At 70.4% G+C, this 57335-nt stretch carries 52 protein-coding genes, 1 pseudogene and 1 riboswitch; of the genes and pseudogenes, 23 read left to right on the top strand and 30 right to left on the bottom strand.

The genetic code is table 11. The annotated features are described in order from the left end of the window. Both BST11_RS18400 and BST11_RS18395 read right to left on the bottom strand, forming a co-directional pair. On the bottom strand, positions 1-1220 hold a 1220-nt coding region (locus BST11_RS18400; RefSeq protein ID WP_083139324.1), incomplete at its 3' end, for a PE family protein. 171 nt (positions 1221-1391) lie between these two features. After that, positions 1392-1856, bottom strand: a complete 465-nt coding sequence (locus BST11_RS18395; protein ID WP_083139323.1) for a tRNA (cytidine(34)-2'-O)-methyltransferase — start codon at positions 1854-1856, stop codon at positions 1392-1394. Between the two features lie 265 nt (positions 1857-2121). On the opposite strand from BST11_RS18395, the gene BST11_RS18390 reads away from it, so the two are divergent. The 4 genes from BST11_RS18390 to BST11_RS18375 are packed head-to-tail and all read left to right on the top strand — an operon-like array spanning position 2122 to position 6327. Beyond that, the gene (locus BST11_RS18390) at positions 2122-4983 is read left to right on the top strand and encodes a sensor histidine kinase (RefSeq protein ID WP_083139322.1); all 2862 of its coding nucleotides are present in this window, start codon (positions 2122-2124) and stop codon (positions 4981-4983) included. After that, positions 4980-5381 carry a serine protease inhibitor gene (locus BST11_RS18385; protein ID WP_083139321.1) on the top strand — a complete coding sequence of 134 codons (402 nt, stop codon included), beginning with the start codon at positions 4980-4982 and terminating at the stop codon, positions 5379-5381. Before BST11_RS18390 ends, BST11_RS18385 begins: the two co-directional genes overlap by 4 nt. Before the next feature lie 6 nt (positions 5382-5387). Continuing rightward, complete coding sequence (locus BST11_RS18380; protein WP_083139320.1) at positions 5388-5762, top strand: DUF742 domain-containing protein; 375 nt, start codon at positions 5388-5390, stop codon at positions 5760-5762. Continuing rightward, a complete protein-coding gene (locus BST11_RS18375) occupies positions 5743-6327 on the top strand; it encodes a GTP-binding protein (protein WP_067318916.1) in 585 nt (194 codons plus the stop codon). Before BST11_RS18380 ends, BST11_RS18375 begins: the two co-directional genes overlap by 20 nt. A gap of 3 nt (positions 6328-6330) precedes the next feature. On the opposite strand, the gene BST11_RS18370 is transcribed toward BST11_RS18375, so the two are convergent. From BST11_RS18370 to BST11_RS18360, 3 genes are all read right to left on the bottom strand, one after another. Then, positions 6331-8829, bottom strand: a complete 2499-nt coding sequence (locus tag BST11_RS18370) for an ATP-binding cassette domain-containing protein (RefSeq protein WP_083139319.1) — start codon at positions 8827-8829, stop codon at positions 6331-6333. 59 nt (positions 8830-8888) lie between these two features. Further along, entirely contained in the window at positions 8889-11519 is a 2631-nt protein-coding gene (locus tag BST11_RS18365; RefSeq protein ID WP_083139329.1) for an FHA domain-containing protein, read from the bottom strand. 81 nt (positions 11520-11600) lie between these two features. Next, the gene (locus BST11_RS18360) at positions 11601-12809 is read right to left on the bottom strand and encodes an NADH:flavin oxidoreductase (RefSeq protein ID WP_083139318.1); all 1209 of its coding nucleotides are present in this window, start codon (positions 12807-12809) and stop codon (positions 11601-11603) included. Positions 12810-12835: 26 nt separating this feature from the next. Here BST11_RS18360 and BST11_RS18355 point away from each other — a divergent pair, with 26 nt between their 5' ends. Both BST11_RS18355 and BST11_RS18350 read left to right on the top strand, forming a co-directional pair. After that, entirely contained in the window at positions 12836-13684 is an 849-nt protein-coding gene (locus tag BST11_RS18355) for a bifunctional methylenetetrahydrofolate dehydrogenase/methenyltetrahydrofolate cyclohydrolase (protein WP_083139317.1), read from the top strand. Continuing rightward, positions 13681-13962, top strand: a complete 282-nt coding sequence (locus BST11_RS18350) for a DUF3017 domain-containing protein (protein WP_165608049.1) — start codon at positions 13681-13683, stop codon at positions 13960-13962. The genes BST11_RS18355 and BST11_RS18350 overlap by 4 nt, the downstream gene beginning before the upstream one ends. Here the strand turns inward: BST11_RS18350 and BST11_RS18345 are convergent. Next, the gene (locus BST11_RS18345; protein ID WP_083139316.1) at positions 13959-14429 is read right to left on the bottom strand and encodes a DUF732 domain-containing protein; all 471 of its coding nucleotides are present in this window, start codon (positions 14427-14429) and stop codon (positions 13959-13961) included. The two genes, BST11_RS18350 and BST11_RS18345, sit on opposite strands and share 4 nt — an antisense overlap. A 269-nt stretch (positions 14430-14698) precedes the next feature. On the opposite strand from BST11_RS18345, the gene BST11_RS18340 reads away from it, so the two are divergent. The 4 genes from BST11_RS18340 (at position 14699) to BST11_RS18325 (ending at position 20657) form a co-directional block, all read left to right on the top strand. After that, positions 14699-16156, top strand: coding sequence for an FAD-binding oxidoreductase (locus BST11_RS18340; RefSeq protein WP_083139315.1), 1458 nt, complete (start codon positions 14699-14701; stop codon positions 16154-16156). 827 nt (positions 16157-16983) lie between these two features. Then, positions 16984-18030 (top strand): aminotransferase class V-fold PLP-dependent enzyme, encoded by a 1047-nt coding sequence (locus BST11_RS18335; RefSeq protein WP_083139314.1) that lies wholly within the window; start codon positions 16984-16986, stop codon positions 18028-18030. Positions 18031-18050: 20 nt separating this feature from the next. Beyond that, the gene (locus BST11_RS18330; RefSeq protein WP_083139313.1) at positions 18051-19286 is read left to right on the top strand and encodes a cytochrome P450 family protein; all 1236 of its coding nucleotides are present in this window, start codon (positions 18051-18053) and stop codon (positions 19284-19286) included. Between the two features lie 72 nt (positions 19287-19358). Further along, positions 19359-20657: a PE-PPE domain-containing protein gene (locus tag BST11_RS18325; RefSeq protein WP_083139312.1), complete on the top strand. Its 1299-nt coding sequence runs from the start codon at positions 19359-19361 to the stop codon at positions 20655-20657. Between the two features lie 10 nt (positions 20658-20667). Here the strand turns inward: BST11_RS18325 and BST11_RS18320 are convergent, their stop codons facing one another. The 3 genes from BST11_RS18320 to BST11_RS18310 are packed head-to-tail and all read right to left on the bottom strand — an operon-like array spanning position 20668 to position 23908. Then, positions 20668-21402 (bottom strand): class I SAM-dependent methyltransferase, encoded by a 735-nt coding sequence (locus BST11_RS18320; protein ID WP_083139311.1) that lies wholly within the window; start codon positions 21400-21402, stop codon positions 20668-20670. Beyond that, a complete protein-coding gene (gene metX / locus BST11_RS18315) occupies positions 21399-22532 on the bottom strand; it encodes a homoserine O-acetyltransferase MetX (protein WP_083139310.1) in 1134 nt (377 codons plus the stop codon). The genes BST11_RS18320 and metX overlap by 4 nt, the downstream gene beginning before the upstream one ends. 11 nt (positions 22533-22543) lie before the next feature. Next, positions 22544-23908 carry a bifunctional o-acetylhomoserine/o-acetylserine sulfhydrylase gene (locus tag BST11_RS18310; RefSeq protein ID WP_083139309.1) on the bottom strand — a complete coding sequence of 455 codons (1365 nt, stop codon included), beginning with the start codon at positions 23906-23908 and terminating at the stop codon, positions 22544-22546. A 180-nt stretch (positions 23909-24088) separates the two neighbouring features. Further along, positions 24089-24206, bottom strand: a riboswitch (SAM riboswitch). A 175-nt stretch (positions 24207-24381) separates the two neighbouring features. On the opposite strand from BST11_RS18310, the gene BST11_RS18305 reads away from it, so the two are divergent. Continuing rightward, positions 24382-25611, top strand: a complete 1230-nt coding sequence (locus BST11_RS18305; RefSeq protein ID WP_067318892.1) for an NADP-dependent isocitrate dehydrogenase — start codon at positions 24382-24384, stop codon at positions 25609-25611. On the opposite strand, the gene BST11_RS18300 is transcribed toward BST11_RS18305, so the two are convergent. Beyond that, on the bottom strand, positions 25600-26397 hold the full coding sequence (locus tag BST11_RS18300; RefSeq protein ID WP_169834930.1) for an alpha/beta fold hydrolase: 798 nt from the start codon (positions 26395-26397) through the stop codon (positions 25600-25602). The genes BST11_RS18305 and BST11_RS18300 overlap by 12 nt on opposite strands. 117 nt (positions 26398-26514) lie before the next feature. Between BST11_RS18300 and trpS the strand changes: the two genes are divergently transcribed. Beyond that, positions 26515-27534, top strand: a complete 1020-nt coding sequence (trpS, locus tag BST11_RS18295) for a tryptophan--tRNA ligase (protein ID WP_083139307.1) — start codon at positions 26515-26517, stop codon at positions 27532-27534. 9 nt (positions 27535-27543) lie between these two features. Then, positions 27544-28572, top strand: a complete 1029-nt coding sequence (gene yhjD / locus BST11_RS18290) for an inner membrane protein YhjD (RefSeq protein ID WP_083139306.1) — start codon at positions 27544-27546, stop codon at positions 28570-28572. On the opposite strand, the gene BST11_RS18285 is transcribed toward yhjD, so the two are convergent. The 5 genes from BST11_RS18285 to dacB1 all read right to left on the bottom strand — a co-directional run bounded on the left by BST11_RS18285 (position 28487) and on the right by dacB1 (position 33091). Then, positions 28487-28942: a nuclear transport factor 2 family protein gene (locus BST11_RS18285; protein ID WP_083139305.1), complete on the bottom strand. Its 456-nt coding sequence runs from the start codon at positions 28940-28942 to the stop codon at positions 28487-28489. The genes yhjD and BST11_RS18285 overlap by 86 nt on opposite strands. Further along, positions 28939-29307, bottom strand: coding sequence for a DoxX family protein (locus tag BST11_RS18280; protein ID WP_083139304.1), 369 nt, complete (start codon positions 29305-29307; stop codon positions 28939-28941). The genes BST11_RS18285 and BST11_RS18280 overlap by 4 nt, the downstream gene beginning before the upstream one ends. 75 nt (positions 29308-29382) lie before the next feature. Beyond that, a complete protein-coding gene (gene nagA / locus BST11_RS18275; RefSeq protein WP_276033541.1) occupies positions 29383-30480 on the bottom strand; it encodes an N-acetylglucosamine-6-phosphate deacetylase in 1098 nt (365 codons plus the stop codon). A gap of 14 nt (positions 30481-30494) precedes the next feature. Continuing rightward, positions 30495-31862: a sugar porter family MFS transporter gene (locus BST11_RS18270; protein ID WP_083139302.1), complete on the bottom strand. Its 1368-nt coding sequence runs from the start codon at positions 31860-31862 to the stop codon at positions 30495-30497. After that, positions 31859-33091 (bottom strand): D-alanyl-D-alanine carboxypeptidase DacB1, encoded by a 1233-nt coding sequence (dacB1, locus tag BST11_RS18265; protein WP_083139301.1) that lies wholly within the window; start codon positions 33089-33091, stop codon positions 31859-31861. The genes BST11_RS18270 and dacB1 overlap by 4 nt, the downstream gene beginning before the upstream one ends. Before the next feature lie 138 nt (positions 33092-33229). Here dacB1 and BST11_RS18260 point away from each other — a divergent pair, with 138 nt between their 5' ends. Continuing rightward, complete coding sequence (locus BST11_RS18260; RefSeq protein ID WP_083139328.1) at positions 33230-33469, top strand: hypothetical protein; 240 nt, start codon at positions 33230-33232, stop codon at positions 33467-33469. Here BST11_RS18260 and BST11_RS18255 read toward each other — a convergent pair. Beyond that, entirely contained in the window at positions 33466-34794 is a 1329-nt protein-coding gene (locus BST11_RS18255; RefSeq protein WP_083139300.1) for an aspartate aminotransferase family protein, read from the bottom strand. The two genes, BST11_RS18260 and BST11_RS18255, sit on opposite strands and share 4 nt — an antisense overlap. Positions 34795-34867: 73 nt before the next feature. On the opposite strand from BST11_RS18255, the gene BST11_RS18250 reads away from it, so the two are divergent. Beyond that, positions 34868-35767 carry a sigma-70 family RNA polymerase sigma factor gene (locus tag BST11_RS18250; protein WP_083139299.1) on the top strand — a complete coding sequence of 300 codons (900 nt, stop codon included), beginning with the start codon at positions 34868-34870 and terminating at the stop codon, positions 35765-35767. 1 nt (position 35768) lies between these two features. Here BST11_RS18250 and BST11_RS18245 read toward each other — a convergent pair whose 3' ends face one another. From BST11_RS18245 to sdhC, 6 genes and pseudogenes are all read right to left on the bottom strand, one after another. Continuing rightward, a complete protein-coding gene (locus BST11_RS18245; protein ID WP_083139298.1) occupies positions 35769-37163 on the bottom strand; it encodes a PE family protein in 1395 nt (464 codons plus the stop codon). Between the two features lie 60 nt (positions 37164-37223). Next, a pseudogene (locus BST11_RS18240) lies at positions 37224-37850 on the bottom strand (carboxymuconolactone decarboxylase family protein); the annotation flags it as partial. 95 nt (positions 37851-37945) lie between these two features. Next, a complete protein-coding gene (locus tag BST11_RS18235; protein WP_083139296.1) occupies positions 37946-38755 on the bottom strand; it encodes a succinate dehydrogenase iron-sulfur subunit in 810 nt (269 codons plus the stop codon). Then, on the bottom strand, positions 38755-40527 hold the full coding sequence (gene sdhA, locus BST11_RS18230; protein ID WP_083139295.1) for a succinate dehydrogenase flavoprotein subunit: 1773 nt from the start codon (positions 40525-40527) through the stop codon (positions 38755-38757). Before sdhA ends, BST11_RS18235 begins: the two co-directional genes overlap by 1 nt. A 19-nt stretch (positions 40528-40546) precedes the next feature. Continuing rightward, the gene (locus tag BST11_RS18225) at positions 40547-41014 is read right to left on the bottom strand and encodes a succinate dehydrogenase hydrophobic membrane anchor subunit (RefSeq protein ID WP_067318864.1); all 468 of its coding nucleotides are present in this window, start codon (positions 41012-41014) and stop codon (positions 40547-40549) included. Next, the gene (sdhC, locus tag BST11_RS18220; protein WP_244897698.1) at positions 41011-41349 is read right to left on the bottom strand and encodes a succinate dehydrogenase, cytochrome b556 subunit; all 339 of its coding nucleotides are present in this window, start codon (positions 41347-41349) and stop codon (positions 41011-41013) included. Before sdhC ends, BST11_RS18225 begins: the two co-directional genes overlap by 4 nt. Before the next feature lie 227 nt (positions 41350-41576). On the opposite strand from sdhC, the gene BST11_RS18215 reads away from it, so the two are divergent. From BST11_RS18215 to BST11_RS18205, 3 genes are read left to right on the top strand one after another with little or no spacing between them, the layout of a single operon-like run. Then, entirely contained in the window at positions 41577-41975 is a 399-nt protein-coding gene (locus BST11_RS18215) for a cytidine deaminase (protein WP_083139294.1), read from the top strand. Continuing rightward, complete coding sequence (locus tag BST11_RS18210) at positions 41972-43249, top strand: thymidine phosphorylase (RefSeq protein WP_083139293.1); 1278 nt, start codon at positions 41972-41974, stop codon at positions 43247-43249. The genes BST11_RS18215 and BST11_RS18210 overlap by 4 nt, the downstream gene beginning before the upstream one ends. Further along, complete coding sequence (locus tag BST11_RS18205; RefSeq protein WP_083139292.1) at positions 43246-44343, top strand: adenosine deaminase; 1098 nt, start codon at positions 43246-43248, stop codon at positions 44341-44343. Before BST11_RS18210 ends, BST11_RS18205 begins: the two co-directional genes overlap by 4 nt. Here BST11_RS18205 and BST11_RS18200 read toward each other — a convergent pair. Beyond that, the gene (locus tag BST11_RS18200; protein ID WP_068213025.1) at positions 44340-44624 is read right to left on the bottom strand and encodes a GlsB/YeaQ/YmgE family stress response membrane protein; all 285 of its coding nucleotides are present in this window, start codon (positions 44622-44624) and stop codon (positions 44340-44342) included. The genes BST11_RS18205 and BST11_RS18200 overlap by 4 nt on opposite strands. A gap of 191 nt (positions 44625-44815) precedes the next feature. Here BST11_RS18200 and BST11_RS18195 point away from each other — a divergent pair, with 191 nt between their 5' ends. Both BST11_RS18195 and BST11_RS18190 read left to right on the top strand, forming a co-directional pair. Further along, positions 44816-45655, top strand: coding sequence for an SDR family NAD(P)-dependent oxidoreductase (locus tag BST11_RS18195; RefSeq protein WP_244897695.1), 840 nt, complete (start codon positions 44816-44818; stop codon positions 45653-45655). Between the two features lie 57 nt (positions 45656-45712). Next, positions 45713-46720: a VWA domain-containing protein gene (locus tag BST11_RS18190; protein ID WP_083139326.1), complete on the top strand. Its 1008-nt coding sequence runs from the start codon at positions 45713-45715 to the stop codon at positions 46718-46720. A 4-nt stretch (positions 46721-46724) separates the two neighbouring features. On the opposite strand, the gene BST11_RS18185 is transcribed toward BST11_RS18190, so the two are convergent. The 3 genes from BST11_RS18185 to BST11_RS18175 all read right to left on the bottom strand — a co-directional run bounded on the left by BST11_RS18185 (position 46725) and on the right by BST11_RS18175 (position 49960). Continuing rightward, the gene (locus BST11_RS18185; protein ID WP_083139290.1) at positions 46725-47708 is read right to left on the bottom strand and encodes a VWA domain-containing protein; all 984 of its coding nucleotides are present in this window, start codon (positions 47706-47708) and stop codon (positions 46725-46727) included. 4 nt (positions 47709-47712) lie between these two features. After that, entirely contained in the window at positions 47713-49014 is a 1302-nt protein-coding gene (satS, locus tag BST11_RS18180) for a protein export chaperone SatS (RefSeq protein ID WP_083139289.1), read from the bottom strand. Between the two features lie 61 nt (positions 49015-49075). Further along, positions 49076-49960: an alkaline phosphatase family protein gene (locus tag BST11_RS18175; RefSeq protein ID WP_169834929.1), complete on the bottom strand. Its 885-nt coding sequence runs from the start codon at positions 49958-49960 to the stop codon at positions 49076-49078. Between the two features lie 93 nt (positions 49961-50053). Between BST11_RS18175 and upp the strand changes: the two genes are divergently transcribed. Then, positions 50054-50677, top strand: coding sequence for a uracil phosphoribosyltransferase (upp, locus tag BST11_RS18170; RefSeq protein WP_083139288.1), 624 nt, complete (start codon positions 50054-50056; stop codon positions 50675-50677). A gap of 1 nt (position 50678) precedes the next feature. Here upp and BST11_RS18165 read toward each other — a convergent pair whose 3' ends face one another. The 3 genes from BST11_RS18165 to BST11_RS18155 are packed head-to-tail and all read right to left on the bottom strand — an operon-like array spanning position 50679 to position 54582. After that, positions 50679-52262 (bottom strand): phospho-sugar mutase, encoded by a 1584-nt coding sequence (locus BST11_RS18165; protein WP_083139287.1) that lies wholly within the window; start codon positions 52260-52262, stop codon positions 50679-50681. Between the two features lie 4 nt (positions 52263-52266). Continuing rightward, positions 52267-53073, bottom strand: a complete 807-nt coding sequence (locus tag BST11_RS18160) for a purine-nucleoside phosphorylase (RefSeq protein WP_083139286.1) — start codon at positions 53071-53073, stop codon at positions 52267-52269. A gap of 18 nt (positions 53074-53091) precedes the next feature. Further along, complete coding sequence (locus BST11_RS18155) at positions 53092-54582, bottom strand: PPE family protein (protein WP_083139285.1); 1491 nt, start codon at positions 54580-54582, stop codon at positions 53092-53094. A 163-nt stretch (positions 54583-54745) separates the two neighbouring features. Here BST11_RS18155 and BST11_RS18150 point away from each other — a divergent pair, with 163 nt between their 5' ends. Both BST11_RS18150 and BST11_RS18145 read left to right on the top strand, forming a co-directional pair. Next, positions 54746-55930 (top strand): amidohydrolase, encoded by a 1185-nt coding sequence (locus tag BST11_RS18150; protein ID WP_142276424.1) that lies wholly within the window; start codon positions 54746-54748, stop codon positions 55928-55930. Then, entirely contained in the window at positions 55927-57096 is a 1170-nt protein-coding gene (locus BST11_RS18145; protein ID WP_083139283.1) for a M20 family metallopeptidase, read from the top strand. The genes BST11_RS18150 and BST11_RS18145 overlap by 4 nt, the downstream gene beginning before the upstream one ends. A 34-nt stretch (positions 57097-57130) precedes the next feature. Here BST11_RS18145 and BST11_RS27630 read toward each other — a convergent pair whose 3' ends face one another. Beyond that, the gene (locus BST11_RS27630; protein ID WP_083139282.1) at positions 57131-57334 is read right to left on the bottom strand and encodes a hypothetical protein; all 204 of its coding nucleotides are present in this window, start codon (positions 57332-57334) and stop codon (positions 57131-57133) included. Position 57335: the final 1 nt, after the last annotated feature.

The raw sequence follows: 57335 nt of genomic DNA, 5'->3' as shown, positions 1-57335 counted from the left end.
CCGCCGTTGCCCCCGTTGCCGCCGCTGTCGCCCGACACGGCGCCCGTCGCACCGGCACCGCCGGTGGCGCCGGCCCCGCCGCTGCCATACAGCCAACCGCCGTGACCGCCCGCGCCGCCGTTGGTGCCGGGGACGGCGCCGGAAGCGGTCCCGGGGCTGAATCCCGCCCCACCGGCACCGCCGTTGCCGCCATGACCACCCAAAGCGACGCCGAAATCGGTGGAGACGGTGCCGCCGTGCCCGCCGGCGCCGCCCGTCGCACCGCCCGCTCCGCCGGTTGCCCCGTCGCCGCCTGTGCCGCCCGTGGCGTCTTCGACGGTCCCCAAAATGGCGGCGGCATTTCCGCCGTCGCCGCCGGCACCGCCGTTGACCCCGGCGCTCCCGGACGTGCCGTTACCGCCCGATGTGCCGTAGACATTGTTCTCGAGGTCGACGTTGTTGCTGGTGCCGTTGGCGCCATTCAGCGCGGTGTTGTTCACCGGTGTCGGGTTGACGCCGTTGGCCCCGGTCACGCCGTCGCCGCCGTGGCCGCCGGCCCCGCCGCTTCCCCACAGACCGGCTGCGCCCCCGGCGCCTCCGTTGCCGCCGGCGCCGCCGGCGACCACAGCGTTACCGCCGGCGCCGCCGGCGCCGCCCTTGCCGTACATCCAGCCGCCGCGACCGCCCACCCCACCGGTCGCCCCAGACCCGCCGGCGCCGCCGGCGCCGCCGTTGCCGATCAGGCCCGCGCTTCCGCCGGCGCCGCCGGCCAGACCGGAGTTGGTCGGTGGGGAATAACCGGCGCCGCCGTTGCCGTAGAGGAATCCGCCGGCGCCGCCGTTCGGGCTGGCCGCCGTCCCGTTGGCGCCGTCGCCGATCAGCGGGCGCCCGAACAGCGCGTTGGTGGGGGCGTTGATCGCGTTCAGCGCGTCCTGCTCAAGGGTCTGCAGCGGGGAGGCGTTGGCCGCCTCGGCGCCGGCATAGGCGATTCCGGCGGCGCTCAACGCGCCCACGAACTGGTCGTGAAACGCAGCCGCCTGCGCGGCCAGGTACTGATAGTCCCGGGCGTAGCCGGAAAACAGCGACGTCACCACCGCCGATACCTCGTCGCTTCCGGCGGCCAGCAGCCCCGTCGTGGCACCCTTGGCCGCCGCGTGGGCCGCGTCGAGCGCCGAACCGATCCCCGCCACATCCGCGGCCGCCGCCGCCACTGACGCCGGCAACGCCACCACGTGCGGCATTTCTGTCCCCTCGGTCATCGATACGCGCGCACAGTGTATTGCCCCGCGGGCCGACAACCTCGGCTTTCGCGTACCGCACAGCCTATTGACAGGCGAAGCGGTCGCCAGTGAGGCCCTCGATCGCCCCGTGCGTGACGGCGCACGGGGGCTGGCTCACCAGCACCGCCGCGCCTAACCCGCGCCGGCGTAGCCGTGCTGACGCCAGGCCTCGTAGACGGCGATCGCCGCCGCGTTGGACAGGTTCAGCGAGCGCCGGCCCGCCAGCATCGGGATGCGCACCCGCCGGCTGATGTGCGCGTCGGCCAGGGTCGCCGCGTCCAGGCCGTCGGGCTCCGGGCCGAACATCAACACGTCGCCGGCCCGGTAGTCGACGTCGGCGAACGAGGTCGGGGCGTGCGCCGTGAAGGCGAACACCCGCGCCGGCGCGAGCGACTCCCAGGCGGCCTGCAGCGAGGCGTGCACGGTGACCGAGGCGAGGTCGTGGTAGTCCAGGCCGGCGCGCCGCAGTTTGGGTTCGGACAGGTCGAAGCCCAGCGGCTCGACCAGATGCAGTTCGGCGCCGGTGGCCGCCGCCGTCCGGATGGCGTTGCCCGTGTTCGGCGCGATGCGCGGTGAGAAGAACAGCAGCCTGAACATCAGCCGATCATGGCAAAGCGATTTGTTTGCCAGACTTGCGCACCGGCGCACAGGTAGACCTGAGAGGGCTCTGCGTACTCAGTAAGAATTGTGGAGACCTCGGCCGCGGGCTGTCATACTCGTCGGATTGCCAGGCGTTATCGCCCGCGCCCATCTGCGTGGCAAGGGCGGATCAACGGCGGAATAAAGCAGGAAGTCCCATGAGCCTCTCGTTTCTGGACGCGCCGAGAACCGGCGCAGCGGCCGGCCGCGCGGCCGTCAGCGCATGACCATGTTCACCCGCCCGGCCCACGCGGTCGAGGCGGCCCCGAGCCGGTCCGGACAGGGCACCGCGACGCCCGCCAAGCGTCCGCCGCGCTGGTCGCCGAGCAATTGGCCCGTCCGCTACAAGGTGTTGGCAATCGTGCTGGTCCCGGTGGTTTTGGCGACGGCCTTCGGGGGGTTGCGCATCAAGGACGCGATGGCCAACTCCGGCGGCCTCAAGCTGGCCGCCGCCCGCGCCGACATGCTGCCGGCGATCACCAAGTACATGTCGGCGCTGGACGTCGCCCTGCTGGCGAACTCCACCGGGCACGACGTCGAAGGGGCCAAGAAGAACTACCAGGCGCGCCGCTACGAGCTGCAGCAGCGACTGGCGGACACCGACGTCACCGCCGACGTCCGGTCCGGAGTGAACACCCTGCTGAACGGCGGCCAGGGGCTGCTGGACAAGGTGGGCGACAACAGCATCGGTTTGCGGGACCGGGTGACCACGTATGCCCCGATCCTGCTGACCGCCGAGGACGTCGTCAACGCCTCGGTGCGCGTGGACAACGAGCGCATCCGCGCCGAGGCGCAGGGGCTGAGCCGCGCCGTCGGCGCCCGCGGGCAGATGACGATGCAGAAAATCTTGGTGACGCGCGGCGCCGACCTGCCCGAGCCGCAGCTGCGGACGTCGATGATCACCCTGGCGGGCACCGAACCGTCGACGCTGTTCGGGATGAGCGAGGTGCTGGGCGCCGGCTCGCCCGAGGCCCACACGCTGCAGCAGCAGATGGTGACCCGGATGGCGATCATGTCGGACCCGGCCAGCGTGCTCGTCGACAACCCCGAGCTGTTGCGCTCGATCCAGACCACCGACGGGATCGCCGAGCAGGTCATCACCGACGCCACCGCGTCGGTGACCAAGGCCGTGCACACCGAGGCCACCGATCGCCGCGACGCGGCGGTGCGAGACACCGCGCTGGTGCTGGCCGCGATCGTGATCGCGCTGCTCGTCGTGTTGCTGGTGGCCCGCGCCCTGGTGCGGCCGCTGCGCGTGCTGCGCGACGGCGCGCTCAAGGTCGCACACACCGATCTCGAGGAGGAGGTGGCCCGCGTCAAAGCCGGTGGCGCCGAACCGGTTCCGCAGCCGCTGCCGGTGTACACCACCGAGGAGATCGGCCAGGTCGCCCACGCCGTCGACGAACTGCACACCCAGGCCCTGCTGCTCGCCGGTGACGAGGCGCGCCTGCGCCTGCTGGTCAACGACATGTTCGAGACCATGTCGCGGCGCAGCCGGTCGCTGGTCGACCAGCAGCTGGCGTTGATCGACCGGCTGGAGCGCAACGAGGAGGATCCCGAGCGGCTGGACAACCTGTTCCGCCTCGATCACCTGGCGGCCCGGCTGCGCCGCAACAGCGCCAACCTGCTGGTGCTCGCGGGCGCACAGCTCGCCCGCGACCAGCGCGACCCGGTGCCGCTGTCGACGGTGATCAACGCGGCGGTGTCCGAGGTCGAGGACTACCGCCGGGTCGAGGTCACCGGCCTGCCCGACTGCGCGCTGCTCGGCGCGGCGGCGGGTGGCGTGATCCACCTGTTCGCCGAGCTGATCGACAACGCCCTGCGCTACTCGCCGCCCACGACGACCGTCCGGATATCGGCATCGCTGGGCGGCAACGGGCCGCGTGGCGGCGTCATGGTGCGGATCGCCGACTCCGGCCTGGGCATGAACGACGCCGATCGGCGCATGGCCAACATGCGGCTGCAGGCCGGAGGCGATCATGCACAGGCCACCCCCGACCCCGTTCCCGAGAATGCCCGGCACATGGGGCTTTTCGTGGTGGGCCGGATCGCCGCCCGGCACGGCATCCGGGTGGGCCTGCGCGGCCCGTCCGCCCACGAGGCCGGTGCCGGCACGACGGCGGAGATCTACCTGCCGCCGTCGGTGCTCGAGGGCCTGGCCGCCGCCCCGCCCGCGGCCCGGGATCGCCCGGAACGGGCGGCCGCCGGTCGCCGGGAGCCCGGCGCCCAATTGGCCGGCGCGATCCCCGCGCCGGACCCGGCGCACCAGAACGGCGCCGAGGCGCCGGAACCGTCGGTCACGTTGCTGCCGCGTCGCAACCCGGGCTCCAGCGGGATCTCGGAAATTCCCGACGCTCCCGCGGCGCCGCCCGCCGCGGAGCTGCCCCGCCGCGAGCGGCGCGAGCTCGCCACGCCCTGGTGGGAGGGCGGGCAGCGGGCCGAGCCGGAGCCCGAGAGCGCCGGGGCCGAGCCCGCGCGGCCCGCGCCGAAACAGCCGGCGCCGGAGCCGGAGCCGGCCCCGGCGAAACCCGTGTCGGACACGTCGGCGTTCTTCGCGGCGCGGTCCCGGAGCGCGGCCGGCCCGGCAACACCGGAAGGCCCGCGGCCGCCCGCCGCCGGCCCGGAGCGCCCGTCGATCCCGAAGGCTCCCGCGCCCCCGGCGGCGGCCGACGATGACGTCATCTACCGTCGGATGCTGGCGGAGATGCTGGGCGATCCGCACGACCTGGTCAACAGCGCCGATCTGGATTGGCAGTCGGTGTGGGACCGGGGCTGGACGCTGGCGGCCGCGGCCGACGAGAAGCCGGTCGAGTCGCAAACCGAGCACGGGCTGCCGATCCGCAAGCCCGGGGCCCGCTTGGTGCCGGGTGCGGCCAACGGGGCCGCTGCGGCCGACGAGCCGGGCGATGACCGGGACTCCCTGGTCGGCACCAACGGCGCGTCCGCTCCGGGGCGGCGGCCGCAGCACGCGGCCGCGGGCCGCGACCCGGAGGCCGTCCGGGCGTCGTTCAGCAGCCATTTCGGTGGCGTGCGCTCGGGCCGGTCGCACGCCCGCGACACGAACGAAGGGTCTGGTCAGGAATGACGTCTGCCGGCAACTCGCTGGACTGGCTGGTGACGAGGTTCGCCCGCGAGGTCCCCGGCGTCGCGCACGCGCTGCTGGTGTCCGTCGACGGGCTGCCCGTCGCCGCCAGCGAGCACCTCCCGCGCGAACGCGCCGACCAGCTGGCCGCCGTCGCCTCGGGGCTGGCCAGCCTCGCGACGGGCGCCGCCCAGCTGTTCGAAGGCGGCCAGGTGCTGCAGTCGGTGGTCGAGATGCAAAACGGCTACCTGCTGCTGATGCGGGTCGGCGACGGCTCGCACCTGGCCACGCTGGCCGTCTCGTCGTGCGATATCGGCCAGATCGGCTATGAGATGGCCATCCTCGTCGAACGGGTGGGCGGCGTGGTGCAGTCCACCCGCCGGTCCGCTACGCACTCGTGAGCCGCCATGGACAGACGCGAGACCTGGCCGCCCTCGCGTGAGGCCAGCCTGGTCCGTCCGTACACGCTGACGTCCGGACGGACCGGCACCGACGTCGACCTTCCGCTGGAGGCGCCGATAGGGACGTTGCCGGCGGGCCTGGCCCACCCGTGGCCACCCAACGATGCGAGAGGCAAGATCGTCCAACTGTGCACCAGCAGCCCGTCGGTCGCGGAAATCTCGGCCCGGCTGGATTTACCGGTCGGCGTCGCGCGCGTCCTGGTCGGCGATCTGGTGCTGTCCGGCTACCTTCGGGTGCACAGGACATTGACCGAGCGTTCCACCCGCGACGAGCGCCACGAACTCATAGGAAGGACCCTGCGTGGCCTTAAGGCACTATGACGCCCACCATGGCAGTGCCCACGCTTCGACGAAGATCGTGGTCGCGGGCGGCTTCGGGGTCGGCAAGACCACGTTCGTCGGGGCGGTGTCGGAGATCATGCCGTTGCGCACCGAGGCGATGCTGACCGACGCGTCGGTGGGCGTCGACGCGCTCGAGGCCACCCCCGACAAGCGGACCACCACGGTCGCGATGGACTTCGGCCGCATCACCCTGGACGAGGAACTGGTGCTCTACCTTTTCGGGACCCCGGGCCAGCGGCGGTTCTGGTTCATGTGGGACGACCTGGTGCGCGGCGCGATCGGCGCGATCGTGCTGGTCGACTGCCGGCGCCTGCAGGACAGCTTCGCCGCGGTCGACTTCTTCGAGCACCGCAACCTGCCGTTTCTGATCGCGGTCAACGAATTCGACGGCGCGCCACGCTATCCCGTCGAGGCGGTGCGCGAGGCGCTGACCCTGCCCAAGCACATCCCCGTGATCACCGTCGACGCCAGGGACCGCCGGTCGGCGACCGACGCGCTGATCGCCGTCAGCGAGTACGCGCTGGAGACCCTGGCCGCGAGCTGATCGCTAGCGCCGCAACCGGATTCGCCACCACACGATCATCGAGTAGGCGACCCCCAGCACCAGCAGCATGGCCATGTCCAGCGACCACGCGCCGGCCGTGTGGTTCCAGTGGCTGTCCTTCGGGCTGAAGGGGCTGGGCTCCACGTGGTTCAGGTCGATGGTCGACGCACACGCCGCGAAGCCCCAGCGCGCGGGCGTGAGCCAGGACAGCTGGTCGATCAGGGGCCGGTTGGTCACCGGGATCACCCCGCTGGAGAACACCAGCTGCGCCATGATGGCCACGACCAGCAGCGGCAGGATGTGGTCGCTGGTGCGGGCCACCGCCGACAGGACCAGGCCGATGATCGCCGCGACGATGCAGGTCGCCGCCGTCGCGACGTACAGCTCGAGGGTGGGGTTGCCGAGCAGCACCGCCCCGCGGGTCGGCGTGCCCTTGCCGATGATCGTGATGGTGGTGGCGCACGCCGCCTGCGCGATCGCGAAGACGCAGAACACCGCGACCTTGGCCAGCAGGTAGGCCCCGGTCGACAGGCCGAACGCCTGTTCCCGCCGGAAGATGGGCCGCTCGCCGACCAGGTCGCGGATTGTCAGCGCGGTGCCCATGAAGACCGCGCCCACACACAGCAGGACCAGGATCTGGGCGGGCTCGGCGGGTGTCTTGCCGTTCGGGTCGGCCAACCCGAACCCGGTCGTGCCGGGAACGGTCAGCGCGAGCAGCCCGATGACGAACGGCAAGACCGCCAAAAACACCGTGTACCAGCTGTCGGAGACGACGAGGCGAACCTGGCGCCGCGCGATCGTCGAAAACTGGCGGCGAACATCGATGTTCACCGGCTCGCCCAGGTCGCGTGGCTGGGCCTTCGGCAGCTCCGGCTCCGGGCGCTTGCGCGCCAGGAAGCGCCGCTTGGCCTCGTCGGGGTCGGCGCCCACCTTGACGAAGATCTCGGCCCAGGTGGTGGTCCCCGTGACCGACGAGATCTCGCCGGGCGGCCCGAAGTAGGCCGTCTTGCCGCCCGGGGCCAGCAGCAGCAGCTGGTCGCACAGGTCGAGGTGGGCCACCGAATGCGTCACCACCAGCACCGTGCGCCCGGCGTCGGCGAGCTGGCGCAGCATCATCATGACCTGGGAGTCCAGCGCCGGGTCCAGGCCGGTGGTGGGCTCGTCGAGGATCAGCAGCGACGGCCCGGTGAGCAGTTCCAGCGCCACCGACGCGCGTTTGCGCTGCCCGCCGGACAGCTTGTCCACCCGGGTGTCGGCCTGCTCGGTCAGGTTCAGCTCGTCGAGCACCCGGGCGACCGCTTGCGCGCGGTCGTCGGCGCTGGTGTCCGGCGGCAGCCGCAGTTCGGCGGCATATCCCAGCGCCTGGTTCACGGTCAGCTGGCGGTGCACGACGTCGTCCTGGGGGACCATCCCGATCCGGGTCCGCAGCGTCGCGTACTCGGCGTGGATGTCGTGTCCCTCGAACGTGACGGACCCGGCGCTGGGCCGCGTGTACCCGGCGATCAGCCGCGCCAGCGTGGTCTTGCCGGCGCCCGACCCCCCGATGATGGCGGTGAGGGTCCCCGGGCGGGCGGTCAGCGAGACGTTGTCGAGCAGTTCCTTGCCGTCGATGCGGTATTGCACGCCGGCGACCTCCAGGCCGCCGGTCGCGGCGTCGTCACCGGTCCGGTGCACCAGGTCGGTGCCGGTGAAGACCAGGTCGACGTTGCCGATGGTCACCACGTCGCCCTCGGTCAGCAGCGCGGACCCGACCCGCACGCCGTTGACGAACGTCCCGTTGACGCTGCGCGCGTCGCGGATCTCGGTGCCCATCGGCGTCGGAACCATGATGGCGTGGTGGCGCGACGCCATGACGTCGTAGACGACGATGTCGTTTGACGTGGCGCGGCCGATCGTCGCGAAACCCTCCGGCTTGTCGGGGTCGCCCGCCGAGTGCTGTACGACGAGGTCCTGCGTGGCGCCCGGCGGTGCAAGCGGCGCCGGCTGCGTCGCGTTGACCGGACCCGTCCGCGGTTCCGGGGCCGGGCCGGGGCGGGGGCGCAACGCCGACGCCGGGAGGGTCGGCGGGTCCGACGTCGCGGGCGCGTTGCGGACCCCACGCGCCCACCGCGGGGGCCGGGGCAGCCGCCGGTTGCGTTGCGGCTGAACCGCGCGCAGCGGATCCGTCGACGGTGCGGCGCCGCCGGCCCGCGGATCCGGCCCGAGCTCGAAGACCAGGCACGGCCCATCGGGGTTGCCGATGTTGATGCGCCGGCCGTGGCAGATGTCGATCACCCGGGCCCGGCGCCGTTCGACGAACGTGCCGCGCGGCGATCCGTTGTCGATCGCCAACCACCTGCCCTTGTCGAAGCGCAGCAGGAGGTGGGTGCGTGAGATGAGGGGGTGGGTGATGCGCACGTCGGCGCGCAGGTCACTGCCGACGACGACATCGTGACCTGCCCGGAAGGTGTGTTTCGACCCGTTGCCGAAGACGGTGAGGACGGGCGGTGCGACCGTATTCATCCCAGCCAGAGGGATATCCGCTGGCGAAGGAGCCAAACCCCGCCGTCGCCCTACCCCGGTCAGCGCCGCTTGAGCCGGATCTTCCACCACGTGATGGCGCTGTAGGCCACCGACAGCACCCCGAGCATGAACATGTCGAACAGCCACGCGCTCGACTTGTGGTCCCAGTGCTGGTCTTTCGGGTCGGTCGGACCCGGTATCAGCCGGTGGGTGTCGATCGTCGACGCCGACGCGGCGAAGCCCCACCGGGCGGGCGTGGCCCACGACAGCTGGTCGAGCACGATCCGGTTTGTGACCCAGATCATGCCGCCGGAGAACACCAGCTGCGACATGATCGACACGACCAGCATCGGCATGATCTGGTCCTGCGACGTGGCGAGCGAGGACAGGGCCATGCCGAGCAGCGCCGAAACCACACACGTCGCGGCGACGTCGACGAACAGCTCGAATCTGACGTCCCCCAGCAGCACGGCGTCGGAAAGCGGCTTGCCCCAGCCGATTACGGAGATCGCCGTGGCGATCGCCGCCTGCATGATCGCGAACACGCTGAACACCACGATCTTGGCGGCCATGTACGCCGCGGTGGACAGGCCGACGGCCTGCTCGCGACGGAAGATGGGCCGCTCACCGACGAGGTCGCGGATCGTCAGCGCGGTTCCCATGAATACGGCGCCGACGTTGAGCATGACCAGGATCTGGTCGGGCTGGGCGGGGTTGTTGCCCATCGGGTCCGACATGCCGAACCCGGTCGTGCCGCGGACGGTGAGGCTCAGGACACCGATGAGAAACGGCAGCAACGCCAGAAACACCGTGTAGCCGCGGTCGGAGACCACCAGGCGCACCTGGCGGCGCGCGACGGTTGAGAACTGGCGAAACAGGTCGGTGTGCACGGGTTCGCCCAAATCGGCCGGCCTGGAGTCGGACGGCGCGTGGGCCAGGTGCTTGTTTTCGGCGAGGAAGCGGCGATTGGCCTCGTCCGGGTCGGCGCCCACCTTGGCGAAGATGTCGGCCCAGTTGGTGGTGCCCATCGCCGCCCCGATCTGGCTGGGCGGGCCCAGGAAGGCCGTCTTGCCGCCGGGCGCCACCAAGAGCAACTGGTCGCAGACGTCGAGGTAGGACACCGAGTGGGTGACCACCAGCACCGTGCGACCCGCGTCGGCGAGTTGGCGCAGCATCATCATCACCTGACGGTCCAGTGCCGGGTCCAGGCCGGTGGTGGGCTCGTCCAGGATCAGCAGCGACGGCCCGGTCAGCAGTTCGAGCGCGACGGAGGCGCGCTTGCGCTGTCCGCCGGAGAGCTTGTCGACGCGGGTGTCGGCGTGCTTGGTCAGCTCGAGTTCCTCGAGGACCTGCGCGATGGCCTGTTCCCGGTCGGCCTTGCTGGTGTCGGGCGGCAGCCGCAGCTCGGCCGCGTAGCCCAGGGCCTGGTTGACCGTGAGCTGGCGGTGCACCACGTCGTCCTGGGGCACCATCCCGATCCTGCTGCGCATCGACGCGTACTCGGTGTGGATGTTGTGACCCTCGAACGTCACCGTGCCCGAGGTGGGGCTGGTGTAGCCGGCGATCAGCCGCGACAGCGTGGTCTTCCCGGCGCCCGACCCGCCGATGATGGCGGTCAGCGTCCCGGGGCGGGCGGTCAGCGAGATGTGGTCGAGCAGCTGCTTGCCGTGGTCGACGGTGAAGCAGACGCCGTTCACCTCCAGGCCGCCGGTGCGGGTGGCGGCCTCGGTGCGGCGGACCAGCGTGTCACCGGTGAAGACCAGGTCGACGTTGCCGATGGTCACCACGTCGCCCTCGGTCAGCACCGCGGACCCGACCCGCACCCCGTTGACGAACGTGCCGTTGACGCTGTGCGCGTCGCGGATCTCGGTGCCCAGCGGCGTCTGCGTCAAAAACGCGTGATGGCGCGACGCCAGGACGTCCTGGATGACGATGTCGTTGTCGGTGGCGCGGCCGATCGTCTGCGCGCCGCTGGGCTTCTGCATCGCCCCGGACCGGGACGGCAGCAATGCCTGGAACACCTTGGTCGCCAGGTTGGCGACCTCCGGCGGCTTGGCGGCGGTGGGCGACATCCGCGTCTGCGGCGCCGCGGCGGGGGAGCCGGCCGCGGGCATCTGCGGGTGGGGCTGGAAATTGGCCGGCGGCGGCGCGCTGCCCGGATGCACGGGCGGGCGCCCGTGGTGGGCGTGCGGCCCCGGGGGTGGCGGCGCCACGTGCTGCGGCCGCCGCGCCACCGACGCCGCCCAGCCGGGCGGGCGGCCCGCCGGTCCGGGCGGGGGACCGGGCGGGCCCGGCGGTGCCGGCCACGCCGACCCCGACTGATGGGCCGCCACCGGGATGCCCATCGACTCGGTCCGGGGCGGGCGCCCGGCCAACCCCTGGTGGTGCCCGACCTCGAACGTCAGCAGGGGGCCGTCGGGGTTTCCGATGTTGATGGTCTGGCCGTCGTGGATGTCGACCACCGGCACCCGCCGGCCGTTGACGAAAGTCCCGTTGAGCGAACCGTTGTCGATGGCCAGCCACCGGCCCTGGTCGTAGCGCAGCAGCAGGTGCGCGCGCGAGATCAGCGGGTGCGTGATGCGCATGTCGGCCCGCAGGTCGCGTCCGATCACCACGTCATGACCCGCTGCGAAGGTGCGTTCCGACCCGTCGTGACGGACGGTTAGCGCTGGCGGGGCTGCTGCAGTCATCGCCACAACTGTAGCCGTACATCCGCCTCGACCCGGCGACCGCGAACGCGCCACCACGCCGCGACCCGGCGGCGCGCGTCGTCAGCGGGCCACGACGTCCGGGGCGCCGGTCACCACGCAGTGGGTCCGGCTGTAGATCGTCGGCATGCACCGGTTGCAGTGGGTGCACGCCGATTGCACGCTGTGCGCCGCCCCGTCGGCGGCGATCCGGTTGATCAGGTCCGGCTCGGCCAGCAGCGCGCGGGCCATGGCGACGAACTCGAATCCCTCGGCCATCGCCAGGTCCATCGTCTCGCGGTTGGTGATGCCGCCGAGCAGGATCAGCGGCATCTTCAGCTCCGCACGGAACAGCTTGGCGTCGCGCAACAAATAGGCCTCGCGGTAGGGGTACTCGCGCAGGAACTTCGTGCCGGTCATCCGCATGCCCCAGCGCAACGGGGGCTTGAACGCCCCGGCGAACTCCTTGATCGGGGCGTCGCCGCGGAACAGGTACATCGGGTTGACCAGCGAGCTGCCCGCGGTCAGCTCGATCGCGTCCAGCCCGCCGTCCTCCTCCAGCCACTTCGCGGTCCTCAGCGATTCCTCGGTGCTGATGCCGCCGCGCACGCCGTCGGCCATGTTGAGCTTGGCGGTGACCGCGATCGGCGTGCCCTCCTTTGCCACCGCACGCCGGACGGCCATCACGATGCCGCGGGCCACCTTGGCCCGGTTTTCCAGCGAGCCGCCGAATTCGTCGTCGCGGCGGTTGATCAGCGGGGACAGAAACGAGCTCGCCAGGTAGTTGTGGCCCAGGTGGATTTCGACGGCGTCGAAGCCGGCCTCGATGGCCAGCCGGGCGGCGTTGGCGTGCGCCTCGGTCACATCGGCGATGTCCTCGCGGCTCGCCTTTTTGGCGAAGCGCATCCCGATCGGGTTGAAGAACCGCACCGGCGCCAGGGCCTTGGCCTTGTTGGACTTGGCGTTGGCCACCGGTCCGGCGTGGCCGATCTGCGCGCTCACCGCCGCCCCCTCGGCGTGGATCGCGTCGGTGAGCCGGCGGAATCCGGGCACCGCCTCGGGCCGCATCCAGATGCCGTTGCCCTCGGTGCGTCCGCCGGGGGAGACGGCGCAATAGGCGACGGTCGTCATGCCGACCCCGCCGGCGGCCGGCAGCCGGTGGTACTCGATCAGGTCGTCGGTGACCAGGGCGTCGGGCGTGCGCGCCTCGAACGTGGCCGATTTGATGGTGCGGTTACGCAGCGTTATCGGACCGAGCTTGGCGGGGCTGAACACGTCCGGAGGGCTAGGCATACCGGGGAGCGTGCCAGACTGTCGGCGTGGGAGCAATCACGCTGGACGGCAAGGCCACCCGGGACGAGATCTTCGTCGACCTCAAGCAGCGGGTGGCCGCACTGACCGCATCGGGGCGCACGCCCGGGCTGGGCACCATCCTCGTCGGCGACGACCCGGGGTCGCAGGCCTACGTCCGGGGCAAGCACGCGGACTGCGCCAAGGTCGGCATCACCTCCATCCGTCGCGACCTGCCCGCCGACATCAGCCCCGCCACCCTGAATCAGACCATCGACGAACTCAACGCCAACCCCGAGTGCACCGGCTACATCGTGCAGTTGCCGCTGCCCAAGCAGCTGGACGAGAACGCGGCGCTGGAGCGCGTCGACCCGGACAAGGACGCCGACGGCCTGCACCCGACCAACCTGGGCCGGCTGGTGCTCAACACGCCGGCGCCGCTGCCGTGCACCCCGCGCGGCATCGTCCACCTGCTGCGGCGCTACGACGTCGAGATCGCCGGCGCGCACGTGGTCGTCATCGGCCGCGGCGTGACGGTGGGCCGCCCGCTGGGTCTGCTGCTGACCCGGCGTTCCGAGAACGCCACGGTCACGCTGTGCCACACCGGAACTCGCGACCTGCCCACGCTGACCAGGCAGGCGGACATCATCGTCGCCGCCGTGGGCGTCCCGCACCTGCTGACCGCCGACATGGTGCGTCCGGGCGCCGCGGTCGTCGACGTCGGCGTCAGCCGCACCGACGACGGCCTCGTCGGCGACGTGCACCCCGACGTGTGGGAGGTGGCCGGCCACGTGTCGCCGAATCCCGGCGGCGTGGGCCCGCTCACGCGCGCGTTCCTGCTGACCAACGTCGTCGAGCTGGCCGAGGGGCGGCGATAGCGGTGCGCACGATCCTGCGGGTTCAGTGGCCGATCCTGTTGGTGGAGCTGATCTTCTGCGCGGCTTTCGTCTTGGTGGCGGCCAACTTCTGGCGTCGCGGTGCCCTGCTGATCGGCATCGGGGTGGGCGTGGCGGCGCTGCTGCGGCTGGTGTTGTCCGACGAGCGGGCCGGCCTGCTGGTGGTGCGCGGCAAGGCCTTGGACTTCGTGACCACGGCGGCGGTCGCGGCGGCGATGGTCTACATCGCGTGGACCATCGACCCGCTGGGGACGCGTTAAACCCCTGGCATGCCGGGGATTTGGCTCAGCCCGCCGGGCAGGCCGCCGGCCAGGTTGCCGGGAATGCCGGGCAGCCCGGCGGTCGGGTTGCCGCTGGCGATGTTGGCGATTTCCTGCGGGCAGTACATCTGAATGGCGATGGTGGTGAACATCTGGGCCATCTGCGGTGACATGCCCTGGTGGCTGACGCTGGCCGCGGCCGCGGCGAAGTTCCCGCCCGGCTGGGCGAGCATCGGGCAGATCGACTGACCCACCGACATCGCGTTTCCCGGCTCGCCGAAGTCGATGCCGGCGCGGTTGAGCGCGTCGATGAAGGCGTCGTCGGCCGCCGGATCCGCCTCGGCCGGTGCGGCGAACGCCGCGGCCACGGTGAACAGGGCGGCGGCCGCGGCCAGCAGGCGAATGGTCAGTGGCTGGTGACGAACCGACCAGATCCAACGCTGAGTTTCCGCCGCCAGTGCCTTCATGCCGCTCTCCCCATCAGTCGCGGAGTGCACTGAGGGCACTCGAGTCACGTTAGTGAACTCTGATCTATCACTGTCACATTTACAACACGGTGCGGTAAAGGTTTGCACACTAAGCGTTTTGTGAGGGCGGCGCGCCCGCCGCATCGTTTATTGGGGTTTGCCGGGCCGACGCACTGCCGGGCCGTGGCCGCCCGATCGAGGCCACACTGTTACCTGACACTCGGCCGGGGGCCGGCATTTCGGGCGCCGATTCGACCAGAATCCGGCCCATGACGACGAATCACGGCCGTCCACCGGACCAGGCGATCTCGCGCCAGACGTTTCTTCGCGGCGCCGTCGGAATGCTCGCCACCGGAACGGTATTCGGCGCTGCGCGCGCGGCCGCGGATCCCACCACCGGCTGGGGCGGCTTGGCCTCCTCCATCGGCGGCAGCGTGTTGCTGCCCGCCAACGGCGCTCAATTCTCCGCGGGCAAGCGGGTTTTCAACTCGCTCTACGACAACTCCAGCCCGGCGGCGGTGATCGCCGTGTCGTCGCAATCGGACGTGCAGAAGGCGGTCTCGTTCGCGGCGGCCAACGGGCTCAAGATCTCCCCGCGCGGCGGCGGGCATTCCTACATCGGCGCGTCGAGCGCCGGCGGGACAATGGTCGTCGACCTGCGCGGGCTGCCCGGCGGGGTGAACGTCGACGGCGCCGGCAACGCGACCGTCACGCCGGCGACCACGCTGTACGCGGTGCACCAGGGGCTGGCCGGGGCCGGGCGCGCGATCCCCACCGCGACCTACCCGAGCGTCGGGATCGCCGGACTGGCGCTTGGCGGCGGGGTGGGCGCCGATTGCCGCCATGCCGGGCTGACGTGCGATGCGCTGCGGTCGGCCACGGTGGTGCTGCCCAGCGGCGACGTGGTGACGGCGTCCGCCAACGACCACCCGGACCTGTTCTGGGCGCTGCGCGGCGGTGGCGGCGGCAATTTCGGGGTGACCACGTCGATGACTTTCGCGACCTTCGCGACCGGCGACAGCGACGTCGTCCGGCTGGACTTTCCGCCGGCCTCGGCGGTGCAGGTGCTGGTCGGCTGGCAGTCCTGGCTGAGCGCGGCGGACCGCAACACCTGGGGCATCGTTCATCTTTCGATAGGCAACCAGCCGAACTGCCACCTGCTGGCGACCTGCCCGGCCGGCGCCGGCCCCGGTGTCGTCGACGCGATCAAATCCGCGGTCGGGGTCGCGCCCACCGCCGTGCAGAACAAGACCCTCGGCCACATGGACCTGGTGACGTACCTGGCCGGCGGCGGCTCGACGACCTCGCCCGTCGGCTTCGTGGCCGGCTCCGACGTGCTCACGACGATGAATTCCGATGCGGCCCATGCCATCGCGACCGCGATCGGCCGGTGGCCGGCCTCCGGCGGCAAGGCGTCGGTACTCGTCGACCCGATGGACGGCGCCGTCGGCGACGTCGCGCCGGGCGACACCGCCTTCCCGTGGCGCAAGCAGTCCGCTCTGCTGCAGTGGTACGTCGAGCCCGCCGCCAACCAGGTGCCCGCCGCGACGCTGTGGCTGAGCGCCGCGCACCAAGCGGTGCAACAGTTTTCGGTGGGCGGCTACGTCAACTACCTGGAGGCCAACGGCTCGGCGTCGCGCTACTTCGGCCCGAACCTGTCGCAGCTGACGGCGGTGCGCGAGAAGTACGACCCCAACCGGGTCATGTATTCCGGGTTGAGCTTCTGATCCTAAAACTTGCGCTACTTAGACTCCGATGGTCGCGAGGTGGGTAGGTTGGTGGGTGTGCCGAAACGGAAATCCACCAGGTGCTGACGACGAAGTGATTACACCAGAATTGCATCGATAAGCTCGGCCCCGCCAAATCGTCTTGCTCCTTGGACTTACCTTCGGCATGACGTCGTCTTTCGGATGCGCGATGATTTTTTTGCATGCCACCATGAGTGGCTTCTGCGCTCGATGGAAAGATGCTTTCCATGTACTACGAGGACCACTACCGTTTTCCTGACCTCACACCATATGCAGACACAATCTTCGTTGTCGCTCTGGCGCTCTTGATCTTCCTGTTCCCCGCCATCGCCACGTTGGTAGCACCGGAGACCCGTCGCGTTCAGTTCTTCCTATTGACGTTGCTGTTTCTTCCCGGGCCTCTCGGTGTTGCAGCCTCTGCAGTAGCACAAGATCGTCCGCTTAGGTCGCCGCGCGGTAGGCGTCTAATCGAATGCGAACGTTGTGAAGCCCGCAATCATGTGCCGAATGAGGATGCGGAGTTTGACTGCTGGCGTTGCGCCAGACACTACGTCTGTGGCGTAAAACGTGGTTTGTTCTCCCGTTGACGTCCGAGGGCGCTGCATAAATTAGCTCCACTAAGCCACGTACCACCCGCATATTCTGAGCAGTGCTACACAACAATCCCCTACGCGAGCACATTCTCAAGTACTACGGAATGCAAGCGAAAGTTGAGGTTTTTCTACATGAACTGGTCGGCGAACATTAGACGACGAGCCGCATAGCGGCGTTTCATGTTGGAATGATGACTGGCTGTGTGAGACGCGATGGCCCGTGAAGCGTTCGGTGCGCGGTTCGTCGGCGCCGAGGGATTTCTCGACACCCCGACATTCGGTTTGCCGCCGCACTTTACGGCCGAGGCGCTGTGCGACTGCGTGCGCTCCTGGGAAGAGGGCCGGCTGCAGGTCCGTGACTTCGACGAGCCGATCCGCGCCAGCCGCGCGGCCTACGCGTCGCTGATCGGCGCCGACGAGCACCGGGTGGCGATGGGGACCAGCGTGTCGTCGGCGATCGGGCTGGTCGCCGCCGCGATCCCGGACGGCAGCCGGGTGGCGGCCCCGCGCGGCGAATTCACTAGCGTCACTTACCCGTTCGCCGCTCAGGCCGCGCGCGGCGTCACCGTCACCGAACTGCCGCCCGGCGACCTCGAGGACGCCGCCGGGGATTTCGACGTCGTGGCGGCCAGCGTGGTGCAGTCGGCCGACGGCGCCGTGCTCGACGTCGACAAAGTGCGGCGCAGCGTCGCCGGGTCGCGCACCATCACCGTGCTCGACCTCAGCCAGGCCCTGGGCTGGAAGGACGTCGCCCTGCCATGGGCCGACGTCACGGTCGCGCCCAGCTACAAGTGGTTGCTCGGCCCCCGCGGCGTGGCGTGGATGTCGTTGAGCCGGCGCATGATCGACGCGCTCACCCCGCACGCGGCCAACCCGTACGCGGCCGCCGACATGTGGACGTCGCTGTACGGGCTGCCCATGCGGCTGGCCGCCGACGCCCGGCAATTCGACGCGTCGCCGGCGTGGTTCAGTGTGCTGGGCGCGGGGCTCTCGCTGGTGTGGCTGGCGTCGCTGGACCGCGCCGCCGTGCAGGCCCGCGCGCTGGAGCTGGCGAACCTGTTGCGCGCCGAACTGGGGTTGCCGCCATCCGAGTCGGCGATCGTGGCCTGGCCCGCCGGCCCCGCGGCCGAGGGGCTGCGGCGGGCCGGTATCCGCGCATCCGTACGCGCGGGCGCGACGCGCGTGGGGTTTCACCTGTACAACACGCAGGAAGACCTCGATCGCCTCGTCGACGCGCTCGGGCGCTGGCGTCTCGCGTAGCCATGCCCGATAGTTAGCCCATGACCGCGCAGGCCGGATGCCGCGAATTCACCGATCTCGACGATCCCATCATGTTCAGCGATCCCTATCCGCGGTATGCCGAGCTGCGCAGATCGGCCCCGGTGTCGAGGGTGCGGGCCCCCCTGATAACCGGGGGGAAGGGGAAGGGCTACATGCTGACCCGATACGACGATGTCCTCGCCATGCTCGCCGACCCGCGGTTTTCCAGCGACGTGATGCACCACGACCCCGTGCGCCGCGTGCGCTGGCTGATACCGAAGCCGATCGCGCTGTTGACCGAGACGATGGTGACCAAAGACGATCCCGACCATCAGCGATTGCGCAGACTCGTGCACAAGGCGTTCACCCCGAAACTGGTGGCCGGCCTTGCCGACGACATCACCCGCATCGCGCGGCAGCTCACCGAGCAGCTGGCGCGGTCGGGCGAGGTCGATCTGGTCAGCGATTTCGCCGTGCCGTTCCCCCTGACGGTGATCGCCCGACTGCTCGGTGTCAAAGATCAAGACCGCGACGAGTTTCACGGCCTGTGCCTGAAGTTGACCCAGAACCCGCCCACGAGCCCACGTGGCTTTGTCGGAATGGTCACCGGCGCGGCCAAGTTGACCAAATTGTTCGAACGCCTCGCCGATGAACGACGGAGCCATCCCGACGACGGGCTGATCTCGCAGCTGGTGCGAGCCACCCACGAGGGCGACAAGCTGAGCGACCGCGAGGCGATCGCGATGATTTTCCTGCTGCTGCTGGCCGGGCACGACACCACGTCCAACCTCATCGGCAACAGCGTGGTGGCCCTACTCGACCATCCCGATCAGCTCGCAAGGCTGCGCGCGGAGCCGGAACTGCTCAACACCGGCATCGACGAACTGTTGCGGTTCACCACCCCGGTGCCGGTGGGCACATTGCGCGTGGCGTTAGAAGATGTGGAGATCGCGGGGACCCGAATCCCGAAGGGCAGCAGGGTTTTCGGGATGCTCATTTCCGCCAACCGCGACGAGACCGTCTTTCCCGGCGCCGACGAACTCGACCTTTCTCGCAACCCGAATAAGCACTTGGCCTTCGCGTTCGGCGCACACTACTGCCTTGGGCATCATCTGGCGCGGCTGGAGGGCCGCATCGCGCTCACCCAGTTGCTTAGGTTCGATCGGCTGGAGCTCACCGTGCCGCGGGAGAGTTTGCGGTTCCGCCCCCTTGTTTCCCTGCGCGGTCTGGAGTCGTTGCCGATGCGGGTCGGATGACGAAAGCCACGCCAGGCGTCGTGGCCGCGAGTAACCTCACAGCCACCGTGTTCGCTCCGCAAAGAGGCGCCAGTGTCGTATGTCCTCGTAACGCCTGAGTGGTTGTCGGCCGCCGCCGACGATATGGCCGGGATCGGGTCCGCGGTGAGCGCGGCGAACGCGGCGGCCGCGAGTTCCACCACGTCGCTGTTGGCCGCGGGCGCCGACGAGGTGTCTGCCCGCATCGCCGGGGTGTTCGGCGCGCACGGCCGACAATTCCAGGCGATCTGCGCCGAGGCGGCGCGGTTGCCGGAAAGCTTCGCGCAAACCTTCGCGGCGAACGCGACCGCGTACCTGTCCACCGAGATCGCCACGACCCAGGCATTGGCGGGGGGCCCGGCTCCCCCGGCCGCAGCGGCGGGCACGCGGATCACCGTGCCCGGCGCGGGACCCCTGTACTACCCGAACTTCATCACCAGCCTGCCCTACCTGGGGCAGCTGATCTATGCGGGCAGCATCCCGGGGCCATTGTCCGTGTCGGTCCTGCAGGGCTACGACATCCTGAACCACGCCATCGGGCAGAACTGGTTCCCCGGAACCACCGCCCAGGTCGTCGATTACCCGGCCAGCATCGGCCTCATCAGCGGCAGCCTGGCCGCCCCCGGTGTCAACCAGGCCGTCGCCATGGGGCAGCGGGCGCTCAACGACCAGATCATGAATGCGTTCGCCAATGGCAACGGTTCGCCCGTCAGCATCGCCGCGCTGTCGGAGGGAACTATCGTCGTCAACCGCGAATTGGCCTACCTGGCGGCCGATCCGACCGCCCCACCGCCCAGCGCGCTGCACTTCGCCATGTTCAACGGCCCCGAGACCGGCTTGCTGCACACGTACCTGCCGAATGGGTTGACCGTGCCGTTCGTCGACTACACGGCGCAGGGCCTGCCGAGCACCCAGTACGACGTCAGCGTGGTGTTCGGTCAGTACGACTTTTTCGGCAATCCGCCCGACCGGCCCTGGAATATCCCGGCCTGGGTGAACTCGGTGTTCGCCGGGGTCTACAACCACAACACGACGTCGCTGGCCTCGGTCTCGGACGCGGTGGAGGTGTCCAGCGCGACCACCTCCCTGGGCGGCACGGTCACCACGTACATGATCCCGTCGCCGACGCTGCCGATGTTGTTGCCGCTCGAGCAGATAGGTGTCCCGCAACCGATCGTCAGCAACCTCAACGCGTTCCTGCAGCCGATCGTCAACGAAGGCTATTCTTCCCTGACGCCCAACGCCGGACCGTACTTCTCGCAGGGAACACTGGTCGGCCTGCCCACCGCCGCCGATGTGGTGACCTCGTTGGAGCGTGGGCTTTTCGGCTCCGTGCCGAACCTCTTCGGGTGACGCGAACGAACTACCCGGCCAGCTGCGCCCGGATGCACACGGTGACGTACGGCAGCGCCAGGCCGGTCGAATTCGCCAGCGCCGGGTGGGTGGCCAGCAGCTCGCGCACCTGCTCGAGCGTCCTGGCACGGACCTCGGTCGGCGAGGTGATGCAGTAGCTGCGCGACGCCACCAGGTCGATCAACGCTTGCGGCGTAAGGTAATTCGTCCACTCCACCTGGTGGCGCTCCGGCACGGTGAACGACTCGGACAGGTCGACGTCGAAGCGGCCGCGGTCGCCGTCGGAGCCGATGATCTCGCCCAGCTCGCGGACCCAGCCCAGCCGCTCGTCGCGGGTGTTCCACACCAGCCCGAGGCGCCCGCCCGGCCGCAGCACCCGCGCCACCTCGGGAATCGCGCGCTCGGGATTGACCCAGTGCCACGCCTGGGCGACCAGCACGGCGTCAACGCTGTTGTCCTCCAACGGAATTTCTTCCGCCGTGCCCAGCAGCGCACGAGTCTCCGGCAGCGAGCTGCTCAGCACCTCGAGCATGTCGGGGATCGGGTCGACCGCCACCACGTCCAGGCCGCGTTCCACCAGCCGGGTGGTCAGCTTGCCGGTGCCCGCCCCCAGGTCGAGGACCCGGCGCGCCCCGCGCGGCAGCAGCCAGTCGATCGCCTCCGGCGGGTAGGAGGGGCGGCCGCGTTCGTAGGCGGCGGCCGCCGAGCCGAACGACAGGGAGCGGTCCTGGCCGGCGCGGGTCACGGTGTGTCGGCCAATCGGAGCGTCTTGCGGATCAACTCGCCGACGGCCTCGGATTCCACCAAGAACCCGTCGTGCCCGCAGATCGACTCGACCACGTGGAGCTCGGTGCAGCCCGGCAGCAGCTCGGCCAGCTCCTCCTGCAGGCGCAGCGGGTAGAGCCGGTCGGAGGTGATGCCGCCGACCACCACCGGGACGGGACACCCGCGCAGCGCCGCCTCGACCCCGCCGCGGCCGCGGCCGACGTCGTGGCTGTTGAGCGCCTCGGTCAGGATGACGTAGCTGCCGGCGTCGAAGCGCGCCAGCAGCTTGTCGCCCTGGTGCTCGAGGTAGCTCTGCACGGCGTAGCGGCCGCCTCCAAATGGGGGGCCCGGGTCCTCGTCGCCCTGGGCGTCGTTGGCGAACCGGGTGTCGAGTTCGGCCTCGCCGCGATAGGTCAGGTGCGCGAAGCGCCGGGCGATCGCCAGGCCGGCCGCCGGTGTCCTGCCCGTCTCGTAGTAGTCCCCGCCCTGCCACTCGGGGTCGGCCTTGATGGCCGCGATCTGCGTGGTCTGGGTGCCGATCTGGTCGCCGGTGGCGCGCGCGCCGACGGCCAGCAGCAGCCCGGCGCGCACGCGCTCGGGATGGCCGACGATCCACTCCAAAGCCCTTGCGCCACCCATGGATCCGCCGACCACGGCGGCCACCTGGTCGATGCCCAGCGCCGCCAGCGCGGCGATGTCGGCCGCCACCTGGTCGCGCACGGTAATCAGCGGAAACCTTGATCCCCAAGGCTTTCCGTCACGCGCGAGCGAGCTTGGGCCGGTGGAGCCGCGGCAGCCGCCGAGCACGTTGGTGGCCACCGCGCACCAGCGGTCGGTGTCGATCGGCGCGCCCGGCCCGGCCACGCCGTCCCACCAGCCCGGTGTGGGGTGACCGGGGCCGGCGGGTCCGGTGATGTGCGAATCGCCGGTCAGCGCGTGCAGCACCACCACCACGTTGTCGCGCGTGGGCGACAGCTCACCCCAGCGCTGGATGGCGATGCAGACGTCGTCGATCACCTCGCCGCTCTCCAGCCGCAGCGAGCCGATGTGGACATACCCGACCTCCCCCTCGGCGGGGAGCGTCTGGGTGGGAACGTCGGAAATCGTCATGGCACGGGTCCTCAGAACGCCGCCACGCTGCGCGATTCACCGCTGAACTTTCGGGCGGCGGCGAAGCCGAGCTCCAGGTCGGCCAGGATGTCGTCGATGCCCTCGATGCCGACGGCCAGCCGCACCAGCCCCGGCGTGACGCCCGTGGCCAACTGCTCCTCGGGGCTCAGCTGGGCGTGGGTGGTCGACGCGGGGTGGATCACCAGCGAGCGCACGTCGCCGATGTTGGCGACGTGGCTGTGCAGCTGCAGCGCGTTCACGAAGGCCTTTCCGGCGTCGGCGCCGCCGGCCAGCTCGAACGCCAGCACGGCTCCGGTTCCCTTGGGCGCCAGCTTCTTTCCAAGCTCGTACCAGGGCGAGCCGGGCAGCCCCGCGTAGTTGATCGACAGCACGCCGTCATGGCCGGCCAGATACTCGGCGACGCGCTGGGCGTTGGCGACGTGGCGCTCCATGCGCAGGCTCAGCGTTTCCAGGCCCTGCGCCACCAGGAACGCGTTGAACGGCGAAGCGGCCGAGCCCAGGTCGCGCAGCAGCTGCACGCGCGCCTTGAGCGCATACGCGGGCGGGCCCAGCTCGGCGTACACGACGCCGTGGTAGCTGGGGTCGGGCGTGGTGAACCCGGGGAAGCGGCCCTGTGTCCAGTCGAACGTGCCGCCGTCGACGATGATGCCCGCGATCGCCGAACCGTGCCCGCCCAGGTATTTGGTGGCCGAGTGCACCACGATGTCGGCGCCCTGCGTAAACGGCTGGATCAGGTACGGGGTGGCGATGGTGTTGTCGACGATCAGCGGCACCCCGTTGGCATGGGCCACGCCGGCGACCCCGGGGGTGTCCAGCACGTCGATCTGCGGGTTGGAGATGGTCTCGGCGAAGAACGCCTTGGTGTTCGGCCGCACGGCGGCCTGCCACGAGTCGAGGTCGTCGGGATCGGTGACGAAGCTGACCTCGATGCCGAGCTTGGCCAGCGAATAGTGGAACAGGTTATAAGTGCCGCCGTAGAGCCGCGGGCTGGAGACGATGTGATCCCCCGCACACGCGAGGTTCAATATGGCGAATGTCTCAGCCGCCTGGCCGGAGCTCAAAAACAGCGCGGCCACACCGCCTTCGAGCGCGGCGACGCGTTGCTCGACGACGTCGGTGGTCGGGTTGCCGATCCGCGTGTAGATGTTGCCCGGGACCTCGAGCCCGAACAGCGCCGCGGCGTGCGCGGTGTCGTCGAAGACGTACGAGGTGGTCGCGTAGATCGGCAGGGCGCGCGCGTTGGTGGCCGGGTCGGGCTGCTGGCCGGCGTGGATCTGCTTGGTCTCGAACGACCAGTGCGCGGTGGGATCCGCCTCGGGGGTGGTCTCGTTGCTTGCGTTGTTTTCAGCGCTCACGTGCGGTGGTGCTTTCTTGTCAGGGGTGGAATGTCGGGGGACGCTCTCAGCCGTCCGCGACGTCACCGGTGATGACGTCGAGCGGAGGCGTGCGGTTTAACGCCGACATGCAATGAGACGCGAATGGGCTCGAAGATTGCGCATCACGTTTCCCCTCTAGTCAGGGGGCCCGGTATGGCGGACCCGCGCTTGCCGCGCAGCCTGTGGCTACTAGACCTGGTCTTTCACCCGGGGCACCCCACCGCGGTTGGAGGGTTGCCGGCCAGCAAGCCGGGGCTTAGCGCTGGCGCTCATGACCGATGTGAAGCTTATCGCATAGCCGCGAGTCGGTGCCAACTGTGCGCCAACTCCGTGCCGACCGCGGGCCCGCCGGCGGGCTCAGCACCCTTAGAGCAGCACGAAGGCTCCTTGTAGGCTGGCCTCACGAGCAACCGCTCGCCCATGCTCACCACGCCTGGAGGATTCGGACACAGATGTCCAACGACGGCAAGATCAAAGTCAAAGGCCCGGTAGTAGAGCTCGACGGCGACGAGATGACCCGCGTCATCTGGAAGCTCATCAAGGACATGCTGATCCTGCCCCATCTGGACATCAACCTGGAGTACTACGACCTGGGCATCGAGCACCGCGACCGCACCGACGACCAGGTGACGATCGACGCCGCCTATGCCATCAAAAAGCACGGCGTGGGCGTCAAGTGCGCCACCATCACCCCCGACGAGGCCCGCGTCCAGGAATTCAACCTGAAGAAGATGTGGCTGTCGCCCAACGGGACGATCCGGAACATCTTGGGCGGCACCATCTTCCGCGAACCGATCGTGATCTCCAACGTGCCGCGCCTGGTTCCGGGCTGGACCAAGCCAATCGTCATCGGCCGCCACGCTTTTGGCGACCAGTACCGGGCGACGAACTTCAAGGTCGACCAGCCGGGCACCGTCTCGCTGACGTTCACCCCCGCCGACGGCAGCGAGCCGATCGTGCACGAGATGGTGACCATCCCCGAGGACGGCGGCGTCGTGATGGGGATGTACAACTTCAAGCAGTCCATCCAGGACTTCGCGCGCGCGTCGTTCACCTACGGCCTCAACGCCAAGTGGCCGGTGTACCTGTCCACCAAGAACACCATCCTCAAGGCCTACGACGGCATGTTCAAGGACGAGTTCCAGCGCATCTACGAAGAGGAATTCAAGGAGCAGTTCGAGGCCGAGGGCCTGACCTACGAACACCGGCTCATCGACGACATGGTCGCCGCCTGCCTCAAGTGGGAGGGCGGCTACGTGTGGGCCTGCAAGAACTACGACGGCGACGTGCAGTCCGACACGGTCGCGCAGGGCTACGGGTCGCTGGGGCTGATGACGTCGGTGCTGATGACCGCCGACGGCAAGACGGTGGAGGCCGAGGCCGCGCACGGCACCGTCACCCGCCATTTCCGGCAGTACCAGGCCGGCAAGCCGACCTCGACCAACCCGATCGCCTCGATCTTCGCCTGGACGCGCGGCCTGCAGCATCGCGGCAAGCTGGACGACACCCCGGAGGTCAGCGAGTTCGCCCAGACGCTGGAGGAGGTCGTCATCTCCACGGTCGAGGGCGGCAAGATGACCAAGGACCTCGCCATCCTGATCGGCCCCGACCAGGAATGGCAGCAGAGCGAGGAATTCCTCAACTCCATCGCCGAGAACCTGGAGAAGGCCCTAGCCGGCTGATTCCCGCCGGCGACCGTCGGCCTTGGTGCACTCGTCGAGGAAATCGGTGATCACCTCGGTGATGCGTTGCGGCGCCTCGAACATGGGGACATGCCCGACGCCGTCGAGCACGGCGAGTTTGTGGTCGTCCGGCAGGTGGTTGGTGAAATGCCGGGTGAACCGCGGCGCGGGGACAACCCGGTCCTTTCCGCAGATCACCAGCTGCGCGGGGATCGAGGTTTCCGCGAGCTCGCGCAGCCCGTGCAGCAGCGTCGCCTTGACCAGCAGCTGGAAGTAGGCGGGGCAATGCGCGACGTCGTCGATGATGGTGCCGAGTTCGCGCTCGCTGACCCCGTCCGGTGATGCGCTGACCGCGTAGGTGGCCAACCGGCGGCTGAACGGGAGGCGCAACACCCGGGCGCCGAACAGCCAGGCGAGCGCAAAAAGCGGCATACCCAGGATGAACTTGCCGATCACCTCGAACTTCGCGGGGCTCCATCGCGTCCAGCCGCCGGCCGGGGCGATGCCGGTGACGCTGCGCGCCCGCCCCCGTGCCGCCAGTTCGAACGCGACCCAGCCGCCCAGCGAGTTGCCGACGATGTGCGCGGTCTTCCAGCCCAGCTCGTCCATCTGGCGCTCCACGTGGTCGGCCAGGACCGCCGAGGACAAAAACCAGGTGCCGGCGCGCGGCCCGCCGTTGTGGCCGGCCATCGTCGGGGCGAACACCTCGTAGCGGCCGGTGTCGGCCAGCCGCGGGGCCACCTTTTCCCACACCGTCTGGGACAGCAGGAACGGGTGCAGCAGCACGACCGGTTCGCCGGAGCCGAGATGAATCGGGTCACGAGTCATGCAATCGACAGTACTAGGCGATACCGCGGGTACCGCCGCGGCGGCGGGCCCGCCCCGTGAAAAGATCGGGGCATCATGAGCACCGCTACCGGATCCGGCCGGATCTTCTCCGGCGTGCAGCCCACGTCCGACTCGCTTCACCTCGGCAACGCGTTGGGCGCCGTCACCCACTGGGTCGCGCTGCAGGACGACCACGACGCGTTCTTCTGCGTCGTCGACCTGCACGCGATCACCATCCCGCAGGACCCCGAGGCGCTGCGCCGGCGCAGTTTGGTCACCGCCGCCCAGTACCTGGCGCTGGGCATCGACCCCGCCCGCAGCACCATCTTCGTGCAAAGCCACGTGCCCGCCCACACCCAGCTGGCGTGGGTGCTGGGCTGCTTCACCGGCTTCGGACAGGCGTCGCGGATGACGCAGTTCAAGGACAAGTCGACGCGGCAGGGCAGCGACTCGACCACGGTGGGCCTGTTCACCTATCCCGTCCTGCAGGCCGCCGACGTGCTCGCCTACGACAGCGAGCTGGTGCCCGTGGGGGAGGACCAGCGCCAGCACCTCGAGCTGGCGCGCGACATCGCCCAGCGGTTCAACGCCCGCTTCCCCGACACCTTCGTGGTTCCCGACGTGCTCATCCCCAGGGCCACCGCCAAAATCTACGACCTGCAAGACCCCACCTCGAAGATGAGCAAGTCGGCGGCCACCGATGCCGGGCTGATCAACCTGCTCGACGACCCGGCCGTGTCGGCCAAGAAGATTCGCTCGGCCGTGACCGACAGCGAGCGCGAGATCCGTTACGACACGGAGGCCAAGCCCGGCGTGTCGAACCTGCTGACCATCCAGTCGGCGGTCACCGGCGCCGGCATCGACAAGCTCGTCGAGGGCTACGCCGGGCACGGCTACGGCGATTTGAAGAAGGACACCGCCGACGCCGTCGTCGAGTTCGTCAGCCCGATCAAGGCGCGCGTCGACGAATTGATGTCCGACCGCGCCGAATTGGAGTCGGTGCTCGCGGCGGGCGCGCAGCGCGCCGAGGATGTGGCGGCCAAAACCGTTCGGCGGGTTTACGATCGGTTAGGGTTCCTTCCGCTAGCCGAATAGGTCTCAACGATGAGCGAGCCGACCGAACCGGGGGTCGTCGATCGATTGCGGGCGCGGTTCGGGTGGCTCGACCACGCGATGCGCGCCTACCAGCGCTTCGGTGAGCGCAACGGCGGCTTTTACGCCGCCGGCCTGTCCTACTACACGATCTTCGCGCTATTCCCGTTGCTCATGGTGGGTTTCGCGGCCTTCGGGTTCCTGCTGTCGCGGCGCCCCGAGCTGCTGCGCACGATCGACGAGCATATCCGGTCCGCGGTGAGCGGCGCGCTGTCGCAGCAACTCATCGACCTGATGAACTCGGCGATCGAGGCGCGGACCTCGGTGGGTGTCATCGGCCTGGCCACCGCGGCCTGGGCGGGCCTGGGCTGGATCTCGCATCTGCGCGCGGCGGTCAGCGAGATGTGGTTGGAGCAGCGCGTCGAGTCGCCGGGCTTCGTGCGCGACAAGCTTTCCGACCTCGCGGCGATGGCGGGGACGTTCCTGGTGGCGCTGGCCAGCGTCGTGCTGAGCACCCTGGCCCACGCCGCCCCGATGGGCGCGGTGCTGAGATGGCTTGGAGTGCCGGAGTTTTCGGTGTTCGACTGGTTGTTCCGGCTGATCTCGATCCTGATCTCGCTGGTGGTGTCGTGGATGCTGTTCACCTGGATGATCGCGCGCCTGCCCCGCGAGAAGGTCAACCTGGCCGACTCGATGCGGGCCGGGTTGCTGGCGGCGGTCGGGTTCGAGGTTTTCAAGCAGGTGGCGTCCCTTTACTTGAAGGCGGTCCTGCGCAGCCCCGCGGGCGCCACCTTCGGCCCGGTGCTGGGGCTCATGGTGTTCGCCTACATCACCGCGTACCTGGTGCTGTTCGCCACCGCCTGGGCCGCCACCGCGTCCGAGGACCCGCGCGCCAGGCCGGTCGACCCCCCGCCACCGGCGATCATCGCCCCGCGGGTCCAGCCGAACGAGCGGCTCAGCACCCGTCAGACGCTGACCGCGGCGGCTTTGGGAGCCGTTGGGGCGCTGGCGGTTTCCCGGCTGGCCCGCCGGCGGCGCTAGTCTGACCGCCCAGCGCCGCGCGCATCTTCTCGGCGAACACGGTGGCCGCCTTCAGCGGGCGCACCATCACCGTGATCTCGTCGATCAGGCCGTCGCCGCGGGTGTGCACGAAGTCGCAGCCCTGGATCCGCAGCCCGTCCACCGTCGCGCCGAACACCAGCGCGTGATCACGACCGGCGGGCAGCTCCTTTTCGAACCGGAAGCCCTCGAGCACCTCGCCGACGGCGGCGATGATCGCCGCGATCGCGCCGCGGCCGTGGTACGGCCGGTGCGCGACCGGGCTGTTGAGCACCGCGTCCTCGGCGAACACCGCACCGATGCCGGCCAATTCACCCGACTCGACGGCGGCGCGGAACGGGTGCGGGCTCACGCGCCGACCGCCCTGCCCACGGCCACCGTGACGGCGGCGACGAAGATCGCCACGTTCAGCGCGACGCTGCGCGGTTCGCGAAGATGCGCGTGCGAGGCCATGGCGCCGACCATGACGACCGCGAGGCCGCCGGCTGCGGCCGGGATGAAGAACTCGGCCATGCCGACCAGCCGCGGCAGGACAAGGCCTATGGCGCCCAGCAGTTCACAGAACGCGGTGACGCGCACCACGGGCATGGGGAACGGCGCGATGCCGGTTTGTCCCGTCGCGAGGAGCCGCTCCCGGGGCATGCTGATCTTCGCCAGCCCCGAGGCGAGGAAGATCGCGGCGAGCAGACCCTGCAGCGTCCATAACAGCGTATTCATGGTGACCTCCGTGGTTGATGACGGTTCACCGGTATGACGGGGCGGCGCCGCGACTTGTGACACGCGGCGCCGGGACTACCCGTCGGCCACCCAGTCGCCGCGGGCCATGACGGCGGTGACCCGCAGATCGCGATCGAGCACGACGAGGTTGGCGTCGAGGCCCACCCGCAGCGCCCCGACGGCGTCGAGCCCGACGGCGCGCGCCGGCGTCGCCGCCGTCATCCGCACCGCCGCGGCCAACCCGGCGACCCCGGCGACCGTGCGGAACAGCCGGTCCATGGTGGCGGTGCTGCCGGCGATCGTCGACGTTCCGTGCACCCGGGCCACACCGGATGCGACGTCGACCGCCACCGCGCCGAGCCGGTACACACCGTCGCCGCAGCCGGCGGCGGCCACGGCGTCGGTGACCATGGCGACGCGGTCGGGTCCCGCGGCCCCGACCACCGCGCGCACCACCTCCGGGTGCACGTGCACGCCGTCGGCGATGAGTTCGACGGTCACCCGCGGGTCCTGCAGCAGCGCGAGGGCCGGCCCCGGCTCGCGGTGGTGCAGCGGCGGCATCGCGTTGAACAGATGGGTGCCGACGGTGGCGCCGAGATCGATTGCCCGCCTTGCCCGCTCGTATGTCGCGTCGGTATGCCCCAGGGCCACAACGACACCCGCGTCCAGAAAGCGCCGGATCGCCGCGTCGGCGCCCGCAAGTTCGGGCGCCAGCGTGACCATCCGGATCGCTCCGCCGCCCGCGGCCAGCACGGTGTCGATCTCGGCGGGCTCCGGCTCGCGCATCCGGCCGGGGTCGTGCGCCCCGCAGCGCGCCCGGCTCAGCCACGGCCCCTCCAGGTGGATGCCCGCGAGCGGGCCCCGCCGGCAAGCCTCGGCCAGCGCCCGCACGCCGGCGAGCAGCTCGGCCGGCGCCGCGGTGACGAGGCTGGCCAGCGTGGTGGTGGTGCCGTGCCGCAGGTGAAACCCGGCGGCCGTGGCGATCCCGTCGGGGTCGGTGTAGGACGCCCCGCCGCCGCCGTGCACGTGCATGTCGACAAAGCCGGGAACCACAACGCAATCCGGGAAATCCCGGTCGGCGGGCCGGGGCGGCGGGCCTGCCCCGCAGGCGATGATGCGCGACCCGGACGTTTCCAGCCAGCCCGGCCGGGTGACCCGCCCGTCGAGCACCATCGTCCCCGCGGAGATCAGTCCCACCGGTTCTCCCAGCGGCCGCCGTTCTCCCAGAAGCGGCTGATCTCTTCCAGCGGGCGGCCCCTGGTCTCGGGCGCGTAGCGGTACACGACACCCCACGCGATCACCGCGAGAACGCCGAACAGCGCGAAAGTCCCGGCGCCACCGAGGGAATGCAGCAGGGTCAAAAAGACGGCGGCGACGATCGCGTTGGCCACCAGGTTGGACGTGAGCATCGTGCTCGACCCGATGGACCGCAGCCGCGACGGGAAGCTCTCGCTGGCGTACACCCAGCCCAGCGAGCCGAACCCCATCGTGTAGCCGACGATGAACAACAGGATGCCGGCGAACCCGAAGATCAGGCCGGAGCCGCGCAGCCCCTCGGCGAACACCGCCATCATTACGGCGTCCGCGGCGATCATCATCGCGATGCCGCACAACAGGATTGGGCGGCGGCCCACGCGGTCGACGAGGAGCAGCGCGGCGCCCACGGCCGCCAGCCCGGCCACCTGAACCAGCGCCGGCAGGGCCAGCAGCGCGAAATCGCCGGTGAAGCCCATCGCCTCGAATATCCGTGGGCTGTAATAGATGATGGCGTTGATGCCGGTGATCTGGATCAGGAAGCCGAGCGTGATCACAAAGGCGGTGGCGCGCAGGTACGGCGGGCGCAGCATCTCGGAGACGCCGCCGCCGCCTTCGCTCAAAGCGGTCGCGATCTCGGTCAGTTCACCGTCGACATTCGCCCCGGGTTCCACGCGCAGCAGCGCCCGCCGTGCGTCGTCGGCGCGACCCTTCATCAGATACCAGCGTGCGGTGTCGGGTAGCCGAATCACCAACGGCAGCAACAGCATTGCCGGCAGTACGGCCAGACCCAGCATCCACCGCCAGCCGTGGGTGCCGGCCAGCAGGTAGCCGGTGAGGTAGCCGACGATCAGCGCGCCGACGATCGCGAGCTGATAGGCCGTCAGCAGCGCGCCGCGCACCGCCGCCGGTGCCGACTCCGCCACGTAGACCGGGACCACCACCACCGCCAGGCCGAGGGTCAGCCCCAGCAGGAACCGCGCCGCCAGCAGCATCGGCAGCGACACCGCCAGCGCGCCCAGCAGCGCGAACGCGGCGTAGCCGACGAGGATTGCCACCACCGACTTTTTCCGCCCGATCGCGTTGGCGAGCGCCCCGGCGCCGAGCGCCCCGGCGATCTGGCCGAGCACCACCATCGTGGTGAGCAGTTCCTGTTGGCGGGTGGTCAGCCCGAAGTCCTCGGTGACGAACAGTTGCGCGCCGGCGATGATCGACAGGTCGTAGCCGTAGACGACGCCGACGCCGGCGGCGGTCAGCCCGACCAGCAGGCCCCGCCGCGAGACGGCGGGCGGCGATGTCATCGGTGCTGCGGTCGGCGGTTCATCGAGCGTGCGACCATGATCAAACTAAACACGATGACCGCTCCGATGATCGCCACGCCCACCCGCACCGGCAGCGCGTCGGCCGCCGGCATGAGCCCGGCGGCCTGGGGCGCGGCGCCCGGCCGGTCGGCGCCGCCGTCATGCCGGGTGGCGATCAGCGAGGGGTCGGGCTCGATCAGCGTGCCGACCTGGGTGCCCTGCGGCGTGGAAAAGCCGTAGTCCAGCAGGTGCGCCGCCTGCTCCCACGGCGCGATCGGCTGCCGCGTCCCGTGCAGCAGCACCGCCATCAGCCGTCGCCCGTCGTGGTTGGCCGCGCCCACGAAGGTCTGGCCGGCGTCGTCGGTGTAGCCGGTCTTGCCGCCCATGGCGCCGGGGTATTTGTAGAGCAGCTGGTTGTCGTTTTCCAGCTCGTAGCCGGGGTGGTCGCCGTGGCCGGGGAAGTCGAAGGTGCGCGTCGCGACGATGCCGGCGAAGGTCGGGTTGGTCCAGGCATAGCGGTAGAACAGGCCGACGTCGTACGCCGACGTGCTCATGCCGGGCCCGTCGAGGCCGGACGGCGTCGCCACCCGGGTGTCGCGGCCGCCGAGCTTGGCGGCCAGCACGTTGATCTTCTCCAGCGCCTGCTGCATCCCGCCGAGCTGCATGGCCAGCGCGTGCGCGGCGTCGTTGCCCGAATGCATCAGCAGCCCGTGCAGCAGCTGGTTGACGGTGAAGACGCCGCCTTCCTGGACGCCGACCTTGGTGCCCTCGGCGGCCGCGTCGTCGGCGGTGCCCTCGACGGACTTGTTGAGCGGCAACGCGTTGATGGCCGCCATCGCCACCAGGACCTTGATGACGCTGGCCGGGCGGTGGCGCCCGTGCGGATCCTTGGCGGCGATGACGGCGCCGCTGTCCAGGTCGGCCACCAGCCACGCGTCGGCGGACACGTCGCCCGGCAGCGGCGGAGTGCCGGGGGCGGCGACGATGCCGCAGTCGCCCAGCGCCTCGCCACCGACCGGCTTGGGGGGCACCGCCAGCGGGATCGGCGGGTCGCCGGCGGCCGGGACCTCCGAGGAGTCCACCGCCGGCGGGGTGTTCACCCGGTACGGGCAGGCCGGCGGGCCCGCGTTGGGGCCGGCGCCGGGTTCGGCCACCGCGGTCGGCGCCACGAGCCCCGAGGCCACGAAAAACGCTGCGACCAGGCACGACATCGAACGAAGGAAGCTCATCGTGTGAGCAGACTAGGCGATCGGCGGTGCGATTCCGGGGAGCCGCGCTGTGGCTCGTGGGGTGGAAGTTACAGTTCCGGGGACATGATCGATCGCTTTCGCGCCGGGTGGCGGCGCACCGACGCGGGGCCGCGCGCGCTGCAACTGCTGCTCAAGCAGGTCGAGAAAGGCGCCCAGGTCCGCGGCCGCGGGCAGGACCGCCTGCTGGCGGAGCTCAAGGCGCACCGCGACACGACGCCCGATGACGAGCTGCGGTCGGCGCTGACCTGGCTGTGCAACGCCCAGGCGCGCCTGGCGAGCGGCCCGAGCGCGGCGCGGTCGCGCGAGGTGCTGCTGGCCGCGCACGAGGTCAGGCGGGTCCTGGCCGGCGCCGGCTAGAGCGCCCGGGACTCCCGGCCGAGCACCTCGCGCAGGGCGGCCTCGATCGTGTCGAACTCGGCCTGGCCGCTGATCAGCGGCGGCGCCAGCTGGACGACGGAATCGCCGCGGTCGTCGGTGCGGCAGTACAGCCCGGCCGCGAACAACCCCGCCGACACCCGGCCCAGCAGCGCGCGGCGTTCGTCGTCGCCGAAGGTCTGCCTGGTCGCGGGGTCCTTGACCAGCTCGACGCTGTAGAAATATCCTTCGCCGCGCACGTCGCCGACGATGGGCAGGTCGTAGAGCCTCTCCAGGGTGGCGCGGAAGGCGGGCGCGTGGCGCTTGACGCGGTCGTTGAGTCCCTCGCGCTCGAAGATGTCGAGGTTGGCCAGCGCCACCGCCGCCGACACCGGGTGGCCGCCGAACGTATAGCCGTGCGGGAACATGGTTTTGCCGTCGTTGAACGGCTCGAACAATCGGTCGCTGGCGATCATCGCGCCCAGCGGCGAGTAGCCCGACGTCAGGCCCTTGGCGCAGGTGATCATGTCGGGCACGTAGCCGAAGTCGTCACAGGCGAACATCGAGCCGATCCGGCCGAACGCGCAGATCACCTCGTCGGAGACCAGCAGCACGTCGTACTCGTCGCAAATCTGGCGCACCCGTTCGAAATAGCCCGGGGGAGGGGGGATGGAGCCGCCCGCGTTTTGCACCGGTTCCAAGAAGACGGCCGCGACGGTTTGGGGTCCCTCGAACTCGATCGCCTCGGCGATCCGGTCGGCGGCCCACTGCCCGAACGCCTTCGGGTCGGCGTGGAAGTGTTCGGGCGCGCGGTAGAAGTTGGTGTTGGGCACCCGGAAGCCGCCCGGCGTCACCGGCTCGAACGGCGCCTTGTACAACGGCAGCCCGGTGATCGCCAGCGCGCCCTGGGTGGTGCCGTGGTAGGCGACCGCCCGCGAAATCACTTTGTGCTTACCGGGTTTGCCGGTGAGCTTGAAGTACTGCTTGGCCACCTTCCACGCGGTCTCGACGGCCTCGGTGCCGCCGGTGGTGAAAAAGACGCGGTTCAGGTCGCCGGGGGCGTAGCGCGCGAGTCGTTCGGCGAGCTCGATCGCGGGCGGGGTCCCATACCCCCACAGGGGGAAGTACGCCAGGGTGCCGGCCTGGCGGGCGGCCACCTCGGCCAGTTCGGTGCGGCCGTGACCGACCTGCACGGTGAACAGCCCCGACAGCCCGTCGAGGTAGCCCCTGCCGCGGTCGTCGAAGATGGTGACGCCCTCGCCGCGGGTGATGATCGGCGGCGCGACGTCCGGGCCGTGCCGGGCGAAGTGCAGCCAGAGGTTGCTCATTCGACCGATGTTAGGTGTGGCGGAGCAAGGAGCAGGAACCGGAAGGACGTTCCACCCGCGTTACGCTCGAAACATGGCGGTAGCCCAACAGGTCTCCGAGTTCGAGGCGCTGCGGCCACATCTCATGTCGGTCGCCTACCGGCTGACCGGCACGGTGGCCGACGCGGAAGACATCGTGCAGGACGCGTGGCTGCGTTGGTCCACCCAGGACAGCCCGATCGAGAACCTGCGGGCCTGGCTGACTACGGTGGTGAGCCGGCTGGGTCTCGACCGGCTGCGGTCGGCCGCGCACCGGCGCGAGACCTATACCGGCAGCTGGCTGCCCGAGCCGGTGGTCACCGGCTTCGACGAGGCCGATCCGCTGTCCGCGGTGGTGGCGAGCGAGGACGCCCGGTTCGCGGCGATGGTGGTGCTCGAGCGGCTGTCGCCCGATCAGCGGGTCGCGTTCGTGCTGCACGACGGGTTTTCGGTGCCGTTCGCCGAAGTGGCCGACGTGCTGGGTACGACGGAGGCATCGGCGCGGCAGCTGGCCTCACGGGCCCGCAAGGCGGTCGCCGCCGCCCCGCCGCCCGAACCCGACCCCGGCCACGCGGAGGTGGTCGGCCGGTTGATGGCGGCCATGGCGGCCGGCGACATCGAGACCGTGGTGTCGTTGCTGCATCCCGACGTCACCTTCACCGGCGACGCGAACGGCAGGGCGGCGACGGCGGTTCAGGTCATCCACGGCGCGGACAAGGTGGTCCGGTTCATGCTCGGCCTGGCCAACCGGTACGGCGGCGAGTTCTACACTTCCCATCAATTGGCGTTGATCAATGGCGAATTGGGTTCCTACACAGCGGGTTTCCCCGCCGCGGAGGGCCGCCGGGAGATGGCGCCGCGCATCACCGCGATGACGGTGCGTCACGGGAAGGTCGTGGCGCTGTGGGACATCGCCAATCCGGACAAGTTCACCGGTTCGCCGCTGCGGGCGTGATTTACGGCAGCACGATCCCGGTGGCCTGGCCGAGAACGATCAGCTGGCCGCCCGGCGACACATAGGGACCGGTCGGTCCGTAGATGCCGTGCACCGGCGTCGTCGGGGTCGCCCCCGGCGTATAGAAGTCGTTGATCCAGCCGGTGGCCAGGGTGTACACCGCCGCGGTGGCGCCCGGCGGCGAGAACCGGGTCACCAGCTGGGCGGCGAAGTCGACGAGCGGGTGCCCGCCCAGCATCGAGTCGACGTGCGAGCCGCCGACGATCTCGACCCCGGAGAACTGTCCGGGGTACAGGGCGGCCAGCTGGGTTGTGGTGGCGCCGAAGAGGTTCCATGGCTGTGGCGGCGCGGCGACCACATAGAGCGGGATGCCCGCCGCCTGCAGGTTGGCCACCGCGGATCCGAAAGCCGCCGCATCGCTGGCGACCCCGTCGAACATCACCACACCGAGCAGGTGGTTGGTGCCCGTGCCGAGGTTCGTCAGATAACTGCTGGCGGCCATCGCCGCCAAGCCGCCGCCGGCGGAGTGCCCGGTCAGCACGAAGTCCTGCGGCAGCGTGCCCTGGAAACCGGCCCAGTGCGCGCTGGCGTTGAGCGCCGCCTGGTTGCCCAGGAACAGCGACCCCACACCCTGCTGCATCTGCGGGCTGCTCAGCCACACTCCGAACGGCAACGGAACCGACGGGATGGTGGGCGTGAGCACGACGCTGTTGGTCTGGCTGGCCAATTCGATGGCCAGGGGCTGGTAGAACCAGCCGATCGCGGCGAACCCGTGCTGCAGATAAACGGTGCCGGCGGCGGTCACCGCCCCGCTGGCCTGCGTCGGGAAATACCACAGCGTCGGCGCGGGATAGCTGAACTGAGGAATCGTCAACCCCAAAAAAGAGCTCGGCCCCACCGGGATCTGCAGGAACGAGAACCCGATCCTGACCCCGGTGACCCCGTCGGGGCCGGCGACGGCCACCGTCGAGGGGAAGTTCACCATCCCACCCAGGCCGGCGCTGTCGACGGCCCAGTTGAGCACGGCGCCCAGGGTCGCGCCATTGGGCCCGGAGAACAGCGGACGCCCCAGGCTCGCGGCCTGCTGCAGCAGCGCCGCCAGCGGCGGCGCGCTGGCCGCCTCGGCGGCCGCATACGCCGACGCGGCCGCGCTCAACGCACGCTCGAACTCGGCGTGAAACAGCGCCGTTTGTGCGGTCAGCCTCTGGAACTCTTCGGCGTACCCGCCGAACAGGCCGGCAACGGCGGCCGAGACCTCGTCGCCGGCCGCGACGAGAATCCCGGTGGTGGACGGCGCCGCCGCCGCGGCGGCCTCGCTGATCACTTGCCCGATGCCGCTCAGGTCCGTCGACGCCGCGGCGAGCGCGTCGGGCACTGCGGTCAGGTACGACGACATCACCGCATGCTAGCCAGCCGGACCGCTTCCGGTCTCCGATTCGCTCGGGCCGGCGGTCGGCTACGAAGCGCTCGCCGGATCGGCCCACGGAATGCGGCAGGCGTCACCGGAATTGAAGCCCTGCTCGGTGATGCCCAGCGCGGCGTTCACCCGCGCCCGCATGTTCTCCAGCCCGATCTGGTAGGTCAGCTCGAACACGCCGGCGTCGCCGAAGCGGGCCCGCAGGTCCGCGACCTGCTCGTCGGTCACGGTATGCGGGTCGGTGGTGATGGCCTCGGCGTAGGCGATGGCGGCGCGCTCGTCGGCGCTGAACGCCGTCGAGGTGGCGTAGTCGTCGATCTCCTTGAGCCGCTGGACATCCAGGCCGTCGAGACGCTGCAGCATCGCCCCGAAGTCGACGCACCACGAGCAGCCGATCTGCCGGGCGGTCCAGTACACCGCGAGCTCACGCACGCTGGCCGGCAGGGTGTTCGAGGCCCGGTCGACCATGGTCTCGTGCATCGCGCTGGCCACCATCAGCTTGCGGTGGTGTGCGGCCACGGCGAACGGTTCGGGGACCTGGCCGTAGCGCCGCTTGGCGATGCGATACATGGCCCGGGTCAGCAGCCCGGCGCGCTTGGGGGGAAGGGGTTCGATTCGCGTTTTCTGTGTCATACCCCGTAGACGAGACGGCCGCCCCAGGTGTGACACGCCCCCACCCCATCGGCGCGAGCGCGCGTGTCGGCACAGCGACACGCCGCGAATGCCGGCATTTTGCGGACCCTCGCGGGTAAGGGGGCGGGCTAGCGCGAGAACATGATCGCGCGCTTGACCTCCTGGATCGCCTTGGTGACCTCGATGCCGCGCGGGCAGGCATCGGTGCAGTTGAACGTGGTGCGGCAGCGCCACACGCCGTCGACCTCGTTGAGGATGTCGAGGCGCTGGGCGGCGGCCTCGTCGCGGCTGTCGAAGATGAACCGGTGCGCGTTGACGATCGCCGCCGGACCGTAGTAGCTGCCCTCGTGCCAGAAGATCGGGCAACTGGTGGTGCAGGCCGCGCACAGGATGCACTTGGTGGTGTCGTCGTAACGGGCGCGGTCGGTGGGGCTCTGGATGCGTTCCCGAGTCGGCGGATTGCCGGTGGTGATCAGGTACGGCTTCACCGCCCGGTAGGCGTCGAAGAACGGCTCCATGTCGACGACGAGGTCCTTCTCCACCGGCAGGCCGCGGATCGGCTCCACCGTGATGGTGAGCCCCCCCTTTTTGGCCTTGCCTGGCTTGTCGGGCAGCAGGTCGCGCATCAGCACCTTGCAGGCCAGCCGGTTGACGCCGTTGATGCGCATCGCATCCGAGCCGCACACCCCGTGGGCGCAGGAACGGCGGAAGGTCAGCGTCCCGTCCAGGTAGCTCTTGATGTAGATCAGCAGATTGAGCACCCGATCGCTGGGCAGACACGGCACCCGGAAGCTCTGCCAGCCACCGGTTTTCGCGAACGCCTCGGGTTGCTCGGGGTTGAACCGGGCGATCTTGACGGTCACCATCACCGCGCCCTCGGGGACCGGCGGCAACGGCGGTTCCGGCGTCTGGACCTGCGGTTCCGAAACGTCGGTCATCAGTACTTCCGTTCCTTGGGTTCGTAGCGGGTCTGCACGACGGGCTTGAAGTCCAGCGCGATGTCGCTCAGCAGGTCGCTGCCCGGCTTGTCGGGCCCGACCTCCTTATAGGCCATGGTGTGGCGCATGTAGTTGACGTCGTCGCGGTTCGGGTAGTCCTCGCGCGCGTGCCCGCCGCGCGACTCCTTGCGGTTCAGCGCCCCGACCACGGTGACCTCGGCGAGCTCCAGCAAAAAGCCCAGCTCGATGGCCTCGAGCAGGTCGCTGTTGAAGCGTTTCCCCTTGTCGTGCACGGTGATTCGGGAATACCGTTCCTTGAGCGCGTGGATATCCGTCAGGGCCTGCTTGAGCGTCTCCTCGGTGCGGAACACCGCGGCGTTGTTGTCCATCGTCTGCTGCAGGGCGCCGCGGATGTCGGCGACGCGCTCGTTGCCGTGCTCGGAGAGGATGTCACGCACCCAGCCGACGACCATCGCCGCCGGCTCCGGCGGCATGTCGACGAAGTCGTGCCCGCGGGCGTACGAGGCGGCGGCGATGCCGGCGCGGCGGCCGAAGACGTTGATGTCCAGCAGCGAATTGGTGCCCAGCCGGTTCGCCCCGTGCACCGACACGCACGCGCACTCGCCGGCCGCGTACAGGCCGGGCACCGTGGAAGTGTTGTCCCGCAACACCTGTGCGGTCACGGTGGTCGGGATGCCGCCCATCACGTAGTGGCACGTCGGGTAGACCGGGACCAGCTCGTGCACCGGATCCACGCCCAGATAGGTGCGCGCGAACTCGGTGATGTCGGGCAGCTTGGCCTCGAGCACGTCCTCGCCGAGGTGGCGCACGTCGATGTAGACGTAGTCCTTGTTGGGGCCCGCCCCCCGGCCCTCCAAAACCTCCAAAACCATTGAGCGGGCGACGATGTCGCGGGGTGCCAGGTCGACGATCGTCGGCGCGTAGCGCTCCATGAACCGCTCACCGTCGGCGTTGAGTAGCCGGCCGCCCTCGCCGCGCACGGCCTCGGAGATCAGGATGCCCAGGCCGGCCAGTCCGGTCGGATGGAACTGATGAAACTCCATGTCCTCCAACGGAAGCCCCTTGCGGAAGACGATGCCGATGCCGTCGCCGGTCAGCGTGTGCGCGTTCGACGTGGTCTTGTACATGCGGCCCGAACCGCCGGTGGCGATGACGACGGCCTTGGCGTGGAAGACGTGGATCTCACCCGTCGCGAGCTCGTAGGCGACGACGCCGGTGGCCACCGGGCCCGTCGGGGTCTGGGTGAGCACCAGGTCCAGCGCGTAGAACTCGTTGAAGAACTGCACGTCGTGGCGCACGCAGTTCTGGTAGAGCGTCTGCAGGATCATGTGACCGGTGCGGTCGGCGGCGTAGCAGGCCCGGCGCACCGGGGCCTTGCCGTGGTCGCGGGTGTGGCCGCCGAAGCGGCGCTGGTCGATGCGGCCCTCGGGGGTGCGGTTGAACGGCATCCCCATCTTCTCCAGGTCGAGCACCGCGTCGATGGCCTCCTTGCACATGATCTCCACGGCGTCCTGGTCGGCGAGGTAGTCGCCGCCCTTGACGGTGTCGAAGGTGTGCCACTCCCAGTTGTCGTCCTCGACGTTGGCCAGCGCGGCGCACATGCCGCCCTGGGCGGCGCCGGTGTGGCTGCGGGTGGGGTACAGCTTGGTCAACACGGCGGTGCGGACGCGCGGCCCGGCCTCCACCGCCGCGCGCATCCCGGCACCGCCCGCGCCGACGATGACCACGTCGTATCGGTGTTGGGAGATCACGGCTCGCCTTTCACGAGTGTCACGAGATGTTCGCGTCGAACGTCACCAGCACGTAGGTGCCCAGCACCAGCGTGAAACCCATCGACAACAACAGCAGGCTGTTGAGCCAGAACCGGGTGGAATTCTTGCGGCTGTAGTCGTCGATGATGGTGCGCAGCCCGTTGCCGCCGTGCAGTTCCGCCAGCCACAGCAGCGCCATGTCCCAGATCTGCCAGAACGGCGAATGCCAGCGCTGCGCCACGTAGTTGAAGTCGATGCGGTACACGCCGTCGTCCCACATCAGCATGATGAACAGGTGCCCGATCGCCAGGAACACCAGCGCGATCCCGGAAAACCGCATGAACAGCCACGCGAATTTCTCGAAGTTGGGGATGCCGGCGCGCCGCCGCGGCGAGCGCGGGTTGTCCAGGCTGGCGGGACGGTCGTAGAAGCGCTGCTTGACCGGCGCCGCCTGCCCGCGCCCCAGCTGGAGGTCCGGCCCGGTCATCGGAGGTGCTCCGTGATGTGGATGCCGGTCACCACGCCGGCCGGGACCATCAGCAGCAGAAAGACGATCCAGACGATCCAGAACATCAGCCGCTGGTGGCGGGGCCCCTCCGACCAGAAGTCGATCAGGATGACCCGGATGCCGTTCAGCCCGTGGAAAAGCACCGCCGCGATCAGCCCGTACTCCATCAGCCCCACGATCGGGGTCTGGTAATCGCCGATCACCGCGTTGTAGGTCTGCGGGTTCACCCGCAGCATGGCGGAGTCCAGGACGTGGACGAACAGGAAGAAGAAGATCGTCGCGCCGCTGATGCGGTGCAGCACCCACGCCCACATGCCGGGATCGCCCCGGTACAGCGTCCGCGGTGGTCGCCGCTTGCGCGACGGGGCCGATGTCACCAAGTCCCCACCGCCTTTCTCCGACGTCCGGGCACCCACCGAAAGCCGGCAATTCACCCTAACCCTGCCAGGTTGTCGGTCGCGCCGAACAGTCCCGCAAGCGAAGTGTCGGGTCAGGGTTAGGGTGGCTGTCACAAGTGGGCCGATGCGGTGAGGTGGTCGGTATGCCGGAAGTCGACTGGAATGCGCTGCGGGACAAGGCAATCCATGCCGCGGCGGGGGCCTACGCGCCGTATTCGGGGTTCGCGGTGGGGGCGGCCGCGCTGGTCGACGACGGCCGCGTCGTCACCGGTTGCAATGTGGAGAACGTCTCATATGGCCTTGGTCTCTGTGCCGAATGCGGCGTGGTCTGCGCCCTGCATTCCGGCGGCGGGGGCCGGCTGGTCGCGCTGGCGTGCGTGGACGCCCGCGGGCGCCCGCTGATGCCGTGCGGGCGCTGCCGCCAGGTGCTGCTGGAGCACGGCGGCCCGGGGCTGCTCGTCGACCATCCGGCCGGGCCGCGCCGCCTCGGCGAGCTGCTGCCCGACGCGTTCACCGCCGACCTGCCGCGGGAACGGCCGTGACCTTCGACGCGCCCACGGTGATCCGGACCAAACGCGACGGGGGGCGGCTGTCCGACGCCGCCATCGACTGGGTCATCGCCGCCTACACCGACGGCCGGGTCGCCGACGAGCAGATGTCGGCGCTGCTGATGGCCATCGTGTGGCGCGGCCTGGACCGCGGGGAGCTCGCCCGGTGGACGGCGGCGATGCTGGCGTCGGGGGAGCGGCTGGACTTTTCCGACCTGGGCGTGCCGACCGTGGACAAGCACTCGACCGGCGGCGTCGGGGACAAGATCACCCTGGCGCTGGTGCCCCTCGTCGCCGCCTGCGGCGCGGCGGTGCCCCAGGCGTCGGGGCGCGGGCTGGGGCACACCGGCGGCACCCTGGACAAGCTGGAATCGATCGCCGGGTTCACCGCGCGGCTGTCCAACCCCCGGGTGCGCGACCAGCTTCGCGACGTCGGCGCCGCCATCTTCGCGGCCGGCGAGCTGGCGCCGGCCGACGCCAAGCTCTACGCGCTGCGCGACGTCACCGCCACCGTCGAGTCGCTGCCGCTCATCGCCAGCTCGGTGATGAGCAAGAAGCTGGCCGAGGGCGCGGGAGCGCTGGTGCTCGACGTGAAGGTCGGGTCCGGGGCGCTGACGGCCTCGGAGGCGCAGAGCCGCGAGCTGGCGCACGCCATGGTGGAGCTGGGCGCCGCGCACGGGGTGCCCACCCGCGCGCTGTTGACGGACATGAACCGGCCGCTGGGTGCGACCGTCGGCAACGCGCTCGAGGTCGCCGAGGCGCTGGAGGTGCTGGCCGGCGGCGGCCCGCCCGACGTGGCCGAGCTGACGGTCCGGCTGGCCGCCGAGATGCTCGAGCTGGCCGGGATCGGTGACCGCGACCCGGCCCGGGCGCTGCGCGACGGGACCGCGATGGACCGGTTTCGCCAGCTCATCGCGGCCCAGGGCGGCGACCTGTCGGTGCCGCTGCCGGTCGGTGCGTGTGCCGAGACCGTGACCGCCCCGCGGGGCGGCACAATGGGCGATATCGACGCGATGGCGGTGGGGCTGGCGGCTTGGCGGCTCGGCGCGGGCAGGTCCCGCCCGGGCCATCCGGTGCAGCCCGGCGCCGGGGTCAGGATCCACCGCCGCCCCGGCGAGCCGGTCGCGGCCGGTGAGCCGCTGTTCACCCTCTACACCGACATCCCCGAACGCCTCGGCGCCGCGATGGCCGAGCTGGACGGCGGCTTCAGCGTCGCGGACACGCCGCCGCTCTCGCGGCCGCTGATCGTCGATCGGATCGCCCCGTGACCACACCGCTGGATTTGCCGCAGATCAAAAAGGCCCCCAAGGCCCTGCTCCACGATCACCTCGACGGCGGGCTGCGCCCGTCGACCGTGATCGACATCGCCGCCCAGATCGGCTACGACGGCCTGCCGGCCACCGACGCCGACGAGCTGGCGAAGTGGTTCCGCACCCGCTCGCACAGCGGCTCCCTGGAGCGCTACCTGGAGCCGTTCTCGCACACCGTCGCCGTGATGCAGACGGCCGACGCCCTCTACCGCGTCGCCTACGAGTGCGTCGAAGACCTGGCCGACGACTCCGTCGTCTACGCCGAGGTCCGCTTCGCACCCGAGCTGCACATCGACCGCGGCTTGAGCTTCGACGAGATCGTCGACGCCGTGCTGGAGGGCTTCGCCGCCGGCGAGACGGCCTGCGCCGCCAACGGCCGCCCGATCAAGGTGCGGCTGTTGGTCACCGCGATGCGCCACGCCGCGGTGTCCCGGGAGATCGCCGAACTGGCAATCCGCTTCCGCGACAAGGGCGTCGTCGGGTTCGACATCGCGGGCGCCGAGGCGGGCAATCCGCCGACGCGGCACCTGGATGCCTTCGAATACATGCGAGACCACAACGCGCGCTTCACCATTCACGCCGGTGAGGCGTTCGGGCTGCCGTCCATCCACGAGGCGATCGCGTTCTGCGGCGCCGACCGCCTGGGCCACGGGGTGCGCATCGTCGACGACATCGAGGTCCTGGAAGACGGGGACGGCGGGCGGGTCCGGTTGGGCCGGCTGGCATCGATCTTGCGGGACAAGCGAATTCCGCTGGAGCTGTGTCCCAGCTCGAACGTGCAGACCGGCGCCGTCAAAAGCATCGCGGAGCACCCCTTCGACCTGCTCGCCCGCGCCCGCTTCCGCGTCACCGTCAACACGGACAACAGGCTCATCAGCGACACCTCGATGAGCCTCGAAATGTCGAGGCTCATCGAGGCTTTCGGCTATGGGTGGAGCGACCTCGAGCGATTCACCATCAACGCGATGAAGTCGGCGTTCATCCCGTTCGACGAGCGGCTGGCGATCATCGACGAGGTGATCAAACCCCGGTACGCCGTGCTGATCGGCTAGCGCGTCAACCTGGTGCCCGAACGGCGGCCCGTCACCGCTTCGTAGATCGCGATCAGCACGACGGCGACCACGACGCCGATGAAGAAGGGAATCCAGGCGATTCCGCCATTGGCGTTGTGGTAACCGAATTGGCCGGCCACGACCGAACCGATCAGGCCACCAACGGCGCCGAGTAGGACCGTCATGATCATGCCGATGCTTTGCTTGCCCGGCATCACCAGACGCGCCACCACACCGATGATCGCTCCCACGATTATCGCGAGGATGATTGAGCCAATCATTTCTGCTCCCGTCGTCGCGGCGCCCCCAGTGGGCGCCGTCTATGACACGGTGTTCCCCGAACCGTCGCGCTTGTAACACAATTCGGATGGATCGGCCCCCGATCGGCCTTGTTCGGCCCTCGGTCGGCCCCCGATCGGCCTTGTTCGGCCTTGTTCGGCCTTGTTCGGGCGCCGGCGACTATCCTTCCCCCGTGACGGCGAGGATGTCCGGCAAGGTTGCGTTCGTCACCGGCGGCGCGTCGGGGATCGGGGCCGCGCTGGCCGCCACGCTGGCCGACGGCGGCGCGGAGGTCTGGATCGCCGATCGCCAAATCGACGCCGCGCGGGAGCTCGCGGGGCGCCTCGACGGCGGCGGCGCCAAGGCGCACGCGATCGAGCTCGACGTCCGCGACTACCCGTCGTTCGGGCGCGCGGTCGCCGAAGCGGTGCGAGGTGCCGGGCGGATCGACTACCTGTTCAACAACGCCGGCATCGGCGTCGGCGGTGAGGTCGACTCGTACACCCTCGACGACTGGAACGACGTCTTCGACGTGAACCTGCGCGGTGTGGTGCACGGCATTCAGGCGGTGTACCCGATCATGATCGGCCAGGGTTCGGGCCACATCGTGAACACCGCGTCGATGGCGGGCCTCGTCGCCACCCCGGGTGCGGCCAGCTACACCGCCACCAAGCACGCCGTCGTCGGGATCTCCAAGGCGCTGCGGGCGGAGGCCGCGCGCCACGGCGTGCGCGTGTCGGTGCTGTGCCCCGGCGCGATCCGTACCCCGATCCTCACCTTCGGCAAGTACGGGCGATACGAGGGCGTGAGCGACGAAGAGCTGCTCAAGTTCTGGGGGCCGACGCGGCCGATGGCGCCCGAGGATTTCGCGCGGCGCGCCCTTCGCGCGGTGTCGCGCAACCACGCCATCATCGTGTTGCCGGCGTGGTGGAAGGCGGTGTGGTACCTCGACCGCCTCTCGCCGTCGCTGTCGATGTGGGCCGCCCGGCTCACGCTCCGGCGCATCCGCGCGATGGCCTCCCCGGCATCCTGATCCGTCGCCGGGCGCGGCCCATGCGCCGGGGGCCCTCGGCGAATAGTGTGGCTGGACATGAAGCTGCCGCTGCTGGGCCCCGTGTCGCTCACCGGCTTCCAGAACGCCTGGTTCTTCCTGGTGCTGCTGGTCGTGCTGTTGGTGATCGGGATCTACATCGCGGTGCAGTTCGCCCGCCGCCGCCGCGTGCTGCGGTTCGCCAACATGGAGGTGCTGGAGCGGGTCGCGCCGCCGCGGTCGGGCCGGTGGCGCCACGTGCCGACGATCCTGCTCGCCACGTCGCTGGTGTTGCTCACCACCGCCATGGCCGGGCCGACGTCGGACATCCGGATCCCGCTCAACCGCGCGGTCGTGATGCTGGTCATCGACGTCTCGGAATCCATGGCCGCCACCGACGTCGCCCCGACCCGGCTGGCCGCCGCGAAGGAGGCCGGCAAGAAGTTCGCCGACGAGCTCACGCCGGCCATCAACCTGGGCCTGGTCGCCTTCGCGGCCAACGCCTCGCTGCTGGTGTCCCCGACGACCAACCGTGGCGCCGTGAAGTCGGCGATCGACGGCCTCAAGCCGATGCCGAAAACCGCGACGGGGGAAGGGCTTTTCACCGCGCTGCAGGCGATCGCCACGGTCGGCTCGGTGATGGGCGGCGGCGAGGGACCGCCGCCCGCGCGGATCGTGCTGGAATCCGACGGCGCCGAGAACGTGCCGCTGGACCCCAACGCGCCGCAGGGCGCGTTCACCGCCGCGCGGGCGGCCAGGGCCGCGGAGGTGCAGATATCGACGATCTCGTTCGGCACGCCCTACGGCACCGTCGAATACCAGGGCGCCAACATTCCCGTCCCGGTCGACGACCAGACCCTGCAGGAGATCTGCAAGATCACCGACGGCCAGGCGTTCCACGCCGACAGCCTGGAATCGCTCGAACAGGTCTATTCGACGCTGCAGCGCCAGATCGGCTACGAGACCGTCAAGGGCGACGCCAGCGCCGCCTGGATGCTGCTCGGCGCGGTGCTGCTGGCCGGTGCCATCCTGGCCGGCCTGGCGCTGAACAGCAGGCTGCCCGCCTGAGCGATCAGGTGGGCAGCCGCCGGTTGATCAGCAGGCCCAGCGCCGTGGCGATCAGGGCGGCGATGACGCCCAGGCGCAGCCACCCGGCGCTGCCGGGCCCGGGCACCACCCGAAACCCGATGTCGTTCTCGATGGCGTCGTAGCTCTTGTCCAGCTCGCTGAGGTTGGTCGCCGTATACGCCTGGCCACCGGAGAGCCGGGCGATGGTCTTCATCTGGTCGGTCGAGACGGGGACGGCGACGCGCTGCCCGTTCATCTCGATCTCGCCGCCCTTCGTCCCGAACGAGATCGTCGAGACCGGCACGCCCTGGTCCTTGGCCAGGCGCGCCGCGGTGTAGGCGCCGTCGTGCGGGTCGCTGGGGTTGGTCGGCTTGTTCTCCCCGCCGTCGGAGAGCAGCACGATGCGCGCCGGCGGCGGCGTGTCCCCGCCCGTGACGGCGGCGGCGCCGACGGCGCGCAGGGCGGTGAAGATCGCCTCACCCGTAGCCGTCCCGTCGGCGAACTCCAGCTTCTTCAGGGCATCGATGGTCGCCTGGTGCTGCGGGGTCGGCGGCACCAGCAGGTACGGAATTCCGGCGAACCCGACCAGCCCGAGGTTGATCCCCGGGGTCAGCTGGGTCGCGAACTGGGTGGCCGCCTGCTCGGCGGCCTTGAGCCGGTTGGGTTCGACGTCGGTCGCCCGCATCGAGTTGGACATGTCGATGACCAGCACGACGCAGGCCCGGTTGCGCGGGATGCGCATGTCGTGCGTGGGGGTGGCCAGCGCGACGGTCAGCAGCAGCAACGACAGCAGCGCGACCGCGATCGGAAGGTGCCGCCACCGCGACTGCGGCACCTGCGCCTCGGTGAACCGGCGCAGGCGGCGTCGGCGCCGGGCCTGCACCACGACGTAGAAGGCGAGCAGCGCCAGCGGCACCACGGCGAACAGCAGCATGCCCGGGCGGTGAAACCCGTAGAGCGGCAGCGGGCCGACGCCGGGAAGGGACACGTGCCTATTCTCTCCTGAGCCGGCCCTCGACGAATCGTTCCAGCTTTTCCCACTCGCGCACCGCCGCGGCGTACGGGGGCCCGGGTTTGGCCACCGAATCGGGCTCCAGCACGTAGCCCACCAGCTTGCCCAGGGGCCGGGCGGTGTCGAGCGCCTTGTCCACGGTCGGGTCCTCCGAGTAGTCACCGATGTCGCGGAGCAGCTCGACGGCCAGGTCGAGCTGGTCGCGGTCCACGGCGTCGGGGCCGTCGGCGAAGTCGTCGGCCAGCCCGCTCAGCACGTAGACGTTGTCGTCGGTGACGTCGACCTCCAGCGAGCCGTCCGTCGCGGCGGTGCGGATGTCGTCGTAGGTGCTCAGGTCGGCAAGGTCGTGGTCGTGCTCGTCGGCGAGGTAGCGCGCCAGCGCCCGCTCGGAGGTGAACACGCTGATGCGGCCGTTGCGGCCCAGAAAGATCGGGCGCTCGTCCAGGTAGCAGCGCAGCGTGTAGAACGTGCCGGCACCGGTCATGACGCGGATCGGGTCGATGCCCACCTGAACCCAGAAGTCCTCGTCGCCGCCCAGCACGACGGTGTCACCCGCCGCGCGGCCCTCGGCCTCGGAGTCCGGGGCGCCTTCGGAGCCGGGCTCCTCCGCGGACTCGTCGACCGCCTCCTCGGCGGCTTCTTCGAGTTCCTCGACCTCGGGCTCTTCTTCGAACTCTTCCTCGGGCTCTTCGGCCAGCTCCTCGGCGGCCTTGGCCGAGTACTCGGCGTCGACGTCGGGGGTGCTGACGAGCTCGTCGATCGCGCCGAGCACGTCGTCCCAACCGCGCCCGATGACCTCGGCGATCGCGTTCCAGCGCTTCTGGCCCGCCTTGCCGGTGAAGGTGTCGATCCCGCCGGCCACCGTGCCCAGGTTGGGGTTGCCGTTGAAGAACTTGGCGACCGCCGGCAGGTCGCAGACCGAACCGATCGACGACACGATCGACAGGGCGCCGGCCAGGGCGGCCACCGACTGCTCGGTCGGCTTCTCGGCCACCAGCTCCTCGACGGCGACCAGATCGAAGTGCTTGTCCTCGGCGGGCTGGAAGCGATGGGCGTGCGCCGACGTCAGGTACGGCCACGCCGGGTGGTCGACCAGATCGTTGTCGGTGTCGGTGCGCACGAACGCCACCAGGTCGGCGACGGACTCGAACCCGTAGAGGTCCTCGTCCTTGCCCAGGAACGCCTCCCACTCGTCGCCGGCGTCGCGCCAACGGGGCGCCCACACGGTGTAGCGGTCACCGGCGGACAGGCTCAGGCGGATCGGCACGAGGTCAGCAGCCATGCGGCACAGAATAGCGACGGGCGGCGAAGGTGCCCGGTCCGGCCATGAGGGTGCCCGGGAGTCAGGGGGCCCAGATGGTGGCGATCGGCGCGGCGGCGGCCGCGTAGCCGAGTTTGGGCAGCCCGTACATTTCCTCGAGCGTGGCGAGCACGCTGTAGTGGTTGATCCGCTCGTTGTAGGTGCCGGGCTGCACGTGGGCGCCGTAGATCACGGTCGGGATCTGATTGCGCGGGCTGCCGTCGTCCTCGTCCCACGTCAGGACGAGCAGGCTGTTGTTGGCCACCGCCCAGTTGGCGTATCCGGACAGCGCGCGGCTCAGCCACGCGTCGCCCTGGGCGATCGAGCCGTCGTGCATGTTGTCGTCGTTGTTGGGGATCACGAACGACACCGTCGGCAGGCTGGCGTAGTTGCCCATCGGAAAGGCCGAGAACGGCAGCGAGTTCGCCGCCGGCACATTGCTGAAGTTGGCCCAGGGCACGTGCTTGCGCGCGTACTTGCCCGCGCTGCACACCGGCGACCCGACGGCGGGCAGGCTTTCGGCGTAGCCGACGAATGTGTAACCGGCGGACAGCAATTCGGACGCCAGGTTGGGGGTTGCGCCGGCATTGACCGGACACACGTCCTTGGTCACGCCCAGCGTGCTGCCCGCGAACAGCGCCAGGTAGTTCGGCTCGCTGGGGTGCGTCTCGGCGAACGACTGCGCCATCATGGCGCCGCGTGCCGCCAGCGCGTTGATGAACGGCGCCGACTTGCTGCCGATGATGTTGGCCTGCGATCGGTTCTCCTCGATGACGATCACGACGTGCGCGGGACGCGGCAGCGCGGCCGCGCGCAGGGCCACCCGCGGGGCCGACGGGGTGACCACCACTGCCGCGCACACCGCCAGCGCCGCCGCGCCGATCAGCCGGAGCGCACCCTCGATTCGGCTCAGCACGCGGGGGAGTATAGGGGCGCATCCGGCGGGCGGACGGCGGCCACGCGAGCGTGTCAACGCGGCTTTAGCCAATCGGGGCGCGATCGTTATATAGGGTCGGATCCCGTGGAGGTGCGCGTCGTGGATCACCCGCTGGCCCTCGCCCGGCTGACCACGCTGCGCGACGAGCGCACCGGTAACGCCGCCTTCCGGGCCGCGCTGCGCGACCTGACCCGGATGCTGGTGTACGAGGCCACCCGGGACGCCGGCCGCGAGACCTTCCCGATCCGCACGCCCGTCGCCGAGACGCTCGGGGTGCGCCTGGCCAACCCGCCCGTGCTGGTGCCCGTGCTGCGCGCCGGGCTCGGCATGGTCGACGAGGCCCTCGAGCTGCTGCCGGAGGCCCGGGTCGGATTCGTCGGGGTCGCCCGCGACGAGGAAACCCACCGCGCGGCGGGCTATCTGGAGTCGCTGCCCGACGACCTGGCCGGCCTGCCGGTCATGGTCCTCGACCCGATGCTGGCCACCGGCGGGTCGATCACGCACACGATCGACCTGCTGCACCGCCGCGGCGCCACGAGCGTCGCCGTGTTGTGCGTGGTGGCCGCGCCGGAAGGCATTGCCGCCCTGGACAAAGCGGCTCCGGACGCGCGGCTGTTCACCGTGGCCGTCGACGACGGCCTCAACGAGATCGCCTACATCGTGCCGGGTCTCGGTGACGCGGGCGACCGCCAGTTCGGGCCCCGCTGACTCACCACGCCCGCACCTCGGCGACCAGTTCGTCGCGCAGCGCCCTCGCCCGCTCCCGCGCCGCCGGCACGTCATCGGTCGGTGCGCAGCGAATCTCCAAGTAGCACTTGAGCTTCGGTTCGGTTCCCGACGGGCGCACCGCCACCCGCGCCGACGTGTCGCGGTCGCCGCCGGTGACGATCAGCGTGTCCGCGGTGTCGGTGGCCGCCGCGGGGTAGCCGGCCAGCCGCGCCGGCGGGGCCGCCCGCAGCCGCCGCATCAGCTCGGCCGCCTCGGCGGGGTCGGCCACCCGCCGCGACACCGCCGCGACCTCGTGCACGCCATGGCGCCGGGCCAACTCGTCGAGCCGGTCGGGCACCGAACGGCCCCGCCCCCGCAGCGCGGCCACCAGGTCGCACACCAGCACCGCCGCGCTGATGCCGTCCTTGTCGCGCACGGCGTCCGGGTCGGCGCAGTGGCCGATCGCCTCCTCGTAGGCGTAGACCAGGATGCCGCCGGGCACGCCCTCGTCGGCGCGCGCCAGCCACTTGAATCCGGTGGGGGTCTCGACGTGGGTCGCGCCGTAGCGCGCGGCGATCGCGGACAGCATCCGCGACGACACCACCGTGCTGGCCACGACGGCGGTCCCGAGGGGCTGCTGCTGCGACAAGATGTAATCGCCCAGTAGCCAACCGGTTTCGTCACCGGACAGCATCCGCCAGCCCGACCGGTCGGGTATGCCGACCGCGCATCGGTCGGCGTCGGGATCCAGCGCGATCGCCACGTCGGCCCGCACCTGCGCGGCCAGGGCGAGCAGCGCGTCGGTGGCCCCGGGCTCCTCGGGGTTGGGAAACGCGACGGTGGGGAAGTCGGGGTCGGGCTCGAACTGGGCGCCGACGGTGTGCACCTGCTCGAATCCCGCCCGGCGCAGGGTCTCGACGGCCACCTCGCCGCCCACCCCGTGCAGCGCCGTCAGCGCCACCCGCACGGATCCCGCCGAGCGCCGCAGGGCTGCCGCGCGCGCGATGTAGCGCTCCACCAGGTCGGCGTTCGCCGGCGCGACGGGCGTGCGGGCGATCCGGTCGGCCGGCGGCGCGGCGGCCATGGCGCCTTCGATCTGGCGGTCGGTGGGCGAGACGATCTGGACGCCGCCCTCGAAGTACACCTTGTAGCCGTTGTCGGCCGGCGGGTTGTGCGACGCGGTGATCTGCACCCCTGCGGCGGCGCCGGTGTGGCGCACCCCGAAAGCGACCACCGGCGTGGGCACCGGCCCGGGCAGGAGCAGCACCGAATACCCTTCGGCGGCAAGGACTTCGGCGGTGACGGTGGCGAACACCGCCGAGCCGTGGCGGGCGTCGCGGCCGACGATCACCGGCGCGCCGGCCAGGCCGCGCTCGGTGAGCACGCGGGCCACCGCCCACGTCGCGCGCGACACCACCGCGACATTCATGGCGTCGGGCCCGCCGCGCACCGGGCCGCGCAACCCCGCGGTGCCGAACGTGAGCGGGCGCGCGAATCGGGCCGCGAGCTCGTCGGGGTCGCAGGCGGCCAGCTCGGCGGCCGTCCCGGGGTCCGGATCGTGCGCGATCCACTCCTCGGGGTTCATGCCGCTACAGGCGCTCGACGACGCCGGCCAGCAGCGTGCCCAGCCGGGCCGCCGACGCGGCCCCGGCGGCCAGCACGTCGGCATGGGCCAACGGCTGCCCGGAGATCCCCGCCGCCAGGTTGGTCACCAGCGACACCCCCAGCACCTCGGCGCCGGCCTCGCGCGCCGCGATCGTCTCGTGCACCGTCGACATGCCGACGAGGTCGGCGCCCAGCACCCGCAGCATCCGGATTTCCGCCGGGGTCTCGTAGTGCGGGCCGGGCATCCCGGCGTAGACGCCCTCGGCCAGGTGCGGGTCGGCCCGGCGCGCCAGCTCCCGCAGCCGCGGACTGTAGGCGTCCGTCAGGTCCACGAACCGCGGGCCGACCAGCGGCGAGCGCCCGGTGAGGTTGAGGTGGTCGCTGATCAGCACCGGCTCGCCGATCGCCAGGTCGGGCCGCAACCCGCCGGCCGCGTTGGTGAGCACGACCGTGCGCACGCCCGCCGCGCAGGCCGCCCGGACCGCGTGCACCACATGGCACAGGTCGTGGCCCTCGTAGGCGTGCACGCGACCCACCAGCACCAGCACCCGCCGGGCGCCGATGCGCATCGAGATCAGCTCGCCGGTGTGCCCGACGGCGGTCGGCGGCGCGAACCCGGGCAGCTCGGCCTGGGGCAGCACGACGTCCGGTGCTCCCAGGGCCGCCACCGCCGGCCGCCACCCCGACCCGAGAACGATCGCGACGTCGTGCCCGTCGACCCCGGTGCGCTCGGCGATCGCCCGCGCCGCCCGCCGCGCGAGGCCGTCGGGGTCGGGCGCGCCTTCGCTCACACTGGGCGAGCTTAACGACTAGTTGCCGAAGAAACCCGTCAGCAAGTCGCGCAGGTTGGACACGCCCGACGTGAAGCCGGCGGGCGCGGCGTTCAGCACGCCGCTGATCGCGGCGAGCCCGGAGTTGAAGACGCCCGAGACGTAGTCGCCGGTGTTCCCGACGCCGGAGGCGTTGTCACCGGTGTTGCCGAACCCGGAGCTCCCGGCGCCCGCGTTGCCGAAGCCCGAGCTGACGCCGGGTCCGGTGAACAGGTGGCCCACGCCGGTGTTGAGGTCGCCGGAGTTGAACACGCCCGTGTTGACGCTGCCCGAGTTCCAGAAACCCGTGTTGTAGTTGCCGGCGTTGAAGGCGCCGGTGTTGTAGTCGCCCGAGTTGAACACGCCCGTGTCCGTCGACCCCGAGTTGAACAGCCCGGTGGCGAAGTTCCCCGCGTTGGCGATGCCGGAGTTGAACTGGCCCGAGTTGCCGATCCCGATGTTGCCGGTGCCCGAGTTGAAGAAGCCGATGTTGCCGGTGCCCGAGTTGCCGAACCCGATGTTGCCGATCCCGGAGTTCAGACCGCCCGCGAAATTGATGCCGATCTGGTGGTCGCCGGTGAGCCCGATGCCGATGTTTCCGGTGCCGGTGTTGCCGAAGCCGATGTTGGCCGAGCCGAGGTTGCCGAAGCCGAAGTTGTTGCCGCCGTTGTTGCCGAAGCCGAAGTTGTAGCTGCCGTTGTTGCCGCTGCCCAGGTTGTAGCCGCCGATGTTGCCGCTGCCCAGGTTCAGGTTGCCGATGTTGCCGCTGCCCAGGTTCCAGAAGCCGAAGTTGCCGCTGCCCAGGTTGACGTCGCCGAGGTTGCCGCTGCCCAGGTTGATCTGGCCGTTGTTGCCGCTGCCCAGGTTCCACGCCAGCTGGTTGCCGATGCCCAGGGTCAAGAGCTTGAGGTTGCCGACGCCTCCGACGTAGAGGCCCGGGATGCTGTCCAGCGGCCCGAAGATGCTGTCGAGTGCCTTCAGGGGCGGCCACGACGCGATCTGCTCGGCGGCCGCGGACGCGCCGGCGTGATAGTCGACCATCGCGGCCACGTCCTGGGCCCACATCTGCTCGTACTCGGCCTCGGTGGCCGCGATCGCCGGGGCGTTCTGGCCGAACAGGTTCGACATCACCAGCGACACCAGCCCGCTGCGATTGGCGTCGACCGCCACCGGGTGCACGGTCGCCGCCAGCGCGGACTCGAACACCGCGGCCACCGACTGCGCTTGCGCGGCCGCGTTCTGGGCCTGGGCGGCCGCCGCGCTCAAGAAGCCGGCGTAGGGCGTGGCCGCCGACATCATCGCCGCCGCCGCCGGGCCCTGCCAGGCCTGGCCCGTCAGGCCGGAGGTCACCGACGCGAACGCCGACGCCGCCGTGGCAAGCTCGGACGCCAGGCCGTCCCAGGCCGCCGCGGCCTCCAGCATGGGCGCCGACCCCGCGCCGATGAACATCCGCAGCGAGTTCACCTCGGGGGGCAGCACCAAAAAGCTCATCGATGGATCCCTTCTGCTGGAGACCGCTGCGTTGAACAGATGTCATATAAATAGCAGAGTTACATACTTTTAGTCCACTTGAACGCGGAAATGCAGGTTGAACGGTTTGCTGTCCGAGGCGCGACGGCGGCGGTGGGATACTGCGAGAGTGCCAACCACCCCGTTGAGACCGTCGGACCCGTTGGACAGGGTCGAGGACGTCGTGCGGCGGCGTGGCGGGGAGCTCGTCGAGCTGTCCCACGCCATCCACGCCGAGCCCGAGCTGGCGTTCGCGGAGCACCGCAGCTGCGCCAAGGCGCAGGCGTTGGTCGCCGAGCGCGGTTTCGAGATCACCGCGCCGGCCGGGGGCCTGGACACCGCGTTTCGTGCCGACTTCGGCGGCGGGCCGCTGGTGGTCGGGGTCTGCGCCGAGTACGACGCGCTGCCCGAGATCGGGCACGCCTGCGGCCACAACATCATCGCGGCCTCGGCGGTCGGGGCCGCGCTGGCGCTGGCCGAGGTGGCCGACGAGCTGGGCCTGCGGGTGGCGCTGCTGGGCACCCCCGCCGAGGAGGCGGGCGGTGGCAAGGCGCTGCTGCTGCAGGCCGGAACGTTCGACGACGTCGCGGCCGCGGTGATGGTGCATCCCGGGCCGACCGACATCGCCGCGGCCCGCTCGCTGGCGTTGTCGGAAGTGGTCGTCGACTACCGTGGCAAGGAATCGCATGCCGCCGTCGCGCCGTTCATGGGTGTCAACGCGGCCGACGCCGTGACCGTCGCGCAGGTGGCCATCGGGGTGCTGCGCCAGCAATTGGCGCCGGGCCAACTGACGCACGGGATCGTCACCAACGGTGGGCAGGCCGTCAACGTGATACCCGGCCGCGCGGCGTTGCAGTATGCGATGCGCGCCGTCGATTCGGATTCGCTGCGAGAGCTGGAGGGCAGGATGTTCGCGTGCTTTGCCGCAGGCGCGCTGGCGGCCGGCTGCGAATACGAAATCGACAACCCGGCACCGCCATACGCGGAGCTCAGGCCCGATCCCTGGCTGGCCGACGTTTGCCGCGACGAGATGCGCCGACTCGGGCGCGAACCGTTGTCAGCGGAGCTGGAGGCCGGGATTCCCATGGGCAGCACCGACATGGGCAACGTGACGCACGTGCTGCCGGGGATCCATCCGGTGATCGGGGTGGACGCCGGCGGCGCGACCGTGCACCAGCGGGCCTTCACCGCGGCCGCCGCCGGTCCCAGCGCCGACCGCGCGGTCGTCGATGGCGCAATCATGTTGGCGCGCACCGTCGTTCACCTCGCCCAGGCTCCCGAGGAGCGCGACCGGGTGTTGGCCGCCCGCGACAGGCGGGCGGCATCATGAGCCTCGTCGACACGGCCGAATCGTGGTTGGCCGCCCATCACGCCGACCTGGTCTCGTGGCGCCGGCACATCCACCGCTATCCGGAGTTGGGCCGGCAGGAGTTCGCCACCACCCAGTTCGTCGCCGAGCGGCTGGCCGACGCGGGGCTCAACCCCAAAGTCCTGCCCGGCGGGACCGGGCTGGTCTGCGACCTCGGCCCCGAGCACGAGCCGAGGATCGCGCTGCGCGCCGACATGGACGCGCTGCCCATGGCCGAGCGCACCGGCGCGCCGTACGCCTCGACGATGCCCAACGTCGCGCACGCGTGCGGGCACGACGCACACACCGCGATCCTGCTGGGCACCGCGCTGGCGCTGGCGTCGGTGCCGGAGCTGCCGGTGGGGGTGCGACTGATCTTCCAGGCGGCCGAGGAGCTGATGCCCGGCGGGGCGATCGACGCCATTGCCGCCGGCGCGCTGGCGGGGGTGTCGCGAATCTTCGCCCTGCACTGCGATCCCCGGCTCGAGGTGGGCAAGATCGCGATCCGCCAGGGCCCGATCACCTCGGCGGCCGACCAGCTCGAGATCACGCTGTATTCGCCGGGCGGGCACACCTCGCGCCCGCACCTGACCGCCGACCTCGTCTACGGCCTGGGCACGCTGATCACCGGGCTGCCCGGTGTGCTGTCGCGGCGCATCGACCCGCGCAACGGGACGGTGCTGGTGTGGGGCGCGGTCAACGCCGGCGTGGCCCCCAACGCGATACCGCAGACCGGCGTGCTGGCCGGCACGGTGCGCACCGCGAGCCGCCACACGTGGGTGGCCCTCGAGGAGATCATCCGCGAGACCGTGTCCGCGCTGCTCTCCCCGCTGGGGATCGAACACACCCTGCAGTACCGGCGCGGCGTGCCGCCGGTGGTCAACGAGGACGTCTCGACCCGCATCCTCACCCACGCCATCGAGGCCGTCGGTCCCGACTCGCTGGCCGACACCCGCCAGTCCGGCGGCGGCGAGGACTTCTCCTGGTACCTCGAGGAGGTTCCCGGCGCGATGGCGCGATTGGGCGTGTGGTCGGGCGTCGGGCCGCAGTTGGACCTGCACCAGCCGAACTTCGACCTCGACGAGCGGGCCCTGGCGATCGGCCTGCGCGCGATGGTCAACGTCGTCGAGCAGGCGGCCCTCTTCTAGCTCCCCTTTCCCCGCTCGCGACAGGGGGAGGGCGTCAGAGGCCGTTGGCGCCCAGCAGCAGCCCTCCCGTGCCCCCGGGGCCCGGGGCGCCCGTGGCCGCCGCGCCGATTCCGGCGGTGCCGCCGTTGCCGCCGTTGCCGATCAGCACGGCGTTGCCGCCGGGGCCGCCGTCGCCGCCCGTCGACCCTGCGGCCGCCGCCGCGCCGCCGGCGCCGCCGGTGCCGCCGGTGCCGATCAGC

This window comes from Mycobacterium alsense (assembly GCF_002086635.1).
GTDB classification, from domain to species: Bacteria; Actinomycetota; Actinomycetes; order Mycobacteriales; family Mycobacteriaceae; genus Mycobacterium; species Mycobacterium alsense.
The sequence above is the reverse complement of the archived record's forward strand: the minus strand, read 5'-3'. Positions and strand labels throughout refer to the sequence as shown.

Excerpts from the sequence above, each read along its gene's own strand:
- BST11_RS18370 (WP_083139319.1), bottom strand. The coding sequence starts at position 8,829 with ATGAATACGGTCGCACCGCCCGTCCTCACCGTCTTCGGCAACGGGTCG.
- BST11_RS18145 (WP_083139283.1), top strand. The coding sequence starts at position 55,927 with ATGAGCCTCGTCGACACGGCCGAATCGTGGTTGGCCGCCCATCACGCC.
- dacB1 (WP_083139301.1), bottom strand. The coding sequence starts at position 33,091 with ATGAGCTTCCTTCGTTCGATGTCGTGCCTGGTCGCAGCGTTTTTCGTG.
- BST11_RS18380 (WP_083139320.1), top strand. The coding sequence starts at position 5,388 with ATGGACAGACGCGAGACCTGGCCGCCCTCGCGTGAGGCCAGCCTGGTC.
- BST11_RS18385 (WP_083139321.1), top strand. The coding sequence starts at position 4,980 with ATGACGTCTGCCGGCAACTCGCTGGACTGGCTGGTGACGAGGTTCGCC.
- BST11_RS18165 (WP_083139287.1), bottom strand. The coding sequence starts at position 52,262 with ATGAACCCCGAGGAGTGGATCGCGCACGATCCGGACCCCGGGACGGCC.
- nagA (WP_276033541.1), bottom strand. The coding sequence starts at position 30,480 with ATGGTGCTCGACGGGCGGGTCACCCGGCCGGGCTGGCTGGAAACGTCC.
- BST11_RS18270 (WP_083139302.1), bottom strand. The coding sequence starts at position 31,862 with ATGACATCGCCGCCCGCCGTCTCGCGGCGGGGCCTGCTGGTCGGGCTG.
- BST11_RS18255 (WP_083139300.1), bottom strand. The coding sequence starts at position 34,794 with ATGAGCAACCTCTGGCTGCACTTCGCCCGGCACGGCCCGGACGTCGCG.
- BST11_RS18305 (WP_067318892.1), top strand. The coding sequence starts at position 24,382 with ATGTCCAACGACGGCAAGATCAAAGTCAAAGGCCCGGTAGTAGAGCTC.
- BST11_RS18335 (WP_083139314.1), top strand. The coding sequence starts at position 16,984 with ATGGCCCGTGAAGCGTTCGGTGCGCGGTTCGTCGGCGCCGAGGGATTT.
- BST11_RS18250 (WP_083139299.1), top strand. The coding sequence starts at position 34,868 with ATGGCGGTAGCCCAACAGGTCTCCGAGTTCGAGGCGCTGCGGCCACAT.
- BST11_RS18280 (WP_083139304.1), bottom strand. The coding sequence starts at position 29,307 with ATGAATACGCTGTTATGGACGCTGCAGGGTCTGCTCGCCGCGATCTTC.
- BST11_RS18360 (WP_083139318.1), bottom strand. The coding sequence starts at position 12,809 with ATGCCTAGCCCTCCGGACGTGTTCAGCCCCGCCAAGCTCGGTCCGATA.
- sdhC (WP_244897698.1), bottom strand. The coding sequence starts at position 41,349 with ATGTGGGCGTGGGTGCTGCACCGCATCAGCGGCGCGACGATCTTCTTC.
- BST11_RS18395 (WP_083139323.1), bottom strand. The coding sequence starts at position 1,856 with ATGTTCAGGCTGCTGTTCTTCTCACCGCGCATCGCGCCGAACACGGGC.
- BST11_RS18190 (WP_083139326.1), top strand. The coding sequence starts at position 45,713 with ATGAAGCTGCCGCTGCTGGGCCCCGTGTCGCTCACCGGCTTCCAGAAC.
- BST11_RS18155 (WP_083139285.1), bottom strand. The coding sequence starts at position 54,582 with ATGAGCTTTTTGGTGCTGCCCCCCGAGGTGAACTCGCTGCGGATGTTC.
- BST11_RS18225 (WP_067318864.1), bottom strand. The coding sequence starts at position 41,014 with ATGACCGGGCCGGACCTCCAGCTGGGGCGCGGGCAGGCGGCGCCGGTC.
- BST11_RS18365 (WP_083139329.1), bottom strand. The coding sequence starts at position 11,519 with ATGACTGCAGCAGCCCCGCCAGCGCTAACCGTCCGTCACGACGGGTCG.
- satS (WP_083139289.1), bottom strand. The coding sequence starts at position 49,014 with ATGGCTGCTGACCTCGTGCCGATCCGCCTGAGCCTGTCCGCCGGTGAC.
- BST11_RS18345 (WP_083139316.1), bottom strand. The coding sequence starts at position 14,429 with ATGAAGGCACTGGCGGCGGAAACTCAGCGTTGGATCTGGTCGGTTCGT.
- BST11_RS18215 (WP_083139294.1), top strand. The coding sequence starts at position 41,577 with ATGCCGGAAGTCGACTGGAATGCGCTGCGGGACAAGGCAATCCATGCC.
- BST11_RS18330 (WP_083139313.1), top strand. The coding sequence starts at position 18,051 with ATGACCGCGCAGGCCGGATGCCGCGAATTCACCGATCTCGACGATCCC.
- BST11_RS18390 (WP_083139322.1), top strand. The coding sequence starts at position 2,122 with ATGACCATGTTCACCCGCCCGGCCCACGCGGTCGAGGCGGCCCCGAGC.
- BST11_RS18235 (WP_083139296.1), bottom strand. The coding sequence starts at position 38,755 with ATGACCGACGTTTCGGAACCGCAGGTCCAGACGCCGGAACCGCCGTTG.
- yhjD (WP_083139306.1), top strand. The coding sequence starts at position 27,544 with ATGAGCGAGCCGACCGAACCGGGGGTCGTCGATCGATTGCGGGCGCGG.
- BST11_RS18340 (WP_083139315.1), top strand. The coding sequence starts at position 14,699 with ATGACGACGAATCACGGCCGTCCACCGGACCAGGCGATCTCGCGCCAG.
- trpS (WP_083139307.1), top strand. The coding sequence starts at position 26,515 with ATGAGCACCGCTACCGGATCCGGCCGGATCTTCTCCGGCGTGCAGCCC.
- BST11_RS18245 (WP_083139298.1), bottom strand. The coding sequence starts at position 37,163 with ATGTCGTCGTACCTGACCGCAGTGCCCGACGCGCTCGCCGCGGCGTCG.
- BST11_RS18200 (WP_068213025.1), bottom strand. The coding sequence starts at position 44,624 with ATGATTGGCTCAATCATCCTCGCGATAATCGTGGGAGCGATCATCGGT.
- metX (WP_083139310.1), bottom strand. The coding sequence starts at position 22,532 with ATGACGATTTCCGACGTTCCCACCCAGACGCTCCCCGCCGAGGGGGAG.